Source organism: Leptolyngbya sp. UWPOB_LEPTO1 (assembly GCF_017302695.1).
GTDB lineage: Bacteria > Cyanobacteriota > Cyanobacteriia > Leptolyngbyales > Leptolyngbyaceae > Leptolyngbya > Leptolyngbya boryana.
Window position 1 is genome coordinate 57,672 of sequence record NZ_JAFLCJ010000002.1, and the last position, 57,671, is coordinate 115,342.

Sequence of the window (57,671 nt, forward strand, 5' to 3'; positions counted from 1 at the left end):
GCCAAGGCAGATCTAGGATTTGAATTATGGGATACCCCGATCGCAGAAACCGAGATTGAGCCACCATCTGAGCCTTTACACCTGAAAGAGTCAGCGCAAAACGTGTCTCAAAAGCCTGCTCAGGATACAGTTCGAGTCAAGCTTACCCACTTGGAATCGCTCAACTTTATCACCAGTGAACTGCTCATTCATCAAAACCAGCAACTTTTGCAAGATGAGCGACTCCAAATGATGCTAGCAGAATTGCTGCATCAGGTAGAGCAACATCAGCGTGCTCTAGCACAGTTGCGTGAGTGGTCATTGCTCGCTCCAGAGCGATTCTCCAGAAGAAGCGGTTCTCTCGTTGTTGAGAACGACTTGAAACAGAACTTCGATACCCTGGAACTGGATCGATACAATGACTTGCATGTACTGCTACAAATACTCGTAGAACAGGCAGAACGGATTGATGAATCGACTGAGGCGATCGACTTTTTAGCTAGGGAGTCACGACTATCGCGCAGCAAACAAGGTCGATTATTGACGAATCTGCGCGATGATTTGATGAATGTGCGGATGATCGCGATCGGAACAGTTCTAAATCGCTTCCCACCAGTTGTTGAGCAGCTGTGTGAAACCTATGGGAAAAAAGTTCATCTGAAGTTGACTGGCACGCAGGTGATGATTGATAAAGCATTGGCAGACAAGCTTTACGATCCATTGCTCCATCTGGTGCGTAATGCCTTCGATCATGGAATTGAGCGTGACGCAATTCGCCAACAACAAGGAAAAGGCATTGGAGAAATTGAGATTCGAGCTTATCAGAAAGGCAATCGAACCTTGATTGAAGTTTCGGATAATGGCAAGGGGTTGGATTTAGAGCAGATTTGCCAACGTGGATTTGAACAACATCGATTGTCTTCTAACCAAATTGACCAAATCTCGAAGTCTGAATTATTGGATCTCTTGTTTGAGTCTGGATTCTCGACGGCCGAGCAAGTGACAGAATTGTCAGGGCGAGGGGTAGGGCTGGATGTTGTGCGATCGCAAATCAGAGCGATGAAAGGCGATATCACGGTTGATTCAGTTCCAACCCAGGGAACAACATTTTCTTTGCGATTGCCTTTAACGTTGATGAGTACTCGGTTGCTCATTTGTCAGGCAGGTTCGGCAACGTATGGATTTCCCTCAGATGACGTTGAGCGGATTGTGACATTAGATGCTGCTGAGATTGATCAGATTGGCAACCAGCGCACATTACGCTGGCGATATGAAGGAGAAGAACACACCATTACGATTCACAGCTTGGGGCAGTTGGTGACTTATACGAATTGGTTGTTCGGGATGCAAGCCCAATCTCCTGAAACTTTCGGAGCTGCTCCCACCTTGACCACTTCAATTCTGATCATTCGTCGTCAACAGCATTGGATTGGGCTAGAGGTCGATCGAGTGCTGGGTGAGCAGGAATTAGTGTTGCGCCCAATGGGAAGTACGATCGCTGCACCTCGATACGTGTATGGGTGCAGTGTGTTGGGAGATGGTCGATCACTCCTCGCGATCGATGCTGTGACCTTAGTCGAGCAGAATCAAGGTAAACTTTCAGCCCCGGTTGCAATTTCGCCCCCTGCTCAAAACGAGACATCCCTCAAATCAGTCTTAGTCATTGATGATTCGATCACAGTTCGGCAAGCATTAGCTATGACTTTAGAAGATGCAGGATTCCAAGTTGTGCAGGCACAGGATGGACTCGATGCGATCGCACAATTGCAATGTCATCCTGAGATTCAGTTAATTACCTGTGATGTAGAAATGCCACGCTTGAACGGGTTCGAGTTTCTCATGCGGTATGAGCAGGAATCTCAGCTTCCTCACGTTCCGGTAGTGATGCTGACTTCGCGCAGTAATGAGAAACATCAACAATTAGCAAAGCAATTGGGTGCAGCAGCTTATTTAACGAAGCCGTTTGATTCAGATCAATTAGTCCAACTCGTTCATCAATTGATGGCAGGAAAGGTGGTGCGATGACTCAAGTGATAGAGCATTCTCAAACGACGCGGCAGATGATGCGGTTGGTTGTTTTTACGATTGCTGGATATCGATTCGGGCTACCACTGGAGAGCATTTTGCGAGTTGTGAATGTGCCAGAAGAATTGAAATCAAGCGCTTCTGGGATGTTGGAGGTGGTGCCGGTAGGTGAGTATACTCTGACTGTGCTGAATTTGCGATCGCAGTTGAGTATGACACAAGGGCAAGCGCAGGCAGTGAGCACGCGATCGCAAGCAGAATTTTTAGTGGTGACACAGGTTGAAACGGAGCTTTGCGCGCTTCGAGTCGATGCACCCCCAGATTTGATCGAAATTGATGCGGCAGCGATTCGGCAGTTGCCTGCTCCCTATCGTCAGGGGCATCCCTTAAGTATTGCTAGCCATGTTGTGGTTTTACCTCAAGGCAAGGCAACGCTAGCCATCTTTTTACTAGAGATGAAGCGTGTCCTTGCATTATCCGAAAATTCTCTAGGATAAATGCTCTTGTTTCGATGCAAGATGCTGGAGGAGAAGTGTCTTCCAGATATAAAAAGGGCTGAGAAGTCTACCCATAAAGAACTGGAGTTCACAGGCATCAATCAGATCGTTGGATCGCTGATGTTTGTGCCAGGAGAGGACGACTTTGCGTAAATCGTTAATGAGGAGAAAAGGGAAAGCGATCGGGCGTTTCCAAACTGGGTAGCGAAGCATCCGAAAGCGATGCTGGCTTAGTCCGATCACACTTAGAAAGTTCAATAAATAGTCTTTTTCTAGCCGCCATTGCGGGATTTTGTGAGCGATTGTCATTTCGGCGTTGTACCAGATTTCCCAATGGAATGATTTCATTTTCCAAAGGACTTCCGTTTCTTCGCCTTTCAGGGCAAATCCTTGTTTGACTGGACCTTGGATAATTTGGTCGCCGATCGCGCTTTCGAGCCAAGCTTGTTTGCGAATCACCAGACCTGCACCAACAGGCATTCCTTTGAGATGAGTGTCATAGCAGAAGGACTGCGTTTTAAGCATAATGGGCATGTAGTGAGCAATGCGATCGAAGTTCTTCGGTGGCTCAATTTCATATTCAGGAAGAATTCGACTGCCAAACGCTCCTACTTTCGGATGCGTTTGTCCAAATTTGTAAGCTTGTGCAACCCAATCTGGAGCGGGCAAGGTGTCATCGTCAAGGAAGCCGATCCAAGTACCCTGGGCTTCAGTAATGGCTCGTTTTCGAGCGATCGCAGCTCCTTGCTGAGTCTCAAGAATATAGCGAAGCTGGCTCAGCTGCGATTGATAAGTTTGCACGACTTCAGCAGTATTGTCAGTGCTATTGTTATCAACGACTAAAATTTCCCATCGAATTGATTCAGTATTTTGCTGTAATTGTAATTTTTGAAGCAAAAGTGGCAAACGCTGAGCAGCATTGTACGCTCGAATCGCGACTGTAAAATCTATCCGTACCATAGAGGGCTTGCCTAATTCAGAAGCATGACATCCCTAAAGTGCCCAAAAAGGTGCCCGAACACAGGGATAAGCTTTTGCCTAGGCTAGTTTGAACTATCATCCGAGCTATTGATCTTCCTTAGGTAAGCCTGCATCTGCTGAGGATAGATAATCAAGAAAAAAATCATCCAGGCTAAAATTGGAACTGCGACGAGAGTGGTCAGCCATAGTTTTGTGAACACAAACCAACTGCCAGCAATTATACAAATTCCTGTGAGTAGAATTGACCAAGGCTGACACCACCAAGGTTTGTATTGCCAAATGTTTGTTGATTGATCATTCATAGAAGTGATATTGCTCAAGCCACAGTCAGATTATTCTACTAACTGTGGCTTGAGTAAGCTATCCGGCAAACATTGCGCTTTTTGCTTGCGCGTTTAGAAGAACTTGTCCTTTACCATCCATACTAAAGTCGTGTCCGGGTTCGTAACCTTGAGTGATCAGACGGCGATAGAGCGTTACAGAAGTAATTCGGCGAATCTCACGCATCACGTAGCCTGGAATCACATTCTCGATCGCCCAACAGAATGCAAGCGGATCTATCCAAACTAAGCGTTCCAGGCTTACAATCACCATTCCTGCTACATCACGGAGGGTGAGACGGCTCCTCAAATTCGCAATGACTGCTTTGCCGATTTCAGTATTTCGAGTAGCAAAGGCACAGGCTAAACGGCTCAATTCTTGCTCAAGGTCTAAGCTGGTATGATCTTGCACGGGTTGTTTATTCTCCTACAGAATCAGCAATATGTCGTTACAACAGGCGTGATTTTGTAGAAGTATATCTTGAGATAGATTTATAGCCCTAAACAAATAAGTAGCGTAACAAAACTTGATATTCTCTAACTCTACTCGAAAATCAAGCTTGCTGAGAGGTTTTTGGGTATACTGGGCGCAAAAAATCCAGATGTACATTCATGACCCTTAGTCTTGCTTATATCAGTCAGGGAAAGCTTTTTCTTAAGTACCAAGATGCTCCGGTTCAAGAAGTTGAAAGCCAGTTCGGGCTTACAGTTCAAGAGCGAAAACTGAGAATGGAACGGAATAAGGCTTGGAAGCCTCGTGGGCTGCAAGAAATGATGCTTCCGCCGGGTCTAAAGGCTCAATTACAACAGCAACCAGAGTCGGTTGTAGGAGTTGAGATTACAAGCTTGTGTCAAGGTGATACTGAACAGCTACTTTATGCGCTGAATGCTGGAGATGTAGGCGGTATCTTTTTGTTTCAGCCAAAGCGACAGAGAGAAGATCGATTATTTCATACCGCAGATTTTCAAGTTGGGCATTTGAACTATGATCGCGATCGCAAATTAATTGCCTGTACGACGAACTATCAAACGGGAATCTCCAACATTGCCGTGATGCAGATTGATGCGCCTCGCCCACGTGAAGTGACGGAAGGAGATTCGATCGATTTAGCTCCAAGATGGGTTTTAGGCAAAGAAAAAGCTTTAGTGTATCAATCGGCGGGAATTGGACGAGATCATCAGGGGTATGTGAGTGATCGTGCGCCGTTTACGATTGAGAAGTTGGACTTTGAGAAGCAGGATGTTTTAACGTTGGCATCTGATCCAAAATCTGATTTGTTATCTCCTCAGTTGGATGCAGATGGGTGGCTGTACTACATTCGTAGACCTTACTCAGCGAGACAGCGATCGTTCAACTTTCTACAATTTTTGAAGGAAATTTTCCTGATTCCAGGCCGACTGCTGCACGCAATTTTCCAGTGGTTGAATTTCTTTTCACAGATTTACACTGGGAAGCCTTTGATGAATGCAGTGACGAAGCAGAAGATAGAGCAGAAGCAGTTGCAGGCTTGGGGAGAGTGGGTGACACCGGAGATGTTGCGCGATCGAAATTTAGATGAGCCAGATGCCCCGTCGTTAGTGCCCAAAACTTGGCAATTAGTAAGACAGAGAACACAAGGGGTTCCAGAAATTTTGGCTGAAGGGGTTTTATCCTATGATTTGGCAGCAGATGGAACAGTGATTTATAGCAATGGAAGTGCGATTTATATGCTCTCGCCCAATGGCAGCCGTGAACGAGTGTTAGTTGGCAATTGGATTGAAGGTGTGGCACTCTTACAACCGTAATGACTGATGCTTGGTGTCAAAAACAAGCGCTTGATCTGAGGCAAGATCAAGCACTTGTTTGCGAAAAGGAAATGAAATTAGCCCCAAGAATCGAGGTCGAGCGCGGCTGAACCGCCTTCTTCGATTTGGGTGAGAATTTTACCGAGTTGCCACCAGACGAGCCATGCTGTTCCAATCGTTAAAGGAAGCGAAATTGCATAGGCTAATCGAGTTGGAAAACCAAAGATTTCAACACCTGCTGAAAGAAAGAAAAACGCACCGCCTGCCATTCCTAGAAACGGGGTGAATAAAGATAATCCACGCATCGTCGCTAAGCTGCGAGTCGATTTGTTTTCTGACCATTCTTTCACCGATTGTTTTAAAACCGCTTGAAAGGCTGACCCAGAAGCAAGGCTTGCTAGGAGAGCAACGATCAATAAGAGGTAAGGAGGTTGGGGAAATAAGTATTGCACAGTTTTTTAGGACGGGTTCAAAGTTCGCTAATTCCCCATATCCTACCGTTCTAGCTTGATGCCCGTCAAAGAAGAGACGGTTGGAATTAATGCGGCTGTTCCTGCAGTGGATAAGTCTGCGATCGCTTTCGGCAAGAGTGCTGCTCCGACTCCTAGCGCTGCTGTCCAGATTCGAGCCGGTTTGATATCGTCTTTGACGAGTTCCCACAGGCGCTGAACTTCTTCGGTATGTAAGCGATCGTCTTCTGTGAGAGCGATTAGAATTTGCTGCCGTAAGAATTGTCCTTCTTCGGATAGCAAATACTGTAGACCGAGTTGGGCGGTTGGAAGAATGTCGAAGCTCGAATCCGATCGAGCGATAGAAATCATGTTCTCTAACCGATGCCATTGGAACTTGCCATCTTTGAAGAGAACTTCAATCAGGCGGCGACGTAAGCGAGGAGATTCTCCAGTTAGCAAGCGGCGCGCCACATAAGGATAGGCAATTTCAACGATTTTGAAATTGGGGTCGAGCGTGAGGGCTAAGCCTTCTTGGGTGACGAGCGATCGAATAATCAATGCGAACTTAGCTGGAACCCGGAACGGATAGTCATACATCAGTTCGCTAAAGCGATCGGTAATCGTTTTGAAGTTGAAATTGCCAACACTCTCGCCCATGATGTCTCCAAGTACAGATTCAAGGGCGGGAACGATCGGATAGATATCAGTTCCAGGCGATAGAAAGCCAAGTTTGACGAAATCGTGAGCGAGATCAACATAATCTTTGTTGATCAAATGAACGACCGCATCGACTAGCGTCTCTTTTGCTTCTTCTTCGAGCTGATCCATCATTCCGAAATCGATGTATGCCATTTGTCCGCCATTTTCGGTAGGAACAGCGAACAGATTGCCAGGATGAGGATCGGCATGGAAGAAGCCAAATTCTAAGAGTTGGCGCAGCCCGGATGTTACTCCGATGCGAATGATGGCGTTTGGATCGGCTCCAGCCGCTTCGATGCCTTCTACGTCAGTTAATTTGTAGCCGTTAATCCACTCTAAGACGAGCACGTGCTGCGAGGTATAACGCCAATAAATTGAAGGAACTTTGACGGAAGGATCATTGCGGAAATTCGTAGCGAATTTCTCGGCGTTGCGTCCTTCGTTAAGATAATCAATTTCTTCAAAGAGCTTGGTTCCAAATTCATCGACGATCAAGGTGAGATCGTGTCCTAGATTTAATGGGAGCCACGGGGCTAACCAGCCCGCAGCCCAGCGCATGATGTAGAGATCGAGAGTTAATGTGGGGAGAAGATTGGGGCGTTGAACTTTGACGGCGACTTCTTCGCCTGTTTTGAGGTGAGCGCGATAAACCTGACCGAGAGAAGCTGCTGCGACCGGAGTTGTAGAGATTTGCGCGAAAATTTCATCGATGTCTGCATCGAGTTCAGTTTCGATGATGCGAAAGGCATGTTCGGTCGGGAAGGGAGGCAACTGATCTTGTAACTTGATCAGTTCATCCAGGTAATCTTGACGAATTAAGTCGGGTCGGGTCGAAAGGGCTTGACCGACTTTGATAAACGTGGGTCCCAGTTGAGTCAAGATTTGCCGAATTTGAGCGGCGCGCTTAAATTTGTTGCGGTCTGCAACGCCTCGCCAGTCGTCCCATTTCAGACCAAAGACAAATCCCGTAAATAGCAGTGTGACTTGCAGTGCTCGCCAGATGACTTGCCAGGGGCGGAAGCGGTAATGATTTGCGATCGCGTTGAAGTCGTAACGTTTGAGTTGAAAAAGCGGAGTTCGACCCACAGTTTTTTAGCCTCTTGATTCGATCGATGAAACGCAACCACCTGCAGCAATATCATCGTCTTTGTTCCGCTTCTTAACAACATTAAATTGTTGGAAGTTCCGGGATTTTCCGCTGGCTTAGCTGCCCTGTGATGATTACGATTTTTGTTATTTGCTCCTATTCTAGTATACAAAACTACATCTTTACAGCCCAAAATTTGATTATTGTGAGCGGCTGTAATCTAGATTCTGTAGTCTTTTCAGGCATCCGTTATCGAATCAAGCAGTCTTTCAAACTGTAAATGACTTGATCTTGCTGCTCTTCAGACAGTTCTGGGAACATGGGGAGTGACAAGACTTGGGCAGCCGCTCGATCGGATTCGGGAAGTTGTCCGGGTTGATAGCCTAACGATTTATAAACGGGCTGCAAGTGTAGCGGGATTGGATAATAAATCATCGAATTCACGCCTTTCGAGAGCAAATCAGCTTTGAGTTGGTCGCGGTTTTCGTGAACTCGAATCGTGTATTGGTTCCAAACACTCTGACCACCTGCGAGCGCTTGTGGAGGTGTAATGCCAGGAATTGAAGAGAGGAAAGAGAAATAGCGATCGGCAATTCTCGTCCGATTCTGATTCCAAGAGTCGAGATAGCGAAGTTTGATTTGGAGAATGACAGCTTGAACCGCATCGAGACGGCTATTCACCCCGAGTGCTTCATGGTAATAACCGCTGTAGCGTCCATGATCTCGAAGCATTTTTAGCTTGGAAGCAATTTCAGGATCGTTCGTGGTGATCGCACCGCCATCTCCACATGCGCCTAAATTCTTTGTGGGATAAAAGCTAAAACAGCCAATCTGTCCAATGCTACCCACACGTTTGCCTGCCCATTCTGCCCCAGTGCATTGAGCACAATCTTCGATGACTTTGAGTTGATGGGCATCTGCGATCGCCATCAGCTTTGTCATATCTACAGGCTGACCAAACAAATGTACGGGAATGATCGCTTTCGTTTTTGGAGTGATGGCTGCTTCGATTTGATTGAGATCCAGATTGAAGGTTTGTGGATCAATGTCGATAAATACAGGTGTTGCACCGACTGCGCTGATCGTTTCTGCGGTTGCGATGAAGGTAAAAGGTGTGGTGATCACTTCGTCGCCCGCGCCGATGTCGAGCGCGCGAAGCGCGAGAAATAGAGCGTCTGTACCGGAATTACACGCGATCGCGATCTCAGAGCCTATATATTGAGCAAATGATTTTTCAAAGTTCTCGATCGCGGCTCCGCCAATGTATCGACCGGAAGCCAGCACCTCTAAAACAGCTTGATTAATTTCTGAACCGATCGCTTTAAATTGTTCAGACAGATCAAACGGGGGAATTGTATTCACTCAGCTTTACCACACCTGTAGTTAATTTGGTCTTATGCTTTAGACCGGAAAGGATTGAGATTGGTTTCTCAATTGGATCTAAAGATATCAGGCAAGGGGAAAATCGGGCAATGAATTTTGCGACGCAGGCAGTTTGGGCGATCGGGCTAGTTGGGGCGGCATTTGCGCTCTCGTCTTGGCAAAAATTAGGACTCGAAGGCAGTCTGATTTTGGCGGCAGGACGAGCGGTGATTCAACTTGCTGTGGTCGGATATGTCTTGGCTGTCATTTTTGCGCCACCGCTCAGTCCGATTTTGATTTTGTTTGTATTGGGGGTGTTGGTGATGATTAGCGCGATCGTGACGCGCAATCGGATTAGCCAGAAATTGCCATTGCCAGGGATTGTTGGATCGTTATTGATCACAACGCTGGTTACAGTAGCGTATGTTCAATTGATTGTGGTTCAGCCTCAAGTTTGGTATGAACCGAGATTTTTGATTGCGTTAGGGGCAATCGTGCTGTCTCAGGCAATGAATGCAGCAGCGATTTCGGGAGAACGTCTTTTCAATACATTAAAGTCGAATCCTCTAGAAATTGAGACGCGATTGAGTTTGGGAGCGACTCCGGCACAGGCAATTGAGCCGTATCGGAAAGACGCAATTCGGGCGGGAGTGCTGCCTGTGATCAATGCAATGTCGATCGTGGGTTTGGCAACGATTCCAGAGATCGTGAGTGGGCAACTGTTGGGCGGTGCGGAACCGATTCAAGCGATCGCATTTCAGATTGTGATTTTGTTTATGGTTTTGTTTGCGACACTGCTTGTTACCTTGCTTGTGACATCCGGAATTTGGCGAAAGTTCTTCAATGCACAGGCGCAGTTGATTCGATGGTGATTTCTGGCAAACAGCGATACACTGAGGGCAATCTTCTCGATCAGTGGCTTCGTGTTGAATCCTCACTTTCATCGATCGATTCCTAGCATTTTTAAGGGCATTGCGCTGTTCACGCCAGGCGGTGATCTGCTCTACTGTATCGATCCCGACAAGCAAGGGCGCTGGCATCTTAACTTGTGTATGGCGCTGCAAGAGGTTTTAGAGCTTTCGGAACCGCCTCATTTTCTAGTTCCTTGCTATACGGCAACGCTCGATCGCTGGTTTGATGCGAGAACGAATCAAATTCGGATCTTTGCAGAAGCGTATCCGCCTGTATTTCGATATCGAGCATTATTGAATACGGTGTTCGAGGCGGGTGATTTGCATTGGCAGGTTGCGCCTTCTCAAGAGATTTGTGATCCGATGGTTTTAGAAACGTATCGTCATCGGTTTCCCGAACTTTGGGAGAATCATGATCTGGTGATGCGATGTGATCCCACTCCGCCTGTCACTGTGCAGCAGCCTGCTTCTCCTTACCCGCAAGGTTATGTGTTGCGCTTGTTTGTCTCTGGCTACAGCGCTGCAACAGCAAGGATTTTGCAGAATTTACATGAGTTACTAGAAGATTCCTTGGAACATCCTTACACGTTGAAAGTGATTGATATTTTTAAGCATCCTGAGCAGGCAGAAGCTGATCAGGTTTCTGCAACGCCTACACTGGTAAAGGTATATCCGCCTCCGGTTCGTCGCATTGTGGGGAATTTGGAGGATGTCGATCGAGTTTTAAAAATTTTAGGTGCTTTGAATGAAGGGCTGAAGGATGATTGATGCAATTTTAGACAAAGCAGAATCTGGGTTAGATCTGTCTGTGGATGAGGGGGTTTTACTGCTGAAGCAGACAGATGTGGATGTGATTGAGAAGATTCGGCAGAGTAGCGATCGCTTGCGACAAAAACAGGCAGGCGAGACAGTGACTTATGTGATCAACCGTAATATTAATTACACTAATATCTGTGAGCAGCATTGTAGCTTTTGTGCTTTTCGACGAGATGAAAGCGACGAAGGATCTTACTGGCTAGATTGGTCACAGATTCTAGAAAAAGCAACCGATGCAGTCCGGCGAGGCGCGACTGAGATCTGTATGCAAGGCGGGTTGAATCCGACAGCAAAGGTTCAAGAGAGTTCATTAAAGTACTATCAAAAGCTAGTTGAGACGATTAAGTCTGAGTTTCCTGAGCTACACATTCATGCGTTTTCGCCGCAAGAAGTGCAATTTATTGCGCGAGAAGATCGATCGACAATTGCCGAAGTCATTGTTGGGTTGAGAGATGCGGGTGTCGATTCGATGCCGGGAACTGCTGCGGAAGTTCTAGATAATCAGGTTCGTAAGATTCTTTGTCCGGAGAAGATTGATGCTGAAACTTGGATTGAGATTGTTCAAACCACTCATCAGCAAGGAATTCCCACGACTAGCACGATGCTATCAGGACACATTGAAACTTCAGAACAACAGATTCAGCATTTAGAGAAACTCCGATCGATTCAACAGTCGGCTCAGCAGCTTGGATTGACTGGGATCACTGAATTTATTTTGCTGCCGTTTGTCGGGAAAGAGGCTCCGAAACCTTTGCGGCGCAGAGTTGGACATGATCAGCCGATTCTTGCTGATGCGCTGTTACTGACGGCTGTTGCTCGAATTTTTCTCGGCAACTGGATTCCGAATCATCAGCCAAGCTGGGTGAAGCTAGGACTGGCAGGAGCGGTTGAGGCGCTGAGATGGGGCTGTAATGACATTGGCGGAACTTTGATGGAGGAACATATCACGACAATGGCAGGAGCGATCGGAGGGACTTGTATGGAGGTAGAGACGTTGCAGACTGCAATTCGTTCTCTCGATCGACCTTATGCACAGAGAGATACATTGTATCGGTTGCTGGTTTGTGCCTAACTTCGTCAGAGCCGATGTTTTCTAAGATTGTCCTGAGCAGATGACTGATCGCATTTGCCGTAGATTTGTGGGCAAATCAAGCTTAATCGTTTGCTCAATCAGAAAACTCGGAACTGGAATCGTTGGAATTGCCTGCACTGAATAAGTCAGGATCGTTCCTTCTCCATGCGGCTGTAGTTTCAAATCGGCATGAAACTCGCTAAAGCTACCAGATTCTAGGTAAAACTGAATCCGTTGTTGTTGCGTTTCTAACACACTCAGCGAAATCTCGACCTGAGCTGTAAACATCATAAATGCCTTACTTGCCACTTGGTACAGCCGTTTTACACCTTGGCGAGACAACACTTGACGAATCTCACTCCGGGTCACGTCCGGAAAATACTGTGTCCAACGTGGATAATCAGTCACCTGCTGCCACACTTGAGGTAATGCGATCGGTAAATACATCTGTGCCGTCACCGCTCCACCCCAAGCCGAATGAGCGCGAGTCTCTAGCAAAATTTCGCCGCGCATCAGGGCAACTACGTCGCGTGTTAACGTCATCATGAGCGTCACTCCCACACCAAAGGATCGATCACTCGTTACGATAACAGGCAACGCATAAAATAAGTGCATTAACTCTATAAAGATTGTAAAAATTCTCCCCCGAACGAAGATGAATCAACCCAGTAACTCTAGAGCAACAGTCTATATCGTAGTTTTAGCGATGACCGCGATCGTATGGATCTTGCGCGGTATTGGACTTCTTGCCTTCTTGCCAGGATTCGTTTTGTGGATTCTGATTTTCCTGTCGATTATTTTGACGATCGTGAATGGGTTGATCGAAGTCCGATAAGAACCTTTCTCTAGAGAGATTAGTAAAGCGATCAAGATCAGAATAATGACTAATATGCAGACCTTGATCGTTTACATTTAGCAACTATGAATTCTTCGGCTTTACCGACGCGCGGGCAGTTAGAAAGGACACTATCGCAACGAGTTCAGGCGTTTTATCGGACTCAGTTAGGACATCAGCCCAGTCGAGTCCAGTGTTATATCGCAGACGGCAAAATTACGATCGTGCTAGAAGACTCGATTACCAAGCCTGAACAGTTGCTAATGGAAAACGGACAAGAGCAACTTGCAGAAAAAGTACGAAGTGACCTCGATAAAGCACTGCATCCGCAGTTGAGTACGATGATTCAAGAGATCGTTGGCATTAAAGTTGTGGATATCTTCAGCGATGCGACGTTTGATACGGGGCGCAGTGGCACGATTGTGGTGTTAGAAGAAGCTCCGCAACTACGGGAATCACAGCCAAAACGCTCTAGAGAAGAGAATGCTGGGGTAAGTGACGAGTAACGATCTCGAAGAGATCGTCTAGGTCATAAGGTTTGCTGAGATAGTCATTACACCCAGCGGAAAGAATACGATCGCGATCTTCGTCTCTGGCGAGGGCGGTGAGCGCCACAATCGGAATCTTAGCAGTCAGTGCAAACTGACGAAGCTGGCGAGCGACTTCAATCCCACTCAGGTCAGGCAGTAAAATATCGAGCAGAATTAAATCAGGCAATTGATGCTGTGCTAGCTGAAGGGCAGCTTGACCTGTTGTGGCTGTGACGACTGCACAAGACGTAACGGCTTCAAGCTGGCACTCCATCAAAGTCAGATTGTCAATGCTGTCATCCACAGCAAGCACGATCGGCTGTTCGGAAAATTTTGATGAATTCATGAAAAACGGTGTCCAACTCAGGTTTCTTTTGTAACCGTAAGAAAAGCTCACTTCAAGAGAATCACTGGTGGAGCAGGCTGCGACTGCGCTCAGCCCTCAAAACTCGTAAGTTACGACTGAACGAAACTCACGCCACGGCAAAATTCTACTGATTTAGACATTCCTAAGCGCTGAGTGAAGCATTTCTAAAGCGGCAATGAAAGGGCGCTTTATTAATCTGGTTGTCGCTGTCCTCATGATAGCGAAAAATGCATGAACGATAATATTTAGTTACATGAGGTTTAGATTGGCGGGAATTCCAAATTTATATTGATTGAGTATATTTAGTTTGCAACAATAAGTACAAAACTTAATGTATCGGAGAATGCTTCTGATCACAGAATAATAAATAGCTTCTTCAGTGCGGAAGTGATTATCGCTGCATCAATCTGTTAGAACTGAAGCAGAATATGTTGTGCAAGTCGTAAAAGAAGTCACGACTTGTAGGAGGGAACGTATGGCGATCGCTACAGTTAACCCGTTCACTGGGGAAACAGTGAAGACATTTCAAGCCTTGAGTGATATCGAGATCGAACAGAAGCTTAGCTTGGCACAGGCGCAATTTTTGAAGTATCGAACGATTCCATTGAGTCAGCGTTCGCAGTGGTTATCCGAAGCCGCAACTATCTTAGAGCAAGAGCGCGATCGCTTTGGTAAACTGCTGACGCTAGAAATGGGAAAACCTTTGAAGGCAGCCATTGCAGAGGTAGAAAAGTGCGCGCTGGTCTGTCGGTTCTATGCGGAACATGCGGCGCAATATTTAGCGGATGTTTCGGTTCAAACTGATGCCACAACGAGTCTGATCAAATATCAGCCGTTGGGTATCGTTTTAGCTGTCATGCCTTGGAATTTTCCATTTTGGCAAGTGTTTCGGTTTGCGGCTCCTGCATTGATGGCGGGGAACGTGGGACTGCTCAAACATGCCTCTAATGTGCCGCAGTCAGCTTTAGCGATCGAAGAGATTTTTACTCGTGCTGGTTTCCCGGAAGGAGCGTTTCAAACTTTGTTAGTGGGTGCTGACAAAGTTGCTGCGATTGTTGAAGACGATCGCGTGAAAGCCGCGACTTTAACCGGAAGTGAACCTGCTGGCGCAAGTCTCGCTGCTACTGCTGGAAAGCAAATTAAAAAAGTTGTTCTCGAACTCGGGGGCAGTGATCCGTTCATTGTGATGCCGAGTGCTGATTTGGATCAAGCGGTTCAAACTGCGGTAACGGCGCGGATGATCAATAATGGTCAGTCTTGTATTGCAGCCAAGCGGTTTATTATTGCCGAAGAAATTGCAGATCAATTTATCGATCGCTTAGTTGAACAATACAAGCAGCTAAAAATTGGTGATCCAATGTCAATGGATACTGACATTGGACCGCTTGCTACTCCTGGAATTTTGCAAGACTTGGATCAGCAAGTTGAGATTTCAGTGCAGCAAGGTGCAAAAGTCCTGATTGGGGGTCATGCGCTGCGCGATCGACCGGGCAATTTCTACCTGCCAACCATTCTGAGTGAGATTCCGAAAGGCTGTCTGGCTGAGCATGATGAGTTTTTTGGACCCGTTGCACTGGTGTTTCGCGTGCCGGATTTAGAGAGTGCGATCGCGCGGGCAAATGATTCACCTTTTGGGCTAGGTGCGAGTGCTTGGACACAGGATCAAACCGAGCAAGATCGATTTATTTCAGAGCTTGAAGCGGGGGCTGTGTTTATCAACGGTATGGTCAAATCGGATGTGCGGATGCCATTTGGGGGAATTAAGCGATCGGGCTTTGGGCGGGAGCTTGGACGCGAAGGCATCTTGGAGTTTGTCAATGTCAAATCGGTTTGGGTGAAGTAAATTAAATCGATCAATCTGAGCTATCAATAACAAGTCAAAAACTACTGAGGAGGATGATCGGTGAATACAGCAGAGTTACTCGTTCGATGTTTGGAGGCTGAAGGAGTTGAATATATCTTCGGCCTGCCAGGAGAAGAAAACCTCCATGTGTTAGAAGCATTACAAGGCTCATCAATTCGGTTTATCACGACTCGCCATGAACAAGGTGCAGCTTTCATGGCAGACGTGTATGGACGATTGACTGGACGAGCGGGGGTCTGCCTGTCTACGTTAGGACCAGGGGCGACAAATTTGATGACGGGTGTGGCTGATGCAAATCTCGATCGCGCTCCTTTAGTCGCTATTACGGGACAAGTGGGAACCGATCGGATGCATATTGAATCGCATCAATATCTCGATTTGGTGGCAATGTTTGCGCCTGTGACCAAGTGGAATGCTCAGATTGTTCGCCCGAGTAATACCGCTGAGATTGTTCGTAAAGCCTTTAAGATCGCTCAGACTGAGAAGCCCGGAGCCGTCCATATTGACTTGCCTGAAAACATTGCTGCGATGGCAGTGGAGGGCAGTCCCTTACGTCCTGACAACATTGAAAAGTCCTTTGCTTCGTTTCGGAGTATTGAGAAGGCGGCGGCAGCCATTAATGAGGCGAAGAATCCATTAATTTTGGTCGGAAATGGTGCCATTCGCTGCGATGCCAGTGAGATGCTCACCCGATTTGCGACTCGATTAAATATTCCTGTGGCGAATACGTTTATGGGAAAAGGCGTGATTCCTTATCCGCATCCCTTAGCCCTCTGGGCGGTAGGGCTTCAGCAGCGAGACTATATTAGCTGTGGGTTTGACCAAGCAGATTTGGTGATTGCGATCGGCTATGACCTGATCGAGTATTCGCCGAAAAAATGGAATCCAGAAGGGACGATCCCTGTGATTCATGTTGGAAGTACTCCGGCTGAAGTAGATAGTAGCTATGTGCCGATCGCGGAAGTTGTAGGAGATATTTCAGATTCATTGCAAGAGATTTTGTATCGCTGCGATCGCGATGGTAAACCGGAACCGCAAGCTCTGCATTTACGGGCGGATATTCGCAGTGACTATGCTCAATATGCTGATGATCAAGAGTTTCCGATTAAGCCACAAAAGCTAATTTATGACTTGCGGCAAGTGATGGGCGCAGAAGATATCGTGATCTCAGATGTCGGGGCACATAAGATGTGGATGGCGCGGCACTATCATTGTCATCGTCCGAATACTTGCATTATTTCAAATGGATTTGCAGCGATGGGGATTGCGATTCCGGGTGCGATCGCGGCGAAATTGGTGCATCCCGATCGCAAGGTTGTAGCAGTCACGGGAGATGGCGGTTTTATGATGAACTGTCAGGAGTTAGAGACAGCGCTGCGGGTCGGTACTCCGTTTGTCACGATCATTTTTAATGATGGGGGCTATGGCTTGATTGAGTGGAAGCAGGAAAATCATTTTGGGCATTCCTCGTTTATCAAGTTTGGGAATCCCGATTTTGTCAAATTTGCCGAGAGCATGGGATTGAAGGGTTATCGTATCAAATCAGCGGAGGAGTTAATTCCGACCTTGAAAGAGGCGCTAGAGCAAGAGGTTCCGGCAGTGATTGATTGCCCGATCGATTATCGGGAGAATTTACGATTTACGCAAAGAGCAGGCGATTTAAGCTGCGCGATTTAGGAGCCGAACAATTTCAGGGATAGTCAATCAACCTTAAACCATTGCAGCTTGATAGCGTTCCTGAATGCGATCGAATTCCAAATCAATCAGATAATCGACTGTCCAATTTGCACACCGCTGCAACATATGAAACGGATAGCTGTTCGCCACCCCAACGACTGGAATTTTTGCAGCTTTTGCTGCTTGAATTCCAGCAAAGGTATCTTCGATCGCTAAACAGTTCTCTGCGGTGAATTGAAGGTCAGGAAAGGTCTGATTTAAGCGCTCGATCGCGAGTAAATATCCATCTGGTTCAGGCTTACTCACGGTTAAATCATCGCCCGATACAATCACGTGGAAGCGCGATCGTAAATTTGCTCGTTCTAGAACTAGCTCGATTTCAGATCGCAAAGCACCACTGACGATCGCAAACTTACAATTGGGCAGTTTGAACATTACATCTTCAATGCCAGAGTAGAGAGGGAGCCTTTCTAAGCTACTCATCTGCGCTACATAAGCTTTGGCTTTACGAGCAACTAATTCATCGAGATATTCGTCAGTGATCACTCGTCCGCGCCGTTCTAGCAACTCTTGAATACACACGCGATCGCTCCGTCCCAAGCACAATTCGCGAAATTCGCCAGACTTAGGACGCAGATTTTCCTCAATGAGGATTTGTTCGAGAAGCTTATCGTGAAGTGGTTCATCATTGATGATCACTCCATTGAAATCAAACAGAACGGCTTTCAGCATACACGTAGAGATGATTCTCGCATCTTTTACCTTACACCCAAGCTTGCTCAAGCGATCGCCCAAGCCGATTGTTCAACATCGCTGAAGTTTTCAGATTCATTATGGGGTAAGGGTTTGACTCCATGCGTAATTTGATGGATCAACCAGAAGTCATGGCTTTGCACTGCCTCAAATCCGGCGGCTCCCATCCATGCTTCAATACTGTCGTTTGCGAAATCTTGGATATAAGGCTCTTCAAAAATCTGTGTTAGCCATTCAGTTTGTCGCAGGGTCTTCTGGCTGCCGTCTAGAATCAGAACTTCTCCACCTGTTCGCAATAATCGAAAGCATTCCTGCAAGATGCGTTTGGAAATTTGCGTTGGGGTTTCGTGGAACAATAACGACGCAGTCACGAGATCAAAGGAACCCTCTGCAAAATTTGTGCTTTCTGCTTTTCCATGTCGCCACTGAATGTCTAAATTCGCTTGTTTCGCTTTGTACTCTGCGATCGTGAGCATGTAGGGCGAAAGGTCTAATCCAATCACTTCTGCGGTCGGAAATGCTTGTTTTAGCATGAGTGTCGTTGAGCCAGTGCCGCAACCAAGATCGAGAATTCTCGACGGTACACCTTGAATCGCATCGATCGCGGCTTGTCGCACCCAGGTTTCATTTGGCGGTAAGGCGTATTGCGTTATCGGATCGTAAGAGGTTGCTGCACCGATCGTGAGATAGCCGCCTTCGATACCATGAAAATTCTGGTCTTTGTAATAGCTGGGATAGCTCAGGTTCGGATCGGTCAAGCGATCGCAACCTGCTTTCCAATCAATGCTGTCGTGAAGGCGTTTCATCTCTTTTTCATCGATGAAGAGACGAACGATCGGGGCGAGGTACTGCTCAAACAGGGTATCTTTGCGAACTGGCATAGGTGCAAACAACGCTACTGGTGCTTAGTTTAGCGAATTGTTCTCAGACCGGATCGATACCAAGCTTGAATTCGCGTGGGTGAAATGCCGATCAAATAGGCAAAAACTACGATTTGATTGACGATCGTAGTTCTGAAAACGCCAAGTTTCTGCCAGCGTCGCCCTGATGTGATCACAGGTTTGGGCAAAATCACAATCTTTCCCAATTGTTGCAGCGTCCTGACAAATTCAAAGTCTTCCATAATGGGTAGGTCAGGAAAGCCGCCGATTTTGTGGAAGGTTTCGGTTCTTAAAAAGAGTGCTTGATCGCCGTAAGGAAGTTGTAAATAACGCGATCGCCAATTTACGCCTTGCTCAATCCAACGAATTCCGGGTTGATGGGCATCAATGCTGAGTTGAAATGCTCCTGCAATTGCCGTCTTTAAAGCGTCTCGAATCATTTGATCAAAGCCATCTGGAAGCCTGGTATCTGCATGGAGAAAGAGCAGAATTTCGCCCGATGCGACCTTCGCTCCAGCGTTCATTTGAGTGGCACGACCGGGATGAGATTGGAGAACTTTCACCCCAAAAGATTGAGCAATGGCAACGGTTTCATCTTGACTACCTCCATCTACGATAATCATTTCGATATCTGTCGCTTGGATCGATAGCGTGTTTGGCAGGTGACGAGCTTCGTTGAGAACGGGAATGACGATCGAAATTTTCATGTGAGATATTGCAAATCTTCGGGACGATCGATGTCGTGCAAAATGGGAAGTTCAGCGATCGACAATCCCAATCGTTTGACAATTTCTATCGTTTGTTGAAATACGATGTCTGTACTCCATTGAATATTTTGAAACACATCAGGCACAAACCGATTGCATCCAATCAAGTAATATCCGCCATCAGTTGCACCACCGATCGTGATCGGATGAGTTTTTAGATTGGAAAATGCTAGCGTTAAGAGTTCGGATGTGAGGTTAGGACAGTCTGTGCCAATCGCGATCGCTGATTTTGCACCCTGATCAAATGCCGTTTGAAATGCATGAGTTAAGCGATCGCCTAAATCTCCAGAATGCTGTGGGTAATAGCAAAGATCATATCCAAGCCAATCTTGCATCTGTTCTAAAGTCCCACCTGTGAAATAAATGCAGAGCTGGCACTTGAGGCTGCGGCATTTCTCGATCGTTCTTTCGGTCATTTGTCGATGCAGTTCAGCAGCTCCAACTTCTCCGAGTGCTGGAATGAGACGAGTTTTAGCTTTGCCCGCTTCAGGATACCGAGTGAAAACAATTAACTGTTCTTGCACAATCTCCCCACTCCCCACTCCCTACTCCCCACCCTCTTCCTTCCACCGCTCCAGTGGTACACAATCAATCTCAAACTGATCTAACGCCCGTGCTACCACAAAATCGACTAAATCCTCGATCGTCTGCGGACGATGATACCAAGCTGGAATTGCCGGAACAATCCGCGCTCCTGCTTCTGCTAAAGCCGTCAAATTCCGCAAATGAATCAAACTAAACGGGGTTTCTCTCGGCACAATGACTAGCTTACGTCCCTCTTTCAACTGCACATCGGCTGCGCGTTCTAGCAAATCTGAACTCAACCCCGTCGCTAATTTTCCGACGGTGCTCATACTGCAAGGCATAACCAACATGCCCAATGTCCGAAACGACCCACTGGCAATATTCGCACCGACATTTCCCCAAGGATGACAGTTCAATTTTCCAGCAGTTTCGACTCCCGCTTGATCGCGCCAAAATTGCTCCTGCTGGATTGGGTCTGGTGGCATCCGCATTCCTGTTTCTTCCTGCCACACCATATAAGTTGCTTTCGATGCGACAAGCTCGATCGCGTAATCTGCTGACAAAAGGTACTTCAAAGCTCGGACGGCATAAATTAAGCCTGAAGCCCCAGAAACACCAAGAATGATAGGACGATTGACCACAGAGAATACCTAAATAAAAAATGCGGGACATGCCCGCATCTCTTATTATTCCTCACTAAACTCCTCATCGGGGAGGGCAGGTTCAGGTTGAAACTCAGATCGCTCTTCGGATTCAAATTCTTCGTCGGTCGCCTCACTGCCACCGCCGACTGCAATCAGGTCAATCTGCTGGCGGTAGTAATCGACGCTCTTGACTTGAACTTCAATGCGATCGCCAAGTCGATACTGCTTGCGATTCTTGCGTCCTACCAGGGTTTGCTGGCGCGATCGAAACTCGTACCAATCATCTTTGAGCGAACTCACATGCACGAGACCTTCGACGAGCAATTCTTCGAGTTCGACAAACAATCCATATGATTGAACACCCGTAATCAATCCGTGGAAGATTTCGCCTGTGCGCTCTTTCATCAACTCGGCTTTCTTCAAACCTTCGAGATCGTTTTCTGCGTCTTGAGCCACTTTCTCGCGTTCACTCACATGCACAACGACTGCACCGAAATGGCTTTCCAACTCTTGATGCACATCGGTCGGCAGCACGTTCCAATTAATCTCTCCGTGACAAGAGCTATGGCGTAAATCAACACTATCTTTCACGCGCGAAGACCGACGATCGCGTCCTGCTTCAAAGACCGCATGTAAGGCGCGATGCACGAGCAAATCAGGATAGCGCCGCACGGGAGACGTAAAGTGCGTATAGCCTTGCTCTAATGACAAGCCAAAATGTGGTTTCGGCTGAGAACTGTAGAATGCAGGTTTCATGGTCGAAAGCAACAAGTAAGTCAAAACTCGTTCTGCATTCGATTCTGCAAAGGCATGAGTGAAATTCTGATAGTCTTGTGGGCGAACTTCTTCTTCGTTTTCTAGCTTCAGTTCGATGCCCATGCTGACTGCTAGTTTCACCAATTCCTGCACCTCTTCTGGATCAGGGGTGGGATGCACGCGGTAAACGCTAGGAACTCCGAGTGCAATCAAATGAGATGCAACGGTTTGATTTGCCAGCAACATCAGTTCAACGATCATCGAGTGAATCGGGAGCGTTGCAGAAACAACCACTGCACCTAATACGCCTTCATCATCGTAGTGAAACTTGCTAAACGTAAATTTATCCGTTTCTTCTGGCGATTCTGAACCGTCAGGACGCGCATAAATTTTTTCTGGCAGATTGAGTTCAAATGCGCCTCGTTGTCGCCGCTGGTCTTTGATCGCATGACTCAGCTTATCGAGCTGCGCCAACAGTTCAAAAATTGGCTCAAACTGCTTCAATTCTTCTGTGTGATTGTCTTTGAGAATTTCTTCTGCTTGGTGATAACTCAACTTGTAATCGACATTAATCACTGTGGGCTGAATCTCGAATTCCAGCACGCCACCTTGATCATCGAGTGTAATCAGCACTGAAACGGCAAGTCGATCTTTTCCAGGCTGAAGCGAACAGAGATTATCGGTGATCTGTTCGGGCAGCATCGGGACGACTAATTCACTCAGATAGACCGAAGCGCCTCGACGCTGAGCTTCGCGATCGAGCGGCGAACCTGATCCAACATAGTGCGCGACATCTGCAATATGAATGCCCAAGCGCCAGTTGCCGCCTGCTTTCGTCTTCTCTAAGGTAATCGCATCATCGGCGCTATCTTCGTCGCTGGATTTGATCGTCAGCGTGGTCAAATTGCGTAAATCAACTCGATTTTTTAATTCCGCTTTGGTCAATTTAGTCGGCAACTCTTTTGCTGCGGCTAAAACCGTTTCAGGAAATTCGCGCGGCAAATCGTGTTTGCAGCAGACAATATCAATATCGGCTGCGTCATCATCTGCGCCTAAGACTTTTGCGACTTTACCGAGGGGGGCATGTTGCCCGATCGGATAGCGTTTGACCTGCACATGTGCCAAATGATCGATCGCATTATCGAGTTGGATGCCATTTTCATTGACTTGCAGTTCAAACAATAAGCGATCGTCGAGGGGAACGGCTCGAAATTCTCCACTTTCGCTCTTTTTAATGCGAGCCAGAACCGAGGGATTTGCCCGTTCTAAAATTAATCTGACTTCGCCTTCTGGACTGCGACGACGACTGCCTTCCTTCGTCACTCGCACCAAAACGCGATCGCCATTCCAAGCATGATTCAGTTGGCTTTCGCGAATGTAGATATCTTCTGATCCTTCGACATCTTGAATCGCGAAGCAGAATCCCTTGCTTGAACAGCGTAACTTTCCTTCCACTACGCCTTCTTCTGGCACTCGACGATATTTGCCCCGTTCCTTCACGAGCACTCCGATTTTTTCGAGTGCGTCTAGTGCGATCTGTAAGCGTCTTAGGCTCGGTTCATCATGGCATTCCAGCTTTTTTTCGAGAGCTTTTGGAGCCACTAATTTATCATCTGTGAAGTTAGCGAGTAACTCAGCGATCGAGAATTCCATGAAGCGATTTGTCCTCGTGTGTTCTGCGTGGGGTGTGCAAATGGCTCTGAAGTCGTCACTTCACCGGAACCGAAGCTCGAATCAGTTCCGATTAATCAACAAGCCGATTCCCAGTTTTAACAGATAGGAAGCTGCGCACTTAGCATTGGCTCTATGAGGTTGAACTCCCGAAGTTGACCAAAATCAATCGATTCGGAATTTCAAGTCTCGAAAAGCGCCTGTACGAACATGTTGACAGGTCGAGTGTCGCTCATAGTTACACGACAGCCTGACCGCCAATGCGATCGCACCTTTACTATTGTTACTCAAGTTGAGCCTAATGACACATTGAATCTCGAACTTTTGCGGGTTCATGCGTCTCGGAAGTCTGAAGTTAAGCTATAGTGCGAGGACAGATTTGAGACGGAATCGTGATGAGAAGGCTGAAACAATTCGCGGGCTTGGTTATATTGTGTCTGATGTTAATCAGTTGCTCTTTGCCAGTGCAGGCAGATAGCAAGATTGATCCAAAATTTGAAGAACAAGTCCTGCAAGTGATTCGCAAAAATCCCCAGGCAATTCTGGATTCGGTACAAGCTTATCAACGCGAACAACAACAAGAACAACAAAAAGTTCAACAGTCGTTTCTCCGCGATCTCCAGCAGAATCCAAAATCGGTGATCGCTCAGTCTCCCACGAAAGGCAACGGTCAGGCTGTCTTGGTGGAGTTTTCTGATTTTCAATGTCCTTACTGCCAAGCAGCAGCAGGCACGGTGAGCCAGTTTGTAGACAAGTACAAAGATCGCGTCACTCTGGTTTATAAACATTTGCCGCTGACGAGTATTCATGATCAAGCCCTACCGGCAGCAAAAGCGGCTTGGGCGGCTCAGCAACAGGGCAAATTCTGGCAATATCATGATGCTTTGTTTGCGCAGCAGAAACAGCTGAATGAGGCGATTTATCCAGAGATTGCCAAGACTCTGGGGTTGGATGTGGCGAAGTTTAATCGCGATCGCGCGTCTCAAGCGGCAGAAACCACGATTGAAAAAGATCTTCAACTTGCAGAACAGCTTGGAATTTCTGGTACTCCGTTCTTTGCCATGAATGGTCGTGCATTTTCAGGGGCAGTCGATCTTGCTACCTTAGAGAAAAACTTAAACCAAGCACAGTAAGGAAAGGAACGGTTATGAAAGGATGGATGGCTTGGCTTTGTGCGGCTCCAATTGCGGTTTTGATGACGACCGCCGCAATGGCTCAATCGACTCGCTCCTATGCGCCAATCCCGCTGGCTCCTGGAAAAGAGATTAACGATCGCTTAACGGATGCCGATATTCCCACCGGGCAAGGCAATTTCGCACGCGATTATGTGGTGACTTTGCAGGCGGGAGAACAAGTGGCGATCGATTTGTCTTCGGATAGTTTTGATACGATCGTCACGCTGATGACCTCACAAGGGACAACCGTTGCCGAGAATGATGATGGTCCAGATGGGACAACGAATTCGCTCTTATTTACTCGCATCACGCGCAATGCGAATTACATCGTTCGAGTCAAAGCTTTCGGAGAAACGGCGGGCGGCCCCTTTAAGTTGAAATTGACTCGGCTGAAACCCGTTCAATAAATATAAAGGCGATCCAGATTCGGATCGCCTTCACAGCGAAGCAAGCCTTCTGAGTGTTTCAAAAACTCGGAAGGTTCGTGTTTTTAAACCGCTTCAAAGTTCTTTTCGCCGGTACGAATCCGAACTACTTGTTCAACAGGTGTGATAAAGATCTTCCCGTCCCCGATTTCTCCGGTTCGAGCCGCCACAATGATTTTGTCAACCACCATGTCTACTTGATCATCTTCCACCACAATTTCAATTTTGAGCTTCTGTAAAAACTCAACCGTATATTCAGAACCGCGATACCGTTCGGTCTGACCTTTCTGCCGTCCAAAGCCTCGGACTTCAGAAACCGTCATTCCCACGATTCCAGCATTGACTAATGCAATTTTGACTTCGTCGAGTTTAAATGGGCGAACAATCGCTTCAACCTTTTTCAAGCGCTTACACTCCTTAATCGTGATCTCTATAATTCGGGCATGAGACTATCTATCATTTCTGGTGAAGAGAATTTTGTAACGATCGCTACCGATCATTACCCGCCTCGCCGATTGTAATAGTATTTTTGAGTGTCGCATGAGCCACTCAAAATCGGAATTCATCAGTTGTAATTCGTAATTTCGGGTTGCTATTGGTTACATTCGAGAATTTATTTTGATGAAGGACTCAGCAAAGGACGCACCAGCAAGAAGCCAGCGCCGAAAGCAGTCACGACGATCAAAGCGATGACCAAGCCCAACATCCAACCGCTGAGTTCAAAATGAGTGTCTTGTTCTGGCTTAATTTTGCGCCGGGGCTTGCTATCTTCTTCGATTACCAGCTTCTCTTCAGGAAATTCGAGACTCGCTGGAATGGGTTCTGGTTTGGGAGCAACGGGGATGCGGGGTGGCATGACCGGGATTTGGAAGGATGCAGCTTCGACTTCGGGCATCAAGTCGAGACGAGGTGCGGGTGGTGCAGCAGGATTAATTCCCGGCATTGCATTGGAGACTTGGCGGAGTTGGAGTGCTGCTTGTACCGTGCGTTCAATTTCTTGCCGCAATTGCTGATTCTGTTTTGCCAATTGCTGGTTTTGAATCTTCATGGCTTCCACCGAGTTCTTTGTAGCTTGAAGCTCAGCAATCACCTCGCGGTAAACTGAAATCGGTACAGAAGGGGCATATCCGGTTGCAGGAGCTTGAGGCGGCAAATTGATCGATCGATTAGGTGTTTTCTGCATCATGGGGTTCATAACAGCGAGAGTAATCTGACAAAACAGCGAGAAATTGTGATGCCCTCAGAATAGCTGCAATTGAATCAAGCAACGCATTTTTAGTCAAGATTTTTTCAAAAAGAAACGATTTTGTGAACGAATTTCGGGGATTGCGGAGATCAAGTACTCAAAAAACTTGAGACGCGATCGTGCCTCCGTGCAAATTCGATTGCTAAGATCAGTCAGTTCATTCAATTTCATAGGCTATGACGCAAGCGCAAGACCATCCCGAAGTAAAGTATGGCGAACGCCTGATCGAAGAGGGAAGTCTAATAACTTTCCCGAATCCTAGACCCGGACGGCGTTATACGATCAATATTACGCTGCCAGAGTTTACCTGTAAGTGTCCGTTTTCTGGCTATCCCGATTTTGCGACGATCTATGTGAGCTATGTTCCGGATCAGCGCGTCGTCGAACTGAAAGCAATTAAGCTGTATATCAATAGTTATCGCGATCGCTATATTTCTCACGAAGAAGCGGCGAATCAAATTCTAGATGACATTGTGGCAGCGTGTGATCCGTTAGAAATCTCGATTAAGGCGGACTACACGCCCCGAGGAAATGTGCATACCGTAGTAGAAGTGACGCATACGAAGGTATAAGTAGAATGCGGTTCGCTAACCGTCCAGAATTCTCGCTGAGCGTCTGAACTCGTTCTTCTTGATAGGGTGAGCGCAAAAAAATCCGTGTTCTGTCTTGTTCTAGCTTGCAGTTTAGGAGCGAGACAGAACCGATTCAGATCCTAAACTAACTTGAGCAGTAACTACTGGCCCTAACCTCGAAGTAGACATCCTAGTAAAGCAAACAGCACTTACGATCGAGCTTTTCATTTGAGCTAGTAATGATTGCTGCAAGAGTAGACAAGCAGAATGAGAGAAAGCAAAATCTTTTGCAAATTTAAGTGATGAAAGGTGGAAGGCTTCTAGGAGTGATGCCTTGCTTCAATCTCAGCGGATGTTTTAACAATTTGTTAGAAAGCCCTCTAACCTTGTGCTCATCTCAATGTTTTACTTGTGGTAACTATAGAGCAGAGCAGGTAACTCACTTGTGCCGCGATCGCAGATTCGGGGAAAGTAATTTCAGTCGTTATCATTCGCTCTATGGTCAGCACAGTTTCGAGATCCGACCTGCCAGAACAATCGCCTGGCATTAAAAAACCTGTTCAAGAAACGCTCTTAACTCCTCGGTTTTACATCACTGATTTTGATGCGGTTGCCCAAATGGATTTATCCGGGCATGAAGCAGAACTAGAATCGGTCGTCGCAGAATTGCGAGCAGACTATAATCGCCACCATTTTGTTCGCAATGAAGAGTTTCAGCAAGATTGGGAAAAGATTGATGGTGAAACCCGGCACGCGTTTATTGATTTTCTAGAGCGCTCTTGTACTTCAGAATTTTCGGGCTTTTTGCTCTTTAAAGAACTCTCTCGCAAGCTTAAAAATCGGCAACCTTTACTATCAGAAGCGTTTCATTTACTTGCGCGCGATGAAGCTCGTCATGCCGGGTTCCTGAATAAAGCAATGGCAGACTTTGGCTTGACTCTTGATCTGGGCTATCTGACGAAAAATCGAACCTATACTTTCTTTCCGCCAGAATGGGTGATCTACACCGTTTACCTCTCGGAAAAAATTGGGTACTGGCGTTATATTTTGGTCTACCGCCATTTAGAACAGCATCCAGAACATCGGTTTTATCCTCTGTTTCGGTACTTTGAGAGTTGGTGCCAAGATGAGAATCGACACGGAGATTTCTTTAAAGCACTCTTGCGATCGCAGCCCAAACTCTGGAATTGCTGGAAAGCAAGACTGTGGGCAAGATTCTTTCTGCTGACTGTCTTTGCAACTCACACCTTGACTGTTTTAGAACGATCGACGTTTTACGACTCGATTGGTATTGATTCGCAAGAGTACAACAAGGCTGTAATTCAAAACACGAACGAAACCTCGAAGCGAGCTTTTCCGAGTGTGCTTGATACGGATCATCCAGAGTTCTTCCCTCGGCTCGAAAAATGCGCGATCGCGAATCAGAAACTAGCAGAGATTTCGAGTCAATCGCGCCCGAAATTCATTCAAACGCTCCAAAAATTGCCTTGGATTGCTGTGATCATTTGGCAACTTCTCCGCCTCTATTTCTTACCTGCAATTGATGCAGAAGCCTCTCGTCCTGTCATTCATTAGGAAACAATTTCATGAGTACTTTATCTGTCCGCTTACGAGAAGGAACCCAACGCTCTCACACCACAGCAGAAAACACTGCATTTATGAAATGCTTTGTGAAAGGTATTGTAGAACGCGAACCTCTACGGAAACTGTTTGCAAATTTGTACTTTGTTTACAGCACTTTAGAAGCAGCATTACAGCAGCACGCTCAAGATCCAGTGTTTGGTGCATTCTACTTCCCAGGGTTGAATCGAGCTGCGAATCTGGCGCGCGATCTCGCATTCTACTACGGTGAAGACTGGCAAAATCAGATCGTTGCATCATCTGCGGGAATTGCATACTGCGCTCGAATTAAAACGCTCGCTGCTACTGATCCAATCTTGCTGGTTGCCCATGCTTACACCCGCTATATGGGCGATTTATCAGGAGGACAGAGTTTGAAGAATGTCATTCGATCGGCATTATCTTTGCCTCCGAATCAGGGAACAAATTTTTATGAGTTTGAGCAAATCTCAACTCCTGAAGCCAGACGAGAATTCAAAGAGTGTTACCGTCAGATGCTAGATAGCCTGCCTGTAGACGAGAACACAATCGAACGGATTGTTGCCGAAGCAAACCTTGCCTTTGTGCTCAATCAAGATGTGATGCATGAACTCGAACCCGATGTGAAAGCAGCGATCGGGGAACATACCTTTGATTTACTTACTCGGCAGGATCGTCCTGGAAGTACAGAACGACGATCGCATGGTAGCGATCGTGAACCTGTCCTAGCTCCTTAACTCGAAGAATTGTTTGATGCGTGGAGTTTCGATTGCTTAAGAGGACGCTTTAAAAGTACAAAAAGCCTCTTCGCTCACGTTGTCCTCCTGCCCCGGAATGGAATTCCAGGGCTAGTAAAACGAAGTCCACTAAACTGGACTACACAGAGGTTTGAGCGATGCAGTCCTTTTAAGGACTTCGCACCGTTAGCCCCGGAATGGAATTCCGGGGCGGGTGAATGCGTCTCAACGATTACTTTTAAAGCATCCTCTAAGCAAATGCTCAACTTGCACAACCCGCAACGATTGTTGTGTAAAGTCGCAACCTCACGCTAACAGAGGCAATTTCGTCCCTCAACCCTGCTGCTGCAAAACGGCTCGCCCATCCAAACCCATTAAAAATCCTTTCCAATGAAACAACTATCCCAAACGGTCGAGTTTGACGCGGCGCTCCTGAACCAGTACAACCTGCCCCTTCCCCGTTATACCAGCTATCCGCCTGCTACAGAACTTAGTCCCGACTTCGATCCTCATTTCTTCAACCGAGCGATCGACCTCGGCAATCACAAAAAAACGCCCTTATCCCTATACTGTCACATCCCTTTCTGTGAAACACCCTGTTACTTCTGTGGCTGCAATACGATCATTACTCAACGTAGAGAAGTCGCAGAACCCTACTTAGGTTATCTTGCCCGTCAAATCCGCCAAGTTGCTCAATCGGTCAGTTCTGACCGTCAAGTTCATCAATTGCATTGGGGTGGCGGCACACCAAACTACCTTGACTTACAACAGGTTGAATTTCTTTGGAATCGCTTCCATCGCTATTTTCGATTCGATGCCACAGCCGAACTGTCGATCGAGATTAATCCGCGCTATGTCGATCGTCATTATATTCATTCTCTAAGGCAACTCGGCTTTAACCGAATTAGCTTTGGAATTCAAGATTTCAATCCTGAAGTGCAAGTCGCAATCAATCGGGTACAGCCTGAAGCAATGCTTTTTGATGTGATGGATTGGATTCGGGAAGCTGGATTTGAAAGTGTGAACGTCGATTTGATCTATGGTTTACCGTTCCAAACTTCAGCCACGTTTCAGCAAACAGTTGAGAAAACGTTAGCGCTTAATCCCGATCGCATTGCAGTGTTCAATTTTGCCTACATTCCCTGGCTCAAACCCGTTCAGAAACGGATGCCAGAATCGGCGCTGCCTAGTACTGTTGAAAAATTCAAGATTCTGCAAAACACGATCGCTCAACTTACACAAAGTAACTATGTGTTTATTGGCATGGATCACTTTGCGAAGCCCAATGATGAATTAGCGATCGCCCAACAAGCCGGACAACTGCATCGGAATTTCCAAGGTTACACCACAAAGCCTGAGTCAGATTTACTCGGCTTTGGCATTACTTCTATCAGTATGTTGCAAGATGTTTATATCCAGAACCACAAGCGGTTAAGAGACTTCTACACTGCGATCGATGCCTCTGAGCTTCCGATTGAGAAAGGAGTGCTCTTAAGCCAAGATGACTTGATCCGACGCACTGTGATTATGGAACTGATGTGTCAGTTCCAACTTTCAGCAGCAGACTTAGAAGCAAAATATCATTTGGGATTCGATCAAGATTTCAATGATTACTTCGCGGATGAACTCTCACGTCTAGATGCGCTCGAAGCAGATGGACTGCTCAAGCGTTGGAGTGATGGCATTGAAATTACGCCAGTTGGACGGTTACTCATTCGGAATATTGCAGCGGTGTTTGATACCTATTTGGGCGATCGGAAAGCTCAAACTTTTTCTAAGTCGATCTAGTAATTAAGCGCGTTGACTGTGGAGAGTGGGAGATAGGGAGAACCCAGACCTGGATTACTCCCTATCTCCCGGCTCTGCGGTTCTAGGCTGTCAAGATATACCCCGAATCTACTGCTGCTACTCGCCCGTCTCGAAGTAAGGTTTGATAAACCATGGCTGAGACATCCGCCCGTGTTGCTTCACGATTTGGATTGAACTGCTTTTGATTCGGATAGTTCACAATCATATCTGCTTGAGCCGCTGCTGCTACTCGATCTTGGAACGATTGCGGAATTGCATTGCGATCGTCTAACACTGCTAGCACATTCGGATTTGCAGGAGAGAGGTTAAATCCGCTGACCAAAGAGAGCACCAACTGAAGCCGTGTAATGTTCTGATTCGGCTTAAATGTGCCATCTGGGAACCCGGAAATAAAGCCTGCTCGATACGCTTGCTCGATCGCGCTTTTTGCCCAGAAATCCCCAGGCACATCTGGGAAAGTGGCTAAATCGCGGCGCGGAGCCGGATTAAAGGTTCTCGCAATGACAGTTGCATACTGAGCGCGAGTCATTGGGGCATCGGGTTTGAATGTGCCATCGGCAAATCCTTGGATAAAATTCTGACCAGATAAGCCCAAAATGAAATCCTTTGCCCAGTGATTCGTGACATCAACAAAGGCAGTCGTCGCAGTATCAGGATTGACGATGTAAGCAGACGCGATCGCTTGTGCCTGATTCGTCGCGACTAAAGCTTGATAGATAAAAGTCGTGACCTCAGCCCGCGTAATCTCCTGCAATGGACGCAATTGTGAAACATTCGGATAGTTCACGACTAATCGCCGCTGAGTTGCAGCCGCAATTCGCTCGCTCGCAAAACTCGGAATCTGAGCGCGATCGCTATACAGTGCCAGAGTATTTGGAGTTCCACCTGTAAAGCCTAGCCCGCTGACTAATGCAACGAGCGCTTGAGTACGGGTTAAATTCAAGCCAGGACGGAAGGTTCCATCTGGAAAGCCAGTAATAAAGCCCATGCGATTTGCTTTGGCGATCGCTTCAGCTGCCCAGAAATTCGAGGGCACATCTGAGAAATTCGTGGCAGGTTGCTTGAGAGGCAGATTGAATGCTTTCGCCACGATCGCTGCAAATTGAGCACGAGTTAGCGGACTTTCTGGTTTAAACGTATTGTCTGGAAAGCCCGTAATCAGATTGCGAGCCACCAATGACTGGATAAATGCCTCAGCCCAATGCCCCCGAATATCAGTAACTCCAGCCGTTGGCGTTGGTGTGGGAGTTGGCGTTGGCGTTGGTATCGGTGTGGGAGTCGGAATTGGAGTCGGCGTTGGCGTTGGTATCGGTGTGGGAGTCGGAATTGGAGTCGGCGTTGGCGTTGGTATCGGTGTGGGAGTCGGAATTGGAGTCGGCGTTGGCGTTGGTATCGGTGTGGGAGTCGGTGTCGGTGTGGGAGTCGGAACTTGACTCACAATGAAATCAATTACGCCTCGGACTCTAGAGGGATTGATTTGGTTGCCAACAGAAGCGATCGACACATTCGTTCCGTTTTCGACATCAATGTCTGTATTGTCGCGAATAATGTTTCCGCCTGGGTCTTGACTGCTGCCTAAATTAGGCGAACCGCTGCCCACGATTGTCAGTCCAGAATCGGTATTTCGCTCGATCGTATTGCCGCGCAAAACTGGACGTGCTGAATTACTCACAACAATTCCAGAGCGGTTTTCAAACAATCGATTCTCAATGATCAAGGGTGCGCCATTGTCGCCAACCGCAATCCCGTAGCCTGTGTTTTGACAGACGTTACGGCGCAATTCACCTTTTGCATTTCTAGAAATTGCAATTCCGTTCGCATCGTTTTGCAGAAACACGCAATCTGACACGACCGGGTTTGCAGTTCCGGTCGCAAAAACGCCTTCTCGCTTACATAAAGTAAACGTACAATTTGCGATCGTCGGCGCAGTCGATTCTGACCAAACTCCACTACCACGAGTGTTCGGGTTGGTCACGGTCACGCCTCGAAGCTGAGCATTGGTATCGAGTCGGAAAGTCACATTTTGCCCTGCCCAAGTTGGACTCAGGTAAGTTCCACCGCCTTGTACGAGAATATCTTTGCCTTTTGTCGATTCATTACCGACAACCGTCACCCCTGCGGGAACGAACAGCGGAAACACCTCGCCGCTAGCGGCATTATAAGTTCCGGGAACAAGTTGGATTGTTGTCCCAGATTTTGCTTGTTGGAGCGCGCGGGCGATTGTTTTGAGGGGAGCGGCTTGAGTTCCAGCAGCGCTATCATTGCCGCTTGCAGGATTGACATAAAGAACAGGGGAGCTTACTTGAACCATAACGTCAGAGCTTTGTGATAAATGCTATTGGGTCTGAAACAAACACGAAACAGACAATTCCAGGAATACGAGAAAGTAATTCATGATACTCACTCGATCGAATGTGGACACCTATCCGTTAGAAATCTTTGAGTCAGAGAAAACGTCAATCCTGGAAGAATTCCCGCAGAATTGCTACACCCCAGGCACGATCGGTAAACCTGGATCTTGCTCAATCCGACCCAGATTCGTCATATTCGCCCGCCCAGTCGTCAAAAATCGGAACGTCTCCTGATACAAACTTTGCCAAAATCGATTACTCATGTTCTGGCTGACCTCAGTTGGATCAACCATCGGATGTGGCACTAAATCCTCACTCGGATATAAGAAAAACCGATGCCCTTCTCCCTCTCCTCCAATCCGCTGATAAAAATCCTGGCTCGTCTCAATATCCGCTGCATCTTCATTCTCAGTCAGCACTAAAAACGTCGGAATATTCGACAGCGATCGCACAGATTCATCACTCATCACGACTTGAGAGCCGAAGCGATCGGCAGCCGTCAAACAGCCGACTGGAAACCGCAACTTCTCATCCCAGCCCAACTCACTAATATCCAAAGGACCTGCTAAATTCACATATCGCCGCCGCTGTTCTCCATAAATCTTCAGCAACGGTGCATACGCGACTACTCCACGCACCCGCTCAGGTCGCGATGCTGCCAAGCCCAGAGCCACCGCGCCTCCCACTGATAAACCGACTGTGAAAATGGCTCCCGGCATCGCATCTAATTCTGCGAATCTCGCCTGAGCTTCAGTCAGATAGCGCAAATGCGAAGACGTGAAATAGCGATCGAAATCAGGATCATTATTCGATTCCAAGGATTTCACAATATCTAACAACTGCGGTTCGATCAGTAATAAGCGGGCGATCAATCCCATTTGCTGCATAAACCCTGGACGGGTTGCCGTTGGATTATGCGCAAAATTTTGGAGAAAAGTTTGCAGTACCGGATCTTTCTGAACTTTGTCTTTGAGCGGCTCTGCATATTCAGGTTTGAGATCGACTTGCGCCCAGTTGCGATCGGGATACATCAAGGCATGTCCTGCGATCGAAGGCTGATATACATTAAAGCCATTCTGAAAGAGATAATCTGCTAAACGCCACATTTGATGGGGTCTTGCGCTGAACCCGTGGAATATCATGACTGTGCCGCGAATCGGTCTTCCAGGTTCATGAAACAAATAGTACGGCATTGCCCCTTCTCGCCGATCAGGGTGCTGATTTAGGCTCGCAATATGCGCGTCGATCGCAGATTTAGTTTGATTAATTTGCTCAAGAGTTGGGATCGTTTCAGCAGCAATATTCATACAGATTCTCTACTCGAAAAGGTCTTAAAAGGACGATCCAGGCTGTTTCAGGAACTCAAGTTCTTCGGGGGTCGAAGGTCGATTGAGGATTAGATTGCGGTGGGGAAACCGTCCAAATCGTGCAATCACATCGCGATGCCGGATGGCATAGTCGTACGTATCTGCTAATTCAGGAATATCCCTGAAAGGCTCATATAAGCGCACCGATTCATTTTGGTCATCCAGATTTTCACTGTGTTCTAGCGGCAGGTAGAAAAAGAAGCGCTGCATCGGTGGGAGGTGCTGATCAAATCCCTGAGCGATCGCACATTGAGCCACTTGTAACGCTTTTGCATCGGTGGCAAACGATCGCGGCGTTCCTCGGAACATATTTCTCGGAAACTGATCCAGCACAATCACTAACGCTAAACTGCTTTCAGCCGCATTCATCCAATCCTCCAATTCGCCTAAAGCCGCTTGTTCATACTGTGAGAGAAACCGGGAGCGAATCTCTGCATCAAAGGCAGGATCTTTCTTAAACCAAGCCTCCCGCCGCTCGAGCGTTTCTCCAAACCAAAACTGCAACACTTCTGCTGTATTCATAAATCTTTCTCCCAATGGGTTCCGTAAAATTTCGGAATAATTTAAAAACAAATTCCCCGCCGTTTTCAGAAATGCCGCAAACTCTACCGCATCTCCGCAAACAGCGGGGAACTCAAAAACTTCCAGTGTCTCTATGACATTGCTTGAACGATGTAGTCGAAATAAGGAGCTGCTGCTGCTGCATCCTCATTGTTTAACAAACCAAGAGAAGCTTCCTTCAAACAGCGGATTGCTTCCGCCATTCCAGGAACCGGAACACCGAGCGCGTTATACATTTCCCGCGCCCCGATCACCCCAATCTTCTCGATCGGGTCAGTACTGCCGGCCAGTACCCCATACGTTACCAATCGCAAATACCAGCCATAATCGCGTAAACATAGCGCCCGCTCCCGATTGCCATAAGCGTTGCCGCCCGGGGCAATGAAATCAGGACGCTTCTGCCACAACAATTTGCTCGCTTGCTCAACAATCTTTTTCTCACTTTCAGACAGAGTCGCGGCGATTCGAGTCCGTTGCTCTCCGGTTTGAAAAAATTCTCTTATGCCACTCAATTCGCCGCTCGTTGGATAACGAAGCTCGTCGTCGGCTTGTAGGATAACTTGGCTAACTACGCTCATGTTTATATTGCGGTATCTCAGAATTCACTTTGTAGTGTACCGACTTTCGGGGACGATGCGAAAGAGGAAGTTCTCATTTTGCTTGACAAATCGTTACACTTCGTCGTGACATTGGATGGGAGAGACAGGAATGACCTCTCTATCTCCCCATCTCTCCCTATCCCTCTACTCGTCTGCGATCGCTTCTGCTTTGGTCACTACTGGAGGGGGAGCCGTCACTGCAGGTTCAGCTTTGACAGGTTCAGCTTTGACAGGTTCAGCTTTGACAGGTTCAGTTTTGACAGGCTCAACCTTTGCGGGTGCAGGAGCCGGAATCTCAAATCCTAACTGTGCTCTTGCCTGATTGAGCGTGTAATCTAAACTTGACTTGCCTGCGTTCAGGAGTGCTCTTCCCGTCTCAGAGGCAATCTGTTCGCTCGAACCTTCTAGCCCATTAAACCAGGCGCGTGTACTTCGTCCGGCTCCCACAGAAATTTTCCAGAACCAGTCCGCAAATACTAATACGAGGCAAAGCACTAGCCAAACCAGCAATGCCGTTTCTTTGATGATGGTCCAAGTCATGACCACTGCTGACTTGTAGGTATCAAATGTTTCAGGTGCAGTCAGCAACTTCCACAGCTTCGCAAATTGCGCTTGAATTTTATCCATAATTTTAATTTCGTCTCCTCAAACGTAATCTCTTCAAATTATCACCCGCACAACTAGATTCCGATTCAACAAAAATCTATCAATGCCTATCGATTGACAGATGCGATCGCATTCGGATCTCCCTAAACTATTGACAGCATGCCAATCTCAACTTAAGCAGTGCAGGGTAATTCATTAAGATCCAGGGTGAAATGTTGAATTTCAGCTGGCGAAATGGTTTCAGAAAGCTTGGGCTCTGCTGAGTTTTGGCACATGGTTCTTATTAACTACTCAGAATTGACTTGGATAGTTCCAGCGGCATAATCCTTAAATCAGATCTGATCTCCCGTAGGATTGATGTGGATTCTGCTCAAAGATTTTTATGCTTAGCGGAACATAATAATTGCGCTCTCACCAACCAAGCTAGGGAGATTCTGTCTGAATCGCTTTGAGATCGGTTGTTTTATTGCTTGAGTGTAATAAATTGCTTGAGTGTAATAAAATGGGTGCGCCAGAGGTTAGTTTATTCAGTCCTTTCGTAGAGTTCAGCTTTAGATGGTGCCAGAAGATATTTCCACCTCAAGCAAGTGTGTGAGGAGACAGCCTTCATCCTGCTGTTCTCCAGAGGAGAACCTGAAATCGAATCGTCCGCATCGCCGGATTTCCTCGATCGCATTTGGTCTTTCGCTCGGTTGGTTGACGAGTAGTTTAGTGCTGCCTGCACGCGCTGCTGATATGTCGATCGGGAACGAAGGCATTCGGGCGAACAAAAACACAACCTTGCAATCAGAATTTGTTGAGTCGCATGGTGCTTACCAATCTACCTTTGGTGTCATCAACCTAACCACGAAGGAAAAAACTCCTCTCTTGGTCGAAACAAAGCCTGCTGATAGTCCAGACACAATTTTCCGCCCATCGACCAAAATTGATGACGCGGGAAGTGAGTTAGATTTTCCAGGCACTCCTGGGAATGCGGTTCCTGAACCGAGCAAGCAATACACGTTTCAGCCGAATAATGATTACGTGTTTTATCTAGAGTCTTCATATAATGGGCGACCGACTGGGATTTTGTATTCCACGGATAGCTTGAACCCCAATTCTGAACAGCACGTAAAATTTACGGGGAACATCAATTCTCTGTGTGAATCAGGCGGCATGACGTTGGGCTGGGATGATACTGGCTCTAGGATTGTTCGCAACCGGGATGCACAGGATCGAGATTATGACGATTTCATTGTGCGGATGCGGGATACAGCTTGTCCGGTTGGGGGGGGTGAGCCTCCACCAGTGGTTTCTCCAGTCGGTCCGGGTGGCACACCTGTGGGTCAGTTGCCTGTTGCCGCTGTGCCTACTGCGTCGGGCGGTTCGTTCTTGTTGCCAGCCTTGTTAGGCGCAGGTGCGATCGCGGGCTTAGCGGTCGGTTTGAGTGGGGATAGCGGCGACAGCGGCGGTGGTGGTGCTGTCGGTGGCGGCGGTGGCGGCGGTGGCGGTGGCGGCGGTGAGCCGATTCCCGAACCGTTGACCATCATGGGTTCAGGTGCAGCCGTTGGGTTTGCCGCTCTAATGCAGCGCCGTCGTTCTAAGAAGAAGAACAAGAAAGACTAACGCTGTGCGATCGAGAACGGTCGAGAGTATCCGAGAGGTATCACAGCCTCGAAACGTGAATAACTGTGATTTAATCTTCAGATATCCCCTCTTCATCATGAAGAGGGGATATTTTTTCAGGTGAATCGCTTATGTCGTGGACGATCGCAGTTGGGAACGTTGAGTCGGTTCAAGCTACTTGGAAAGAAGCGGGAATTGCGATCGTCGATGCACCTTTTTCGGTGGGGGAACGTTATGTCGTGATCGGTGAAGATTGCGACTGGAAAGGATTTGAATCGCTCGATCGGCTTGATAAAACCTTTGTCGTCTGGGATCGCCAACTTCAACAAATTTGGATGATTCGCGATCGTGTGGGTCAGAAGACCCTTTACTACACGCGAACTGGTGAAACTCGCTGGATTTCGCCGAGATTGCGATCGCTGAATGCTTATCATTCACGTGAGTTGGATTTAGTCGCACTGCGAGATTATCTTTCTTGTGCCTTTGTGCCTGGATCTCAGACCTTGTGGCAGCAGGTGCGCGAGGTACGACCCGGAACTTATCGGAATTTTCAGGAAGAAACGATTTATTGGTCGCCGCAAGAGCAAATTCACAACCCAGATGCATCGCTCGAATGGCATGGGCAAAAAGTACGATCGCTGCTCGAAGGCTTAATTGAGGAAATGTTGCCGTCGGGAGAGCCAGTTGGGGCATTTCTTTCGGGTGGGATTGATTCAAGCTGTGTGACAGCACTTGCTGCAAAATTACACGATCGAGCGGTGCATACGTACTCGATTCACTTTGGGGCACAGTATCCCAGCGAGTTAGAGTTTGCCAATCTCGTCGCCAAACATTGTCACACTCAGCACCATATTTTAGAGATTTCGCCAGAGATGATTTGGCAGATGTTACCGGAAACGTTAGCAAGTTTGGATGATCCGATTGGGGAAGGGCTGACGGTTCCGAATTTGGTACTGGCGCGCGCGGCGAAAGAATCGGTGAATGTCGTGCTGAATGGAGAAGGCGGCGATCCCTGTTTCGCGGGTCCGAAGAATAAGCCAATGTTGTTAAATCAGCTTTATGGCTCTGGTGGGAGTAAACGTGATGTTGAGGCTTATCTGACTTCGTTTCAAAAATGTTTTTCAGACTTGCCGACCTTGTTGAAGCCGGAGGTTTATGCCGCGATCGCACAAGCTCCTTCGGTGTTTGAATCGGATCTGAATGCACCTGTGGCTTATCTGAATCGATTGATGTTGCTCAATCTCAAGTTCAAAGGTGCGGACTACATTTTGACCAAAGTTAATGCGTTAACCGCCGCGGCGGGAATTACAGGTCGATCGCCGTTGTTTGATCCGCGCATAGTGGAACTGAGCTTACAGATTCCGCCCCAGTACAAACTGGCAGGAGCAGAAGAAAAAGCCGTATTGAAAGCAGCAGTGGCAGATTTGCTTCCCGATGTGATTGTGAATCGTCCGAAAAGCGGCATGATCATGTCGATGCAGCAATGGTTTCGCAACATTTGGCGACGACGAGCGAGAGCATTATTGTTAGACCGCAAGGCTGAAATTGCACCGTATATCAATCAAGCGATCGTCAAAGATTGGCTCGACTATCGCGGACAAGTCTGGCATCGCTACGGATTGAAACTATGGTTACTCGTGACTTTAGAAATTTGGTTGCGAGTCAATCGGTAAAATGAGAGATTTTGTAACGTTCCGCAAAGATGGGAGAATAGAGAAAATCTATCTAGAAGTAAATCGCACGAAAAAATCATGGCAGAAATTCAATTTGCAAAAGGCATTGCAGAAGAAGTGATTCCCGATGTTCGCTTAACTCGATCGAAAGACGGGTCAAACGGGACTGCAACCTTTATCTTTGAAAAACCGAAAGCGCTTGAGGCTGAGAATACAGATAGCATCACGGGCATGTACATGATTGATGAGGAAGGCGAACTGGTCACTCGTGAAGTGAAAGCAAAATTTATTAATGGTCAGCCTGCTGCCTTAGAAGCCCTATATGTGATGAAATCGGTAGAAGCATGGGATCGCTTCATGCGGTTTATGGATCGCTACGCTGAATCAAATGATTTAGGATTCACCAAATCATAAGTCGATCGGCAAAATGCTCATCCAATACGGTTCGGCTCCGTTTAACGCTCAGCCCCCGAAGATCGGGAGTTGAGCGAAGTCGAAACCTAACGGCAGATTGAACTTAGCTTTTTTACTTCATGTCTCATCAGCCTCATCCTGACTCTGGCGGGATCGCAGTCTCATGTGCTGTCATCACGGTCAGCGACACTCGAACTGCTGAAACCGATCGCAGTGGTCAACTGATTCAACAGCTTTTAACCCATGCAGGACATACAATCGCGCATTATGCGATCGTGCCGGATGAGCCGGATGTGATCCGTCATCAACTTGCGAATTTACCCGAACTCGATGCCGTCATTCTCAACGGAGGAACTGGGATCGCACCGAGAGATACGACTTACGACGCGATCGAGCAATTATTAGAAAAGACACTGCCTGGATTTGGGGAAATTTTTCGGGCACTGAGCTATGCAGAGATTGGTTCAAGAGCGATCGCATCGAGAGCGATCGCAGGCGTATCTACGAACAAATTGATTTTTTCACTGCCTGGATCTTCAAATGCCGTCAAGCTGGCAATGGAAAAATTAATCTTGCCGGAAATTGTGCATTTAGTCACACAAATTCGATCTAAAACGCCGTGAGGCAACCTATACTAGAAAAGTTGTTTAAATCTTCGAGTCAAACGAGGAACTTTCAATGTCGCGATATCGAGGTCCACGCCTTAGAATTGTTCGTCGTCTGGGAACAGAACTGCCTGGACTAACCCGTAAATCTGCTCGTCGGGCTTATCCGCCTGGACAACATGGGCAAGCCCGTAAAAAGCGCTCTGAATATGCAGTGCGTTTGGAAGAGAAGCAAAAGCTCCGCTTTAACTATGGTGTGAGCGAAAAGCAGCTTCTTCGCTATGTGCGTAAAGCACGTCGTGCAGCAGGTTCGACCGGACAAGTGCTGCTGCAATTGTTGGAAATGCGGTTGGATAATACCGTCTTCCGTCTGGGCATGGCTCCGACAATCCCAGGCGCACGTCAGTTGGTCAATCATGGTCACGTCACTGTGAATGGAAAAGTTGTAGATATCGCAAGCTACAACTGTCGTCCAGGTGATGTGGTTGCAGTTCGCGATCGCGATCGCTCTCGCAAATTAGTCGAAGCAAACCTGCAATATCCAGGATTGTCAAACTTACCGAGTCACTTAGAATTCGATAAGAACAAGATGACGGGTAAGGTGAATGGTGTCATCGATCGGGAGTGGGTCGCACTTCAGATCAACGAACTGCTGGTCGTTGAGTACTACTCACGTCAAGCTTAGAATTTTTTCAAAATCGATATTCTCCGCGGCAATTGAATATCTATTTGACAGCCTCCCCTGTTCCGTCAACAAGGGAGGTTTCGTTATTTTGGCTCAGAATCTTGCTGGATTTTGCAAGTGTATGACTGCATCGATCGCAACACATTGCTCAATGCCATCGATTTGAACAGAAAACCATTTGCCCCGGCAGCAAACGCCCGTGAAGCATCATCAGATTGCCCAATCAGCACAATCCAAGGTTTCTTTTCTGCTGGATTGATCTGCAATTCATCCAAAATGCCAAAGCCATCGAGTTCTGGCATACTCACATCACAAAGAATCAGATCGGGTTGGTGATCCTGGGCAAGTCTCAAGCCAATAAAACTATCCCAAGCCACTATCGTCTCAAATTCATCTAAAGCGAGCCAGTTTGTTAGAGCCGATCCCAAAGCCGCATCGGCAGCGATAATTAAAGCTTTTCTCATTTTGGATTCATATGCCTCAGTCCAGGCTTTAAGTCGAGCGACATTCTCGGAATAAACGATTGATTGGGAAGTCCTCAAGCGGTACTAATGTTGCGCTTTATGCAGTTTGTAGTCCAATCTCAAAGGTTGCAGTGTAGCCTTGAATGTTTTTAGTCGGAGACAGCAGGAGTTGATTCCCACCCTCTTGAAAGATCCCGTCTTCGGCGTTTTTGATCGATCTCTGTCCTCTGCTGGCATAGGGAAGCCCTGCATGAACTTGATCCGTGAGCGCATCGTCAAAATACAGTTGGGACGTAAATTCTGCCCCCGTTGGAGTACGAACTTTGAAATGAATATGCACAGTTCGACCTTGATACCAGCCTGGATAGATTGTTAGAAATTCAACATTTCCAGCCGCATCAGTGGTTTGATAACCCCGGAGAAAATTCTGACCCGTTGTATCAGAACGGCGATCGCGAACATCAGAGTAAATGCCTGCTGCATCACAGTGCCAAACATCAACGATCGCGTTTGAAATGGGTGTACAACTGCGATCGCTGACCTGAACAATATTGAGCTTTAGTTGCAGGGGAACCCCTGCTTTGACTGCGCTACTTTTCGAGTCGGAGCGAATATCAGAGCGATTCAGCTTTTCATCGACAAAATAGGGGCCTTCTGTTTGTTGCGGTCGAACCGTACAAGCCGGAGGCGAAGATTGTGCAGAACTCATTCGCCTGGGAAGACAGCCCACTAAAAGCGCAGTAGCAGTCGATCGTAGAACAATCAAGGCAGTCCGACGACTGAATTGAGCTTTGAGAAACCTTTGCATGGGTAGAATCTGAGCGGTAGATAGAAAACAATGTTCAGCAGGATCTCTCATTGAGATCCTGCTACACCATCAATTATTGATTTTGATTAGAGCGATCGTGTTGGCGATGGGGTGGAACACCAAGCGCGTCTTTGAGTTGTTGCTCGCTCACATTCAATTTCGCAGCAGCGGCAGCGAAGTCAGGACGCGGCGGGCGTTGTCCTTGACTGGGTGGATTAGCAGGTACACCGAGTGCGTCTTTGAGTTGTTGCTCACTTACATTCAATTTTGTAGCAGCAGCAGCGAAGTCAGGACGCGGCGGGCGTTGTCCTTGACCGGGTGGATTAGCAGGCACACCGAGCGCGTCTCTGAGTTGTTGCTCGCTTACATTCAATTTTGCAGCAGCAGCAGCGAAATCAATTCGGGGACGGCGCTGTCTTTCTTGCTGACCATTGGGAGATTGCTGACCATTGGGAGATTGGGAAGCTTGAGCGATCTGGCGGGCTGAATGTGCTGTTGCTAGGGAACTCACAGCGCTCACCCCTAATGTACCAGCGAGAACAGAAATTGCAGTTGTTGCTAAAATTTTCCGAAGGCTCATCGTGCTACCTCTAAACGGTTACTGTTCTAATTCAGTTCGTTAAAATGACAAACCACCCGTTTTCTAAATTACAGTTTTGTCATTTTTGCTTGGAGAAATTGAGCCTAGAATAAAAAGATTCGAGTCACATAACATAGCCGTGAACGTTCTATTTGTCGAAGATGAAATCAAGATTGCTGACTTTGTTCGGGCTGGTCTGAAAGAACAAGGGTTTGTAGTGGACTATTTCGACAACGGCGATGATGGCTATATGCAGGCACTTCACAATGATTATGATGTGATTGTGCTAGACATCATGGTTCCTGGCAAAGATGGATTAGCGATTCTAAAACAGTTGCGAAATGCAGGGCGAAATGTGCCCGTGATTTTACTCACTGCGCGAAATGAACTCGACGATCGCTTACAAGGATTGAATCTTGGAGCCGATGATTACATCGCCAAGCCGTTTTTTGTAGAAGAATTGGGTGCGCGAATTCATGCTGTGGTCAGGCGAAGTGTTGGAGAAAGACAGAACTTACTATCAGTCGGAACCTTAAAGCTCGATCGCATCACGCGCGAAGTAACTTGCCATCAACAGGTGATCGAGCTAACGAGCCGAGAGTTTAATTTACTGGAATATCTTATGCGTTCTCCTGGACAAGTATTTACTCGGACTCAAATCCTAGAGCATGTTTGGGGGTACGATTTTAATCCGAATACAAACGTGGTTGATGTCTGCATCCAAAGAATTCGCAGAAAGATAGAACCACTGGATCAAACCGTTTGGATTGAGAGCATTCGCGGTGTGGGCTATCGATTTCGCAAGCCTGAATGATGAAAATTCGTTCTTTTCGGCTGCGGATTGCATTACTCTCGGCGACCCTTGCAGGCATCGCACTGCTTGGATTTGGGGCAATCTCTTGGATACAGATTTACAGCGCGAAAGTGAATCGATTAGATGCGGATTTGCTGAATCAACTGATGCGAGCTAGCCGCCCGCGCGATCGTGAACAACGTTTCTTCGAGGATGATCCAAAAATAGGACTGTTAGTGCTCGATTCAGAAGGAAATGTACGCTATCAAAGCGCCGCATTGTCCGATCAGACATTAGACCAACTCTTGCGGCGGAATCTTCAGCTTGCTCCACCTGCACCTCCTCGACGAGAACTCCCACCTATTCGACCGATTCCACCTCGCCCGCAGCTTGTGACTGGACAAACGCCAACAGGAACTTGGCGAATCGGAGCGCTTAACTTTCCAGAGACTCAAGTCGCGATCGCGATCAACTTACACGCGATCGATCAAGAAATGGACGGGATTCGCAATATCTTTCTGATCTCAATTCCAGGCATGTTACTTCTCGTCGCAGGGGGTGCGTGGATTGTCGCAGGTCGGGCACTTCGTCCCGTTCGGCAATTAACTGGCGTGATTCAGAAAGTCACTGTAACTGGACTCGATCAACGCATTCCCATCGGCACAACCGATGTTGAATTTGTGCAACTGATTCAAGTCTTTAACCAAATGCTAGAACGGTTAGAACGGAGCTTTCTGCAAGCCTCTCGATTTAGTGCAGATGCCGCTCATGAACTCAAAACTCCGTTGACAATTTTACAAGGGGAATTAGAGCGATCGCTTCAGCAAGTAGAACCTGGCTCAGAAGTACAGCAGCGATTAAGTAGCTTACTAGATGAGGTACGCCGACTCAGTAGCATCATGCGAAAGTTACTTTTACTTTCCCTAGCTGATGCGGGGCAGATGAGCTTGTATCGCGTGAAAGTGAATTTGTCCGAACTGTTGTTTGAAATGCTAGAAGACATTGAGCTATTAGCACCACATTTGACTGTGCAGTCTGATATTGCTCCGGGGTTAAGTGTTCAAGGCGATCGTGATTTGCTCAAACAAGTGTTGCAGAATCTCTTAAGTAATGCGATTAAGTACAACCTTGAAAAGGGGTGGATTCGGATTCGAGCCAGGCAAAGTCAGACTGCCATTCAAGTGACGATCGCGAATGCTTCTAAAGGGATTCCAGTACACGATCGCGATCGCATTTTTGATCGGTTTCATCGGGGTGATCCGGCTCGAACTCGCAAAGTCGAAGGAATTGGATTGGGCTTGAGTTTGGCGCGCGAGATTGTGCGAGCGCATCACGGTGATCTCAAACTGGATGCAAGTCAGATCGGTCAAACTGCATTTATTCTCACTTTGCCGAAGACTGCATCACGACCGTAACTTCTTGACGATTGTGAAACAGATTTCTAATCCCGATGATCTCGTACTGGTTTTCCAGAATCGCGATCGCTTGATTGATCACTCCCTTTACACCTTTACTTGGGAGTTTGAGCGTCATTGCTGCGAGTCCTCCAGCTTTGAGGACTGGACTCGCAGCAATCATATTTTTTGCAGAATCCACCGCATCCATTCGCATATCATTCACGATCAGATCAAAGCGATCACGACAGTTTGGGACATATTGCTGCACCAGTTGGCGATAGTGCGAAACTTTCGGATCAGATTGCAGCGAGTCAGCGAGATTTCCCGGATCAACGGCAACAACGGATAAACCGAGCTTTCTTAGAATCCTTGTCCACCCGCCAGGGCTTGCACCTAGATCCAGCGCGAGTCCCTGAGTTGGGAGAGCGAGATTGAATACTGAGATCGCTTCTAGTAGCTTAAATTCTGCTCTAGAAATTTGGTCATCTTCATGGGCAAACCGATGCATTCCGCCTGCCCAATTACTCAAATTTTCAGTGGCATTGGAGAACCCGAGATAAGACTTGGAACTATCGCAGAAAATTGAAATAATCTGCACTGGATCTTTCACTGCTACGGTTAAACCTGCTGCTACCAAATCGTCCACTAAAAGATTTCTTAGCTCAGTGCGATTAATCGCTTTAGTATTTGAGCGAATCTGAACAGAGAGGGGTTGAGTGCGATTGAACAAGGGGATTTGAGATGCGATCGCGCTTTGCAACCTTTCGACGGGCAATACCTCCATTACAGGGCAGAGATGCCGAATGAATGCAGCTTTAGTTGCTGTGATTTGGGAAGCGAGCGCAGAGAAAGTTACTTCATTTAGTTCGATCAATCCGATGCCTTGATCGAGCCAGTGGAGAAATTTGGATTGACGATCGATTCTCTGAAGCTCAGCCAGTGCAGTTTGAGCAAACTCAGGAGAAGCGGTAAAAATAACTTGCATTGACGCGCTGCATCTACGATTGCTGATTTTATCGCATTCGCTCAACAGCCGAGCGCTACACGTCACAAATGCGCCTCGAAGCCTCGATACAGACTTGCTTACAGGAGTGTTATTTTAAGTCTCAATGCGTTGGCATTCTTCTCTAGGCTGGAATTAGGATGTGTTGCCGAAGCGTTCCAAATTGGAAAAAGATGAGTCATGAAGAGAAATACTGCTCGCAAAAGGATGTATCAGCAAGCGATTCGAGGCGCATTTGTGAAGCTCGATCCTCGTGTTGCGGTGCGAAATCCGGTGATGTTTATCGTTTGGGTCGGAACGATCGTGACTTTACTGGTGACTCTTGATCCGAATCTATTTGGAACGATTCAAGCTGATCTGACTCAACAGCGATTGCTGAATGGCATGATCACAGTGATTCTGCTTTTTACTGTGCTCTTTGCTAACTTTGCGGAAGCGATCGCAGAAGGACGGGGGAAAGCTCAAGCAGATGCATTGAGAGCAACGCGGTCAGATACGATTGCGAAAAAAATCATCAACGGCACAGTGCAAGAAGTGAGTTCGACAAGCTTACGCAAAGGCGATGAAGTTCGAGTCGTTGCAGGCGATCTGATTCCGGCAGATGGCGAAGTAATTCAAGGACTCGGATCAGTTGATGAATCAGCGATTACAGGCGAATCTGCTCCCGTTTTGAAACAACCTGGAACAGATATTTCAAGCTCAGTAACAGGGGGAACAAGGTTACTTTCGGATGAGTTAGTGGTGAGAATTACTTCTGATCCAGGGCAGGGATTCATCGATCGTATGATCTCGCTGGTTGAAGGTGCAGAGCGATCGAAGACTCCGAATGAAATTGCCCTCACTGTTCTCCTCGCCGTTCTGACGTTAGTCTTTCTGATTGTGGTTTCGACGCTCTCCCCTCTAGTTCACTCTGTTGCAAGAGGCATTGAAGATGTGACTGCTGCAAATCAGGTACGAGCAGGTACGAGTGTCGCAATTTTGATCTCATTGTTAGTTGCTTTGATTCCAACCACGATTGGGGGATTGTTAAGTGCGATCGGGATTGCGGGAATGGATCGAGTCGCTCAATTTAATGTCATTGCAACTTCAGGACGAGCCGTTGAAGCCTGTGGTGACATCAATACATTGGTGCTAGATAAAACTGGAACAATCACTTTAGGAAATCGCCTTGCAGCACAGCTTATTCCAATTCATGGTCATTCGATCGAGGAAATGGCTCAAGTCGCTCTTGCTGCAAGCGTGTTTGATCAAACGCCAGAAGGTCGATCGATTGTGCAATTAGCAGAACAAAATCGCGCAAGACTAGACTTCGATTTGGACAGTGCAAGCGGGGTAGAGTTTTCGGCTCGAACTCGTATGAGTGGCACCAATCTTCCGAATGGGCGAGAAGCCCGAAAAGGAGCGATTGAAGCGATTCGGGGCTTTGTACGTTCTAGGGGCGGCAAGATTCCCTCGGAACTAGAGCAAGCCTATGAAAGAGTTTCACGGTTAGGCGGAACGCCGCTCGGGGTTTGCCAAGATGATGAAATCTATGGCGTGATTTATCTCAAGGATATTGTCAAACCAGGACTTCGAGAGCGGTTTGATCAGTTGCGCCGCATGGGTGTGAAAACGATCATGCTGACGGGAGATAATCGGATTACGGCTTCAGTGATTGCCCAAGAAGCAGGAGTCGATGATTTTATTGCAGAAGCAACGCCCGAAGACAAAATCCATGTAATTCGCGAAGAACAATCGCAGGGAAAGCTTGTTGCAATGACAGGAGACGGCACAAATGATGCTCCGGCTCTAGCACAGGCGAATGTCGGTTTAGCAATGAACTCTGGAACTCAAGCAGCAAAAGAAGCGGCAAATATGGTGGATTTGGATTCTGATCCGACCAAGTTGATCGATTTGGTCACGATCGGAAAGCAGCTTCTCATGACTAGAGGTGCATTGACGACGTTCTCGATCGCGAATGACATCGCCAAGTATTTTGCAATTATCCCTACACTGTTTGCTTCGGCGGGGATTGGAGCATTGAATATTATGGGACTCAAAAGCGCACAATCAGCGATCGTGTCAGCATTGATCTACAACGCACTGATTATTCCTGCTTTAATTCCACTAGCTCTACAAGGGGTAAAATTCCGCCCTTTGACAGCGGATCAACTGCTCAAACGCAATATATTGCTTTATGGCTTGGGTGGCATTGTTGCGCCTTTTATTGCAATTAAGATCATTGACCTCCTCTTGCCATTTTCCTAAGGATTATAAATTTAATTTGTCCAGCACATTCGAGTGGAGAAGGGGGAGAACTCAGATGCAGCTTATCCCCTATCTTCCCGTCAAATGTGCTGGATTCGCCTACTTCACCCTTGCTCGAAAGCGAACAAACCCGTAAGAATCAGCAGGGACACCTGGAGCCGTTGCGCTGTTCAAATTGCCTAAATTGACAACCACTGCACCATTAGTATTGGCTCCATTACAATTAATTCCGCTGAATTCAGGAACCAAGCTAGGTTCAACTCCGGGTGGAAAATAGCGAGCACGATCGCCATCGGCAACACCTGTTAGTGCTAGGCTATTGCCTCCAACATTCACCACAATGCCGCGATTTGCTGTACTGATTCCATTTGGATCAGCAGGCACGCCTGTGTTAAATGCAGTCGGATTAAATGTGACATTCGTGGGAACGCGATCGCAGAAGAGAACGTTTTGAGCTTCTCCGTCTCCTGCGGATAAGAAGTAGATCGTATACTCAAGCTCATCACCGGGTTTGGTAAATCCGCCGTTTGTCCCTCCTACTAGGAAAGTGCTCAGATTTGGCCATTTATCCGTATCTTTGGGTGGATCGGTGGGATTTGGCTGAGTGGGAATCGTAATCGTATTATCGTCGTAGGGATTACTCGCCTCATCTTTATACAAGCTCAGATTGTCTCCGCCTTGAGTGCTAGTCTGACTATTAATCGCTGTAATGCGTTTTACAACAGATACATTAGGTGAAGCACAGACCTGAATTGTCGCAGCCTCTACTCTTAGGAAAAACCCTGTCAAAGGTGATCCTGAATCTGTGATGATTTCGATGATATTGACTCCTGGCTGCCAACCTTGGGTCATATTGACAGTTCGCGTCGCACGATAATCTTCTGTTTGCGGATCTTGTGCTGGCAAAGGCGATAGATTTTCAACACCATTGACTCTAACGCTTACAAATTGGTTGTCAACTGAAACTCCGATCGGTAAAGAGACGCTAATTGCGTTTGCATTTGCAGGCAAAGTAACACTCGCTGTGTACTTGAGACGGATCGTGTCTGACGTGCCTGTATACGATCCGGGGGTCGCAATCTCACCGACAATCCCATCGAGATCTGCGTTTTGATGATTACCATTGCTATTGTTCGACAGGCGGAACGGATAACTAATCCATCGAGCATTCGATGGCTCATTGATCCATGCGCCTAGGGCTAAATTTCCAACAACAACCGCAGGCATGGGTCCAACTGGACGAGCAGGCGCATAGGGAATTGCTCCCAGACTTGCATTGAGCCACTCGACTGACCAGTTCAGATCAAAGTTTCCAGGAGAAAGTTGACCACCCGTAGAACTGATTCCAGTTGTTAAAGCTCCTGTGTAATCAGGATTACAAGTGGTAGGAGCAGGATCGGGAGCAATTACATAGCCTTGACGAATTCCAAAGTTTTGGTTGGTCAGAGCGCTAGTCGTTGTTGTGATCGCAATGTCTCCCAGAGTAGAGATGACGGCATCGATCGTGCCATTAACATTTTCACCCGTGTAATACCAATTACTGGGTAGACTCACATTAGGCACAGTTGCACCGATCGCCGCACTACTATCATTAGAGAGTCGCAGCGTCAACGAGCTATTGCTTGGAACATTTGCCAGCGTGTAGGTGCCATTTGCCGCAACGATCGCTTTATCGACAACCTGACTTGACGGATTAATAGCATAGACGGTTAAGCTTGGCGAACCTGCATTGGTACCAACATCAGTGCCCAAGTCACTGTCAAGCACGACATTGGCGGAATAATCATGAAACACCGTACCCGACACTGAAGTCGGAACTGCAGCGATCACAACATCCTCAGCCGTGTTAGTGACAGCATCATAGTTTGAACCGGGAACAGACTGTCCGGCTAAAACACCATTTTCATAGGTTGTATTTGCTCCGGGAAGGGCAGAGGTAGCAGGCGCAATGAGCCGATTGGGATTGGCCGTGGTTCGAGTCGGATCAAGGTAACGAACTTGGGCTGAATTTTGATACGTTCCAGGCGGAGTTCCGGCAGCAATATTGACGGTAAAGGTAAGCGTAACATTGCCACCTGCCGGAATTAGAAAGTCGCCAAAGATAGGGGTCGTTGCCGTACCAGAATTCGTGGGAGAAGCAGACCCCAAGGCTCCGCCTGCAAATGTTGCCGTGGCACCTGAGGCATAGGAGAATCCAGCGGGTAGGGGATCAACAATCTGCACCCCTGCCGCACCACCAGGACCCGTATTGGAAACAGTGATTGTATAGGTTGCTGTACTCGGTGCAAACCGTTGTCCGGCTCCTCCTGGATTAGCTTCGGATTTTGTGACATTGAGCGTGGGGAAACAACTCGCACCGGGTTCGATCGGAGGCAAAGAGGTTGGTGCAAAGGTGCTGCTGACACCCACAGTACCTGCCGTTGCACCATGAGGAATTCCGGCTCCATTATTTGCCCGACCGTTCGCTCCTCCTGCCAAATTCGCTCCACTTACGGTTCCACCAGGGCTGTAGGAGACAACGACACCGCCGCCGCCGCCGCCGCCAGGTCCATGTTCATTGCCATTGTCATTGAGGGTATTGCCGCCATTCCCCCCTCTTGCTTCAACCGTCAACCCTGACAAATTGCCATTTAGCGCTTGTAGGGCAATCGTTCCGCCTGCACCGCCCCCTCCTGCACCATCAGGGTTGTTGTTAAATTGGTTGATTTCACCATCACTTCCATTCGAGCGAATCGTTCCAGATCCCACAAATCGACCGGCTCGGATCAAGACAATACCACCGCCTTGTCCACCTCGTACCCCATTGGGTTGGTCATTGGCATCACCGCCGCCACCACCACCACCCATAATCAGGCGATCGATGGTCGCAGGATTAGATACTGGAAAACCACCAATCCCCTGACCACCCGGCAGCCCTGTGGACCCTCCTGCACCCTGCCAGCCAATTCCACCCGTACCCCCACGACCGCCGTTTCCTCCTCCGGCCCCCCCAGAGTTGTGATCGTTCCCACCGCCACCGCCGTTACTTGGTGCGCCACGTCCTGCATCACCGCCGGGTAATTGGTCGCTCCCTAGGTTAACCGCAGTGATTCCATCCCACATATAGCGAGGAGTTCCAGCAATCCCTTCACCCTTACCGCCACCAACCGTTGAACCTGCTGAAGCAACATAGGTGGTCACGTTTTGACCCGAAGCACCAGAGGGGGTGTATCCCCCTCTAAATCCTTTGTTAGTGCCATCAATGGTGAAGCTATTGAAATTCATGTCACCTGCAACATCAAAAACCAAAACCCCCCCAACAGTTCCATTCCAATCAGGAACAGTGATATTGCTAGCTAGGGTTAGGCTGGCATATTGTTGCACCCGGATGACTTGGAAGGTTCTGCGTCCACGCGTGGATGTAGGGTTGGCATTAACGTAGGTGTTGACTAAGCCCCCTCCAGCTCCACCGCCTCGAATTTGTAGGGTGCCGCCGCTTAAGGGCACGGAATTCTGGGCGTAGACAAATTCATACTGACCCGAAGCGCCTAAGGCCGTTTGTCCACTTCCCCCACCAGCAATGTTTCCTGAACCATAGGCAAGCGAATTCGTAAAGTCGATCGTGGCATCTTGCATCTGGATCACCATCAGCAAATCGCCCGGCGCGATCGGCGTATTTGCTCCACTGGTGTAATAATTAGAGACCGACAGCGATGTACTTCCAGCAGTTGCTGAAGAGTCAGGTGCGCCAGGAAAGTAGGTGTTGACGATCGTACTCTGGTTCACGACTCCATCTTTCCCAGGAATCGCACAAACTCCCGCTGCTAGTGCAGGCTCAACAGGAATCAGCAAAGGATGGTAACTGGCTAAAAAGGTCAACGTCAGCGCAACCATAAACCAGCAAAATGTCTGGTAGAGCTTGGAGAAGGAGGTGGGGCGATTGAACTTCATGACTTTTGGGAAAGGGGTAGACAGAGTAATTAGTTAGCCTGCTGTGAGAGAGTTTGTTGGGGACTCGGCACTTTTTGGAGTCCAAAACCGTTGAAAAGCTCATTCACTTTCATGGTTAAGCCAAGATAGATTCCTCCAGCAGAACGCGATCCGGTCAAGTCGCGATCGTGGGCACGCCCGAAGCTATAGCCTGCGGCAAGCCGAAGATTTGGATTGAGGTAGTAGCCCGCTTCGATTGCTAAGCCAGTTTCACTAAATCCAGCAGTTTGATGAATCCAACGAGCCTCACCTGTTATATCCCATTGCTCTGCAAAACGGTAAGTTGCTCGAAGCTGAGTTAACGTTGCAGTGCTTGTTCCTGCCAAATCACTTGCTAAATAAGAGCGACTATTCCGCAGAGCAAATTTACCATAAAATTCCCATCGCCAATCCGGGGCATAGATTGCTTCGAGTCCAAATAGATGATCCTTTGTGCCTGTGCCAGTGCTGAATAAAATACTGTCAGGAATCGTCGCAGGATTTTTGCGGTATTCGTACCTTAGTAGGGCATTGAATCGATCGTCGCGTGGATTGCGATAAGCTAAACCAAATTTCAAGTTCGCTGTGTCTGGCAACCCAACCAAGGTCTGATTCGCGCTATTCGCTTGCTGATATCGCAGCAACGCGGTTAGCTCAGGACTAATTTTCCCGGCTGCTGCGGCTGAAATCACCGTATTTCGGCTCTGTGAAGACGAGCGATGCTCATAGCGAGCGCTCGCTTTAAAGTCTGGACTACCCGTGTATTCAAGCCCAACGCTATAACTATCACCACTTTCAAGTCCAAGCGCCGAAGCACCTTGTCCAAACGCAAAAGGCTGAGCAAATCGAGAACCAGCAGCACTTCGACCAAGAAAATCGCCGAAGATGCGATCGTAAGCTAAGTCAAGCCGTAACCCAGGAGAAATCACGATGCCTTGGTTAATTCCAATTGCGCCCTGCATCGTTAAATCGTTCGCACCGCCCCAGAGCGTATAGCGCCCTCTCAACGTCGTGTCTCGCGCCAATTTATAGTCGCCAATCACATTTAAGCTAGTGATCGATTGTCCTTCAAATTGCCCACGAGTGAAAAATTGTTGGGCTAACTGAACATTGATACCAGAAACAACTTGCCAGTTTAGACCCAGTAACGTGCGATCGCTATAAATCGCATCTGTTTCTTGAGAAAGCGTCGTCTCATTCTGAGCAATAAACGTCAAGTCGCGAGTCAGCGGGACATTGAGGCGCGATCGCAATTGATCCGAGTTACTATCCAAACCAGAATTCAGCCGATCTTCGCGATCGCGATGAATCCAATCGACGGTTAAATCCGCTGTGCCAATTTTCTGCTGAATCCCTGCCAAAATCGTCGTGAGCGAATTGTCAACCTGTGTCCCTGGGAGTGGCTCTGTTCGAGGACTAAAGAGATCTTCGAGTGTGGTTAACGGACGCGGTGCAATGCCGCGATTATCCTCATGGTCATATTGAAATCGTAAATTTGTCGTTTTACCAACTTGTGCTGTCAGTTGAGTCCCATAGCGAGTTTGACCTGGAACAAAACTAACCGTTGCATTGTTTGCAAAGCCTGTATCAGCTTGACGATAGTAGGCACGCGCATCAATGCCTTGCGAAAGTTTGCTTTCTAGCTCAAACCGATAAGCAGACCCGCTGACTAATCCCAGCACATCAGAGAGATTTGTCGATCGAGCATATTCTGCTAAAGCATGACTATTCTGACCGAGGGAAACAAACGCATCGGCTCCATACAACTCAAAGTCTCTCGTGCCTTGATCTTCTCGAAGATAAGTCGCACCGAGCCAACTTTCACGATTTAAGCCACGGGCGAAATGATATCGCACTCGACCCGCAAACATCCGAGAATCTGAGCCAGGCGTATCGTATTGATAGGTCGAAACAATACGACGAACCAGCGTTTCTCCAACCTCTCCAACATCAGTTCGAGTGATCGGCTCACGAAATAAAATCGTGCCTCGATCGTAATCAATTTCATAATCTTTTCCACGGCTCAGTTGCTGACGTTTGAGCACGGTTCCGGGTCGATTAAGTTCTTCGAGTTCCAGAAAAATCGACTCGCTCCCTTCAACGAGCAACCGACGAGAGAGAAAGTAAAATCCGCTTGTGCCATCAGGAACAAGCGTATCGCGTTGAAATCCCTGAATATTGTTCGCAAACAGTCCTGTGATTTGGAGATTGCCGAAATTGTAGTTCGTCTTAAAGCCGTGAAGCTGGCGATTTGTCGCACTGAATTCTTGCGATCGCGTCGCAAATTCTTCAGTGGTGTAATCACCCCACATGGCATAGTCTGTTCCGGCTCCAGCAACAGGTGAGGTGCGTTCTAGCTTCAGGAAAAGACTATCGATCGAAGGCGTGAGAATCGTTGATTCAGAGCTATCTCCATAAACACTATAGTTCTGATCACAGGATTGGTCATTGGGTCGAAACAAACTATTCGTGCCATCACACGTCTCATTCAAAGGACGAGCACTGTTGTATGCACCTGTGAGCAACCAATCTCCGATTCGCCCCGTCGCAAAAACGGCTGCACCGAAATCGAGTTGATAGTTGTTATCCCGATTCACAGGCAGAAAATCACGGAAGCTTCTGTAAAAATCCGTGCCTTGTCTACCGAATCGTAAATCAATCACCCCCGTCGCGATCGAAGGGCGCAGGCTCGTCTCAAATTGCAGTTGAGTAAAGTCTTCCAGCTTTCCAACAGCTGCACGAATGGTCACTGTCCTTGCTTCTAATCCCGATCTCAATCGCGCCGTAAATTGTCCTCGCTCTGCTTTGACTTGAAAGCCAGGCTGATCCGCTGCTGCATCTGTATCTAGGAATTCGCCTGCGGTCGTTGAAAGCGTGATTAATGCGTCTCGATTCGATCGATTGCCTTGTCCATCCAGAAGCTCGCCTCGAATCGTTGCAGTCGATCGTCCATCCGCAGGGATTTTGGCTTCTGTGGCTTGTACAGAGAGTTTCTCAGCTTCCCCGCGTACTTGTACTGTAACTTGAACTGATTTGGTAGCACCTACAATTTGTGCTGAGAGAGTGTTGCTGCCTTGTTGTAGCGAAACACCATAGTAGGTTCGGAGTACCTGACCTAATTTTTGATCTGTTTCGGTTCGTCCAATCAGTTGATCAGGGACAAGTACACCATTAACTCGCAGTTCTACCTGCTTACCTTCTGGAGCTTGAACAACAACAGTTGCAGCAGGTACATCTAGAACTCCATCGATCGCAGGTGAAAGAATCTTGACTTCATCAGTTGTGCTTTGCACAGAGAATTCCGGGTTGGGTTGCCGTTCAGGCTTTACCTCAACTGCGGTTGAACTCGGTTTTGCTGCATCAACTGATTCAAGAGATGTCGGGGTTGATTGCTGTTTAGAATTCGCCTCCTGAGCTTGTACTGGAGCGAGCAAAACTCCCGCCAAGAAGAGAGAGACATACAAGAAAAACTGCGACTTCATGACTTGCCCTCTTTACGCGAGACTGGAACGACACCAAAATTCATTCGTACCAGTCCGCCCGGAGCAAGACGAACTAGCCGAGATTGACTCCGGCGCTCTCTAAACGTGGGAGTTGGTGCAAGGGTATAAGACGGAATACTACTGAGATCCAAAACGCCAGATCGGCTTCCAGGCAAAACATTCGCGACCGAAAACAATCCATCTTTATCCGTCGTAATTCGATTTCCGTCATCAAGGAAAATTACAGCATTAGGAATTCCAGGTTCATCCTTCTGCTGTTCTCCGTCTTGGTTCTTATCCTCAAACACTCGCCCAATGATGGTTCCACAATCGGAAGTAATCCCCGGACGAATGCGGAGTTGATGAGTTGCCGGGCCATCTTTCACAGCAAACCCGTTATCCACTCGTTGCCCATTGACGATCGCGCTATTGCGTCCCGATCCTCGAATTGCATCAGGCGTAAGCTGTGTTGCATAAGCAATGTTCATGACACTGCCCCGTGGAATCGTCGCAGTCGAGCGGAAAATCACCGTCGAACCTTGTGTTTCAGTCGTGACAGGCACAATCTGCCCGCCGACTTCTGCCTGCACTGAATTCGCTAAGAACTTGAACCCAGTTGGCAAAGTATCGGTCGCTTGAATTTGAGTTAAGCCTGCATCTGATTGGTTCCGAATCGACAATCGATAGATCACAGAGTCCCCCGGCTCTGCGGTTGCGCGATCGCCACTCTTGACTAATTGCATTTGCTCAGACTGACAAAGCAAAGAGTTAAACTGCAACGATAAAAGGTCTAATCCAACTTGCTCAGCATCTGGAACAAACACGACTGTACTTGTAATATTCGTTCCGCCAGTCGTACTGATCGGTTGATCATCAAGCGACGTTGCCAGATAGCGGACGATGCTGTTATTGACCGTTCCAGTAGGTGTGAGAATTTCAATCTTGATGCGGCGTTGTCGATAGATTGAATTCGCAGGCGGATTGATCACAAGGATGTAAGTTTTTCCTGGATCTGTTTGACCACGATTTGGGTCAAACAGGAAGTTATATCGACCGCCCTCGCCATTCGTGAGAAAGAAAGGATTAATGTTACTCAGATTGGGTGCCAGTCCTGGACGGATTCCATTCCCCGGAATGTCGGGACTCTCAGTAGGAGTCAGATCAACTAACCGACCCAGCTCTGTCCCTGTCGGATCGCTTGGATCTGGCTCATATAGAGCGACCGAGAATCCGCGATAGTCTGGCAGCAATTCACCATTACACCCAAGCACCCGTCCTAATGGATCAACAAGTCCACTAGCAACCGTTCCCAAGGAATTAGAAATGAGACTATAGGGGCGCTGCGACCTCCGATCGACATAACGTAACTCGGCTTGATTGCTTAAGAGAGGACGACTTTGGGAAAACGTAGCAGGGGCTGTGACTCCACTAGCAACGATCGCTAACAGCACACTCTGCCAAGTTCGATATATTTTTTCTCTCATCTGAGGACGATTCACGAGGCTCCTCTTAGTCCCTAACTCTTGGGGGAATAAAGCTATAACAGTTGAAAAAATTGAATGTATGAAAAAAAGAGGGAAAAGAAACCGATAGAAGCGCTCTATTTCTAAGCTCGCTCTTTCCCTCTAGTCCAAACTTCGCTCTAGCGGACTTCGACTTGGTAA

General features: G+C 47.5%; 53 protein-coding genes (2 of these 53 cut by a window edge). 24 read left to right on the forward strand and 29 right to left on the reverse strand.

Features of this window, described 5'->3' with window-relative positions:
• On the forward strand, window positions 1-2,004 hold the 3' portion of the coding sequence (locus tag J0L70_RS03145; protein WP_287453064.1) for a hybrid sensor histidine kinase/response regulator. 981 nt of this gene lie to the left of the window's left edge; the window shows 2,004 of its 2,985 coding nt (coding positions 982-2,985); its start codon lies off the left edge, out of view; its stop codon occupies window positions 2,002-2,004.
• Window positions 2,001-2,501, forward strand: a complete 501-nt coding sequence (locus J0L70_RS03150; RefSeq protein ID WP_287453066.1) for a chemotaxis protein CheW — start codon at window positions 2,001-2,003, stop codon at window positions 2,499-2,501. The genes J0L70_RS03145 and J0L70_RS03150 overlap by 4 nt, the downstream gene beginning before the upstream one ends.
• Here the strand turns inward: J0L70_RS03150 and hpsE are convergent.
• The 3 genes from hpsE to J0L70_RS03165 all read right to left on the reverse strand — a co-directional run bounded on the left by hpsE (window position 2,493) and on the right by J0L70_RS03165 (window position 4,214).
• Complete coding sequence (hpsE, locus tag J0L70_RS03155) at window positions 2,493-3,461, reverse strand: hormogonium polysaccharide biosynthesis glycosyltransferase HpsE (RefSeq protein ID WP_190653692.1); 969 nt, start codon at window positions 3,459-3,461, stop codon at window positions 2,493-2,495. The genes J0L70_RS03150 and hpsE overlap by 9 nt on opposite strands.
• A gap of 83 nt (window positions 3,462-3,544) precedes the next feature.
• Window positions 3,545-3,784, reverse strand: a complete 240-nt coding sequence (locus tag J0L70_RS03160) for a DUF6737 family protein (RefSeq protein WP_287453068.1) — start codon at window positions 3,782-3,784, stop codon at window positions 3,545-3,547.
• Between the two features lie 58 nt (window positions 3,785-3,842).
• Window positions 3,843-4,214 carry a hypothetical protein gene (locus tag J0L70_RS03165; protein ID WP_268184499.1) on the reverse strand — a complete coding sequence of 124 codons (372 nt, stop codon included), beginning with the start codon at window positions 4,212-4,214 and terminating at the stop codon, window positions 3,843-3,845.
• A 200-nt stretch (window positions 4,215-4,414) separates the two neighbouring features.
• Between J0L70_RS03165 and J0L70_RS03170 the strand changes: the two genes are divergently transcribed.
• Window positions 4,415-5,587, forward strand: a complete 1,173-nt coding sequence (locus J0L70_RS03170; protein ID WP_287453071.1) for a hypothetical protein — start codon at window positions 4,415-4,417, stop codon at window positions 5,585-5,587.
• A 77-nt stretch (window positions 5,588-5,664) separates the two neighbouring features.
• Here the strand turns inward: J0L70_RS03170 and J0L70_RS03175 are convergent, their stop codons facing one another.
• From J0L70_RS03175 to J0L70_RS03185, 3 genes are all read right to left on the reverse strand, one after another.
• Window positions 5,665-6,039: a hypothetical protein gene (locus J0L70_RS03175; protein ID WP_017287957.1), complete on the reverse strand. Its 375-nt coding sequence runs from the start codon at window positions 6,037-6,039 to the stop codon at window positions 5,665-5,667.
• A 42-nt stretch (window positions 6,040-6,081) separates the two neighbouring features.
• Window positions 6,082-7,824: an ABC1 kinase family protein gene (locus J0L70_RS03180; RefSeq protein ID WP_190653689.1), complete on the reverse strand. Its 1,743-nt coding sequence runs from the start codon at window positions 7,822-7,824 to the stop codon at window positions 6,082-6,084.
• A 250-nt stretch (window positions 7,825-8,074) separates the two neighbouring features.
• Window positions 8,075-9,187: a DegT/DnrJ/EryC1/StrS family aminotransferase gene (locus J0L70_RS03185; protein WP_287453074.1), complete on the reverse strand. Its 1,113-nt coding sequence runs from the start codon at window positions 9,185-9,187 to the stop codon at window positions 8,075-8,077.
• Between the two features lie 110 nt (window positions 9,188-9,297).
• Here J0L70_RS03185 and J0L70_RS03190 point away from each other — a divergent pair, with 110 nt between their 5' ends.
• From J0L70_RS03190 to cofH, 3 genes are read left to right on the forward strand one after another with little or no spacing between them, the layout of a single operon-like run.
• Entirely contained in the window at window positions 9,298-10,059 is a 762-nt protein-coding gene (locus J0L70_RS03190; protein ID WP_287453076.1) for an ABC transporter permease, read from the forward strand.
• 51 nt (window positions 10,060-10,110) lie between these two features.
• Window positions 10,111-10,866 (forward strand): circadian clock KaiB family protein, encoded by a 756-nt coding sequence (locus J0L70_RS03195; RefSeq protein ID WP_017287953.1) that lies wholly within the window; start codon window positions 10,111-10,113, stop codon window positions 10,864-10,866.
• Complete coding sequence (cofH, locus tag J0L70_RS03200; RefSeq protein WP_017287952.1) at window positions 10,859-11,986, forward strand: 7,8-didemethyl-8-hydroxy-5-deazariboflavin synthase subunit CofH; 1,128 nt, start codon at window positions 10,859-10,861, stop codon at window positions 11,984-11,986. Before J0L70_RS03195 ends, cofH begins: the two co-directional genes overlap by 8 nt.
• 21 nt (window positions 11,987-12,007) lie before the next feature.
• On the opposite strand, the gene J0L70_RS03205 is transcribed toward cofH, so the two are convergent.
• Window positions 12,008-12,532, reverse strand: coding sequence for an SRPBCC family protein (locus J0L70_RS03205; RefSeq protein WP_144056192.1), 525 nt, complete (start codon window positions 12,530-12,532; stop codon window positions 12,008-12,010).
• A gap of 109 nt (window positions 12,533-12,641) precedes the next feature.
• Here J0L70_RS03205 and J0L70_RS03210 point away from each other — a divergent pair, with 109 nt between their 5' ends.
• Window positions 12,642-12,821, forward strand: a complete 180-nt coding sequence (locus J0L70_RS03210) for a hypothetical protein (protein ID WP_017287950.1) — start codon at window positions 12,642-12,644, stop codon at window positions 12,819-12,821.
• 86 nt (window positions 12,822-12,907) lie between these two features.
• Window positions 12,908-13,327, forward strand: coding sequence for a Na-translocating system protein MpsC family protein (locus J0L70_RS03215; protein WP_017287949.1), 420 nt, complete (start codon window positions 12,908-12,910; stop codon window positions 13,325-13,327).
• Here J0L70_RS03215 and J0L70_RS03220 read toward each other — a convergent pair.
• Complete coding sequence (locus tag J0L70_RS03220; RefSeq protein WP_287453081.1) at window positions 13,293-13,697, reverse strand: response regulator; 405 nt, start codon at window positions 13,695-13,697, stop codon at window positions 13,293-13,295. The genes J0L70_RS03215 and J0L70_RS03220 overlap by 35 nt on opposite strands.
• Window positions 13,698-14,193: 496 nt before the next feature.
• Here J0L70_RS03220 and J0L70_RS03225 point away from each other — a divergent pair, with 496 nt between their 5' ends.
• Together J0L70_RS03225 and J0L70_RS03230 are read left to right on the forward strand one after the other, a co-directional pair.
• Window positions 14,194-15,561 (forward strand): NAD-dependent succinate-semialdehyde dehydrogenase, encoded by a 1,368-nt coding sequence (locus J0L70_RS03225; protein WP_287453083.1) that lies wholly within the window; start codon window positions 14,194-14,196, stop codon window positions 15,559-15,561.
• A gap of 60 nt (window positions 15,562-15,621) precedes the next feature.
• A complete protein-coding gene (locus tag J0L70_RS03230; protein ID WP_017287946.1) occupies window positions 15,622-17,259 on the forward strand; it encodes an acetolactate synthase large subunit in 1,638 nt (545 codons plus the stop codon).
• A 33-nt stretch (window positions 17,260-17,292) separates the two neighbouring features.
• On the opposite strand, the gene J0L70_RS03235 is transcribed toward J0L70_RS03230, so the two are convergent.
• Genes J0L70_RS03235 through J0L70_RS03260 form a run of 6 tightly spaced genes read right to left on the reverse strand, consistent with a single transcriptional unit; the run spans window position 17,293 to window position 23,238 of the window.
• Window positions 17,293-17,991 (reverse strand): HAD family hydrolase, encoded by a 699-nt coding sequence (locus J0L70_RS03235; RefSeq protein ID WP_017287945.1) that lies wholly within the window; start codon window positions 17,989-17,991, stop codon window positions 17,293-17,295.
• Between the two features lie 47 nt (window positions 17,992-18,038).
• On the reverse strand, window positions 18,039-18,893 hold the full coding sequence (locus J0L70_RS03240) for a class I SAM-dependent methyltransferase (RefSeq protein ID WP_287453086.1): 855 nt from the start codon (window positions 18,891-18,893) through the stop codon (window positions 18,039-18,041).
• 29 nt (window positions 18,894-18,922) lie between these two features.
• Window positions 18,923-19,600 (reverse strand): TIGR04283 family arsenosugar biosynthesis glycosyltransferase, encoded by a 678-nt coding sequence (locus tag J0L70_RS03245; RefSeq protein ID WP_287453088.1) that lies wholly within the window; start codon window positions 19,598-19,600, stop codon window positions 18,923-18,925.
• The gene (locus J0L70_RS03250; RefSeq protein WP_287453090.1) at window positions 19,597-20,184 is read right to left on the reverse strand and encodes a TIGR04282 family arsenosugar biosynthesis glycosyltransferase; all 588 of its coding nucleotides are present in this window, start codon (window positions 20,182-20,184) and stop codon (window positions 19,597-19,599) included. The genes J0L70_RS03245 and J0L70_RS03250 overlap by 4 nt, the downstream gene beginning before the upstream one ends.
• Window positions 20,185-20,205: 21 nt before the next feature.
• Complete coding sequence (locus J0L70_RS03255; RefSeq protein ID WP_190653680.1) at window positions 20,206-20,826, reverse strand: flavin prenyltransferase UbiX; 621 nt, start codon at window positions 20,824-20,826, stop codon at window positions 20,206-20,208.
• Window positions 20,827-20,871: 45 nt separating this feature from the next.
• Entirely contained in the window at window positions 20,872-23,238 is a 2,367-nt protein-coding gene (locus J0L70_RS03260) for a ribonuclease R family protein (protein WP_287453093.1), read from the reverse strand.
• Between the two features lie 458 nt (window positions 23,239-23,696).
• Between J0L70_RS03260 and J0L70_RS03265 the strand changes: the two genes are divergently transcribed.
• Window positions 23,697-24,389: a DsbA family protein gene (locus tag J0L70_RS03265; protein WP_199329754.1), complete on the forward strand. Its 693-nt coding sequence runs from the start codon at window positions 23,697-23,699 to the stop codon at window positions 24,387-24,389.
• A gap of 14 nt (window positions 24,390-24,403) precedes the next feature.
• Complete coding sequence (locus tag J0L70_RS03270) at window positions 24,404-24,838, forward strand: PPC domain-containing protein (protein WP_017287938.1); 435 nt, start codon at window positions 24,404-24,406, stop codon at window positions 24,836-24,838.
• 83 nt (window positions 24,839-24,921) lie between these two features.
• Here the strand turns inward: J0L70_RS03270 and J0L70_RS03275 are convergent, their stop codons facing one another.
• Together J0L70_RS03275 and J0L70_RS03280 are read right to left on the reverse strand one after the other, a co-directional pair.
• Entirely contained in the window at window positions 24,922-25,260 is a 339-nt protein-coding gene (locus tag J0L70_RS03275; protein WP_017287937.1) for a P-II family nitrogen regulator, read from the reverse strand.
• Between the two features lie 209 nt (window positions 25,261-25,469).
• Window positions 25,470-26,042 carry a hypothetical protein gene (locus J0L70_RS03280; protein ID WP_287453097.1) on the reverse strand — a complete coding sequence of 191 codons (573 nt, stop codon included), beginning with the start codon at window positions 26,040-26,042 and terminating at the stop codon, window positions 25,470-25,472.
• Window positions 26,043-26,278: 236 nt separating this feature from the next.
• Here J0L70_RS03280 and queF point away from each other — a divergent pair, with 236 nt between their 5' ends.
• The 4 genes from queF to hemN all read left to right on the forward strand — a co-directional run bounded on the left by queF (window position 26,279) and on the right by hemN (window position 30,798).
• Entirely contained in the window at window positions 26,279-26,674 is a 396-nt protein-coding gene (queF, locus tag J0L70_RS03285; RefSeq protein WP_017287934.1) for a preQ(1) synthase, read from the forward strand.
• Window positions 26,675-27,172: 498 nt separating this feature from the next.
• Complete coding sequence (gene acsF, locus J0L70_RS03290; protein WP_287453100.1) at window positions 27,173-28,249, forward strand: magnesium-protoporphyrin IX monomethyl ester (oxidative) cyclase; 1,077 nt, start codon at window positions 27,173-27,175, stop codon at window positions 28,247-28,249.
• A gap of 11 nt (window positions 28,250-28,260) precedes the next feature.
• Window positions 28,261-29,010, forward strand: a complete 750-nt coding sequence (locus tag J0L70_RS03295) for a biliverdin-producing heme oxygenase (RefSeq protein ID WP_268184489.1) — start codon at window positions 28,261-28,263, stop codon at window positions 29,008-29,010.
• Window positions 29,011-29,400: 390 nt separating this feature from the next.
• Complete coding sequence (gene hemN, locus J0L70_RS03300) at window positions 29,401-30,798, forward strand: oxygen-independent coproporphyrinogen III oxidase (protein ID WP_287453102.1); 1,398 nt, start codon at window positions 29,401-29,403, stop codon at window positions 30,796-30,798.
• Window positions 30,799-30,880: 82 nt separating this feature from the next.
• Here the strand turns inward: hemN and J0L70_RS03305 are convergent, their stop codons facing one another.
• From J0L70_RS03305 to J0L70_RS03325, 5 genes are all read right to left on the reverse strand, one after another.
• Window positions 30,881-33,130 carry an S-layer homology domain-containing protein gene (locus tag J0L70_RS03305; RefSeq protein WP_287453103.1) on the reverse strand — a complete coding sequence of 750 codons (2,250 nt, stop codon included), beginning with the start codon at window positions 33,128-33,130 and terminating at the stop codon, window positions 30,881-30,883.
• 174 nt (window positions 33,131-33,304) lie between these two features.
• Window positions 33,305-34,477 carry an alpha/beta hydrolase gene (locus J0L70_RS03310; protein ID WP_017287929.1) on the reverse strand — a complete coding sequence of 391 codons (1,173 nt, stop codon included), beginning with the start codon at window positions 34,475-34,477 and terminating at the stop codon, window positions 33,305-33,307.
• A 24-nt stretch (window positions 34,478-34,501) separates the two neighbouring features.
• Window positions 34,502-35,059, reverse strand: coding sequence for a DUF924 family protein (locus J0L70_RS03315; protein WP_017287928.1), 558 nt, complete (start codon window positions 35,057-35,059; stop codon window positions 34,502-34,504).
• Between the two features lie 131 nt (window positions 35,060-35,190).
• Window positions 35,191-35,676, reverse strand: a complete 486-nt coding sequence (locus J0L70_RS03320) for an allophycocyanin subunit alpha-B (protein WP_017287927.1) — start codon at window positions 35,674-35,676, stop codon at window positions 35,191-35,193.
• Window positions 35,677-35,841: 165 nt separating this feature from the next.
• Window positions 35,842-36,324 (reverse strand): hypothetical protein, encoded by a 483-nt coding sequence (locus J0L70_RS03325; RefSeq protein WP_287453104.1) that lies wholly within the window; start codon window positions 36,322-36,324, stop codon window positions 35,842-35,844.
• Window positions 36,325-36,894: 570 nt separating this feature from the next.
• Here J0L70_RS03325 and J0L70_RS03330 point away from each other — a divergent pair.
• The 5 genes from J0L70_RS03330 (at window position 36,895) to rpsD (ending at window position 41,285) form a co-directional block, all read left to right on the forward strand.
• Window positions 36,895-37,908 carry a PEP-CTERM sorting domain-containing protein gene (locus J0L70_RS03330; protein WP_268184484.1) on the forward strand — a complete coding sequence of 338 codons (1,014 nt, stop codon included), beginning with the start codon at window positions 36,895-36,897 and terminating at the stop codon, window positions 37,906-37,908.
• A gap of 131 nt (window positions 37,909-38,039) precedes the next feature.
• Window positions 38,040-39,581, forward strand: a complete 1,542-nt coding sequence (locus J0L70_RS03335) for an asparagine synthetase B family protein (protein WP_287453105.1) — start codon at window positions 38,040-38,042, stop codon at window positions 39,579-39,581.
• Between the two features lie 78 nt (window positions 39,582-39,659).
• Window positions 39,660-39,995 (forward strand): photosystem II reaction center protein Psb28, encoded by a 336-nt coding sequence (gene psb28 / locus J0L70_RS03340; RefSeq protein ID WP_017287923.1) that lies wholly within the window; start codon window positions 39,660-39,662, stop codon window positions 39,993-39,995.
• A gap of 119 nt (window positions 39,996-40,114) precedes the next feature.
• Entirely contained in the window at window positions 40,115-40,618 is a 504-nt protein-coding gene (locus J0L70_RS03345) for a MogA/MoaB family molybdenum cofactor biosynthesis protein (protein WP_287453106.1), read from the forward strand.
• Between the two features lie 55 nt (window positions 40,619-40,673).
• A complete protein-coding gene (rpsD, locus tag J0L70_RS03350) occupies window positions 40,674-41,285 on the forward strand; it encodes a 30S ribosomal protein S4 (protein WP_017287921.1) in 612 nt (203 codons plus the stop codon).
• An 83-nt stretch (window positions 41,286-41,368) separates the two neighbouring features.
• On the opposite strand, the gene J0L70_RS03355 is transcribed toward rpsD, so the two are convergent.
• The 3 genes from J0L70_RS03355 to J0L70_RS03365 all read right to left on the reverse strand — a co-directional run bounded on the left by J0L70_RS03355 (window position 41,369) and on the right by J0L70_RS03365 (window position 43,137).
• On the reverse strand, window positions 41,369-41,749 hold the full coding sequence (locus J0L70_RS03355; RefSeq protein WP_190653669.1) for a response regulator: 381 nt from the start codon (window positions 41,747-41,749) through the stop codon (window positions 41,369-41,371).
• Between the two features lie 97 nt (window positions 41,750-41,846).
• Window positions 41,847-42,608, reverse strand: a complete 762-nt coding sequence (locus J0L70_RS03360; protein ID WP_287453108.1) for an intradiol ring-cleavage dioxygenase — start codon at window positions 42,606-42,608, stop codon at window positions 41,847-41,849.
• Between the two features lie 22 nt (window positions 42,609-42,630).
• The gene (locus tag J0L70_RS03365; protein WP_287453109.1) at window positions 42,631-43,137 is read right to left on the reverse strand and encodes a hypothetical protein; all 507 of its coding nucleotides are present in this window, start codon (window positions 43,135-43,137) and stop codon (window positions 42,631-42,633) included.
• Between the two features lie 139 nt (window positions 43,138-43,276).
• On the opposite strand from J0L70_RS03365, the gene J0L70_RS03370 reads away from it, so the two are divergent.
• Window positions 43,277-43,951 carry a response regulator transcription factor gene (locus J0L70_RS03370; protein ID WP_287453110.1) on the forward strand — a complete coding sequence of 225 codons (675 nt, stop codon included), beginning with the start codon at window positions 43,277-43,279 and terminating at the stop codon, window positions 43,949-43,951.
• Window positions 43,951-45,345, forward strand: coding sequence for an ATP-binding protein (locus tag J0L70_RS03375; protein WP_287453112.1), 1,395 nt, complete (start codon window positions 43,951-43,953; stop codon window positions 45,343-45,345). Before J0L70_RS03370 ends, J0L70_RS03375 begins: the two co-directional genes overlap by 1 nt.
• Here the strand turns inward: J0L70_RS03375 and J0L70_RS03380 are convergent.
• Entirely contained in the window at window positions 45,314-46,312 is a 999-nt protein-coding gene (locus J0L70_RS03380; protein ID WP_287453113.1) for an SAM-dependent methyltransferase, read from the reverse strand. The two genes, J0L70_RS03375 and J0L70_RS03380, sit on opposite strands and share 32 nt — an antisense overlap.
• Before the next feature lie 198 nt (window positions 46,313-46,510).
• On the opposite strand from J0L70_RS03380, the gene kdpB reads away from it, so the two are divergent.
• Window positions 46,511-48,577, forward strand: a complete 2,067-nt coding sequence (gene kdpB / locus J0L70_RS03385; protein WP_287453114.1) for a potassium-transporting ATPase subunit KdpB — start codon at window positions 46,511-46,513, stop codon at window positions 48,575-48,577.
• A gap of 99 nt (window positions 48,578-48,676) precedes the next feature.
• On the opposite strand, the gene J0L70_RS03390 is transcribed toward kdpB, so the two are convergent.
• The 4 genes from J0L70_RS03390 to J0L70_RS03405 form a co-directional block, all read right to left on the reverse strand.
• Window positions 48,677-52,507, reverse strand: a complete 3,831-nt coding sequence (locus J0L70_RS03390; protein ID WP_287453115.1) for a hypothetical protein — start codon at window positions 52,505-52,507, stop codon at window positions 48,677-48,679.
• A gap of 29 nt (window positions 52,508-52,536) precedes the next feature.
• Window positions 52,537-56,007, reverse strand: a complete 3,471-nt coding sequence (locus tag J0L70_RS03395) for a TonB-dependent receptor (protein ID WP_287453116.1) — start codon at window positions 56,005-56,007, stop codon at window positions 52,537-52,539.
• Window positions 56,004-57,506 (reverse strand): DUF11 domain-containing protein, encoded by a 1,503-nt coding sequence (locus J0L70_RS03400; RefSeq protein WP_026148599.1) that lies wholly within the window; start codon window positions 57,504-57,506, stop codon window positions 56,004-56,006. Before J0L70_RS03400 ends, J0L70_RS03395 begins: the two co-directional genes overlap by 4 nt.
• A 143-nt stretch (window positions 57,507-57,649) precedes the next feature.
• Window positions 57,650-57,671: the final stretch of a DUF11 domain-containing protein gene (locus J0L70_RS03405; RefSeq protein WP_017287910.1), read on the reverse strand. The gene runs 542 nt beyond the window's last position; the window shows 22 of its 564 coding nt (coding positions 543-564); the start codon falls outside the window, past its right edge; it ends in the stop codon at window positions 57,650-57,652.

Excerpts from the sequence above, each read along its gene's own strand:
- cofH (WP_017287952.1), top strand. The coding sequence starts at position 10,859 with ATGATTGATGCAATTTTAGACAAAGCAGAATCTGGGTTAGATCTGTCT.
- J0L70_RS03160 (WP_287453068.1), bottom strand. The coding sequence starts at position 3,784 with ATGAATGATCAATCAACAAACATTTGGCAATACAAACCTTGGTGGTGT.
- J0L70_RS03210 (WP_017287950.1), top strand. The coding sequence starts at position 12,642 with ATGAATCAACCCAGTAACTCTAGAGCAACAGTCTATATCGTAGTTTTA.
- kdpB (WP_287453114.1), top strand. The coding sequence starts at position 46,511 with ATGAAGAGAAATACTGCTCGCAAAAGGATGTATCAGCAAGCGATTCGA.
- J0L70_RS03245 (WP_287453088.1), bottom strand. The coding sequence starts at position 19,600 with ATGAAAATTTCGATCGTCATTCCCGTTCTCAACGAAGCTCGTCACCTG.
- J0L70_RS03235 (WP_017287945.1), bottom strand. The coding sequence starts at position 17,991 with ATGCTGAAAGCCGTTCTGTTTGATTTCAATGGAGTGATCATCAATGAT.
- J0L70_RS03380 (WP_287453113.1), bottom strand. The coding sequence starts at position 46,312 with ATGCAAGTTATTTTTACCGCTTCTCCTGAGTTTGCTCAAACTGCACTG.
- J0L70_RS03360 (WP_287453108.1), bottom strand. The coding sequence starts at position 42,608 with ATGAGAGATCCTGCTGAACATTGTTTTCTATCTACCGCTCAGATTCTA.
- J0L70_RS03315 (WP_017287928.1), bottom strand. The coding sequence starts at position 35,059 with ATGAATACAGCAGAAGTGTTGCAGTTTTGGTTTGGAGAAACGCTCGAG.
- J0L70_RS03225 (WP_287453083.1), top strand. The coding sequence starts at position 14,194 with ATGGCGATCGCTACAGTTAACCCGTTCACTGGGGAAACAGTGAAGACA.
- J0L70_RS03280 (WP_287453097.1), bottom strand. The coding sequence starts at position 26,042 with ATGATGCAGAAAACACCTAATCGATCGATCAATTTGCCGCCTCAAGCT.
- J0L70_RS03270 (WP_017287938.1), top strand. The coding sequence starts at position 24,404 with ATGAAAGGATGGATGGCTTGGCTTTGTGCGGCTCCAATTGCGGTTTTG.
- J0L70_RS03335 (WP_287453105.1), top strand. The coding sequence starts at position 38,040 with ATGTCGTGGACGATCGCAGTTGGGAACGTTGAGTCGGTTCAAGCTACT.
- queF (WP_017287934.1), top strand. The coding sequence starts at position 26,279 with ATGACGCAAGCGCAAGACCATCCCGAAGTAAAGTATGGCGAACGCCTG.
- J0L70_RS03305 (WP_287453103.1), bottom strand. The coding sequence starts at position 33,130 with ATGGTTCAAGTAAGCTCCCCTGTTCTTTATGTCAATCCTGCAAGCGGC.
- psb28 (WP_017287923.1), top strand. The coding sequence starts at position 39,660 with ATGGCAGAAATTCAATTTGCAAAAGGCATTGCAGAAGAAGTGATTCCC.
- J0L70_RS03205 (WP_144056192.1), bottom strand. The coding sequence starts at position 12,532 with ATGATGACGTTAACACGCGACGTAGTTGCCCTGATGCGCGGCGAAATT.
- J0L70_RS03170 (WP_287453071.1), top strand. The coding sequence starts at position 4,415 with ATGACCCTTAGTCTTGCTTATATCAGTCAGGGAAAGCTTTTTCTTAAG.
- acsF (WP_287453100.1), top strand. The coding sequence starts at position 27,173 with ATGGTCAGCACAGTTTCGAGATCCGACCTGCCAGAACAATCGCCTGGC.
- hemN (WP_287453102.1), top strand. The coding sequence starts at position 29,401 with ATGAAACAACTATCCCAAACGGTCGAGTTTGACGCGGCGCTCCTGAAC.
- J0L70_RS03215 (WP_017287949.1), top strand. The coding sequence starts at position 12,908 with ATGAATTCTTCGGCTTTACCGACGCGCGGGCAGTTAGAAAGGACACTA.
- J0L70_RS03240 (WP_287453086.1), bottom strand. The coding sequence starts at position 18,893 with ATGCCAGTTCGCAAAGATACCCTGTTTGAGCAGTACCTCGCCCCGATC.
- J0L70_RS03320 (WP_017287927.1), bottom strand. The coding sequence starts at position 35,676 with ATGAGCGTAGTTAGCCAAGTTATCCTACAAGCCGACGACGAGCTTCGT.
- J0L70_RS03375 (WP_287453112.1), top strand. The coding sequence starts at position 43,951 with ATGAAAATTCGTTCTTTTCGGCTGCGGATTGCATTACTCTCGGCGACC.
- J0L70_RS03325 (WP_287453104.1), bottom strand. The coding sequence starts at position 36,324 with ATGGATAAAATTCAAGCGCAATTTGCGAAGCTGTGGAAGTTGCTGACT.
- J0L70_RS03150 (WP_287453066.1), top strand. The coding sequence starts at position 2,001 with ATGACTCAAGTGATAGAGCATTCTCAAACGACGCGGCAGATGATGCGG.
- J0L70_RS03190 (WP_287453076.1), top strand. The coding sequence starts at position 9,298 with ATGAATTTTGCGACGCAGGCAGTTTGGGCGATCGGGCTAGTTGGGGCG.
- rpsD (WP_017287921.1), top strand. The coding sequence starts at position 40,674 with ATGTCGCGATATCGAGGTCCACGCCTTAGAATTGTTCGTCGTCTGGGA.
- J0L70_RS03390 (WP_287453115.1), bottom strand. The coding sequence starts at position 52,507 with ATGAAGTTCAATCGCCCCACCTCCTTCTCCAAGCTCTACCAGACATTT.
- J0L70_RS03220 (WP_287453081.1), bottom strand. The coding sequence starts at position 13,697 with ATGAATTCATCAAAATTTTCCGAACAGCCGATCGTGCTTGCTGTGGAT.
- J0L70_RS03355 (WP_190653669.1), bottom strand. The coding sequence starts at position 41,749 with ATGAGAAAAGCTTTAATTATCGCTGCCGATGCGGCTTTGGGATCGGCT.
- J0L70_RS03295 (WP_268184489.1), top strand. The coding sequence starts at position 28,261 with ATGAGTACTTTATCTGTCCGCTTACGAGAAGGAACCCAACGCTCTCAC.
- J0L70_RS03310 (WP_017287929.1), bottom strand. The coding sequence starts at position 34,477 with ATGAATATTGCTGCTGAAACGATCCCAACTCTTGAGCAAATTAATCAA.
- J0L70_RS03395 (WP_287453116.1), bottom strand. The coding sequence starts at position 56,007 with ATGAAGTCGCAGTTTTTCTTGTATGTCTCTCTCTTCTTGGCGGGAGTT.
- J0L70_RS03345 (WP_287453106.1), top strand. The coding sequence starts at position 40,115 with ATGTCTCATCAGCCTCATCCTGACTCTGGCGGGATCGCAGTCTCATGT.
- hpsE (WP_190653692.1), bottom strand. The coding sequence starts at position 3,461 with ATGGTACGGATAGATTTTACAGTCGCGATTCGAGCGTACAATGCTGCT.
- J0L70_RS03365 (WP_287453109.1), bottom strand. The coding sequence starts at position 43,137 with ATGAGCCTTCGGAAAATTTTAGCAACAACTGCAATTTCTGTTCTCGCT.
- J0L70_RS03260 (WP_287453093.1), bottom strand. The coding sequence starts at position 23,238 with ATGGAATTCTCGATCGCTGAGTTACTCGCTAACTTCACAGATGATAAA.
- J0L70_RS03265 (WP_199329754.1), top strand. The coding sequence starts at position 23,697 with ATGTTAATCAGTTGCTCTTTGCCAGTGCAGGCAGATAGCAAGATTGAT.